The sequence below is a fragment of the Paenibacillus sp. FSL A5-0031 genome (genome assembly GCF_001956295.1).
Classification (GTDB): Bacteria; Bacillota; Bacilli; order Paenibacillales; family Paenibacillaceae; genus Pristimantibacillus.
On the sequence record NZ_MRTD01000007.1, the window covers coordinates 171,890 to 229,560 of the forward strand.

At 44.5% G+C, this 57,671-nt stretch carries 52 protein-coding genes and 1 other annotated feature (1 of these 53 cut by a window edge); of the genes, 40 read left to right on the forward strand and 12 right to left on the reverse strand.

Features of this window, described 5'->3' with window-relative positions; genetic code table 11:
- The first annotated feature begins 138 nt into the window (after positions 1-138).
- The 6 genes from BK120_RS14465 (at position 139) to gndA (ending at position 8,013) form a co-directional block, all read left to right on the forward strand.
- Entirely contained in the window at positions 139-1,083 is a 945-nt protein-coding gene (locus tag BK120_RS14465) for an ABC transporter ATP-binding protein (RefSeq protein ID WP_076268218.1), read from the forward strand.
- Positions 1,084-1,095: 12 nt separating this feature from the next.
- A complete protein-coding gene (locus BK120_RS14470; RefSeq protein ID WP_076268219.1) occupies positions 1,096-2,259 on the forward strand; it encodes an ABC transporter permease in 1,164 nt (387 codons plus the stop codon).
- Positions 2,252-3,406, forward strand: coding sequence for an ABC transporter permease (locus BK120_RS14475; RefSeq protein WP_076268220.1), 1,155 nt, complete (start codon positions 2,252-2,254; stop codon positions 3,404-3,406). Before BK120_RS14470 ends, BK120_RS14475 begins: the two co-directional genes overlap by 8 nt.
- 366 nt (positions 3,407-3,772) lie before the next feature.
- Positions 3,773-5,476, forward strand: coding sequence for a proline--tRNA ligase (locus tag BK120_RS14480; RefSeq protein WP_076268221.1), 1,704 nt, complete (start codon positions 3,773-3,775; stop codon positions 5,474-5,476).
- Positions 5,477-5,720: 244 nt separating this feature from the next.
- Positions 5,721-6,317, forward strand: coding sequence for a hypothetical protein (locus tag BK120_RS14485; protein ID WP_076268222.1), 597 nt, complete (start codon positions 5,721-5,723; stop codon positions 6,315-6,317).
- A gap of 283 nt (positions 6,318-6,600) precedes the next feature.
- Entirely contained in the window at positions 6,601-8,013 is a 1,413-nt protein-coding gene (gene gndA / locus BK120_RS14490; RefSeq protein WP_076268223.1) for an NADP-dependent phosphogluconate dehydrogenase, read from the forward strand.
- Between the two features lie 12 nt (positions 8,014-8,025).
- Here gndA and BK120_RS14495 read toward each other — a convergent pair whose 3' ends face one another.
- Positions 8,026-8,349 carry a hypothetical protein gene (locus BK120_RS14495; protein ID WP_076268224.1) on the reverse strand — a complete coding sequence of 108 codons (324 nt, stop codon included), beginning with the start codon at positions 8,347-8,349 and terminating at the stop codon, positions 8,026-8,028.
- Positions 8,350-8,509: 160 nt separating this feature from the next.
- Here BK120_RS14495 and BK120_RS14500 point away from each other — a divergent pair, with 160 nt between their 5' ends.
- The 6 genes from BK120_RS14500 to ptsP all read left to right on the forward strand — a co-directional run bounded on the left by BK120_RS14500 (position 8,510) and on the right by ptsP (position 15,531).
- Entirely contained in the window at positions 8,510-9,019 is a 510-nt protein-coding gene (locus tag BK120_RS14500; protein ID WP_256710894.1) for a shikimate kinase, read from the forward strand.
- Between the two features lie 77 nt (positions 9,020-9,096).
- Positions 9,097-10,392, forward strand: a complete 1,296-nt coding sequence (aroA, locus tag BK120_RS14505) for a 3-phosphoshikimate 1-carboxyvinyltransferase (RefSeq protein ID WP_076268226.1) — start codon at positions 9,097-9,099, stop codon at positions 10,390-10,392.
- A gap of 54 nt (positions 10,393-10,446) precedes the next feature.
- Positions 10,447-10,881, forward strand: coding sequence for a CoA-binding protein (locus BK120_RS14510; protein WP_076268227.1), 435 nt, complete (start codon positions 10,447-10,449; stop codon positions 10,879-10,881).
- A 137-nt stretch (positions 10,882-11,018) separates the two neighbouring features.
- Positions 11,019-11,660 (forward strand): hypothetical protein, encoded by a 642-nt coding sequence (locus tag BK120_RS14515; protein WP_076268228.1) that lies wholly within the window; start codon positions 11,019-11,021, stop codon positions 11,658-11,660.
- Between the two features lie 245 nt (positions 11,661-11,905).
- Positions 11,906-13,792 carry a glucose PTS transporter subunit IIA gene (locus tag BK120_RS14520; RefSeq protein WP_076268229.1) on the forward strand — a complete coding sequence of 629 codons (1,887 nt, stop codon included), beginning with the start codon at positions 11,906-11,908 and terminating at the stop codon, positions 13,790-13,792.
- Positions 13,789-15,531 (forward strand): phosphoenolpyruvate--protein phosphotransferase, encoded by a 1,743-nt coding sequence (gene ptsP, locus BK120_RS14525; RefSeq protein ID WP_076268230.1) that lies wholly within the window; start codon positions 13,789-13,791, stop codon positions 15,529-15,531. The genes BK120_RS14520 and ptsP overlap by 4 nt, the downstream gene beginning before the upstream one ends.
- On the opposite strand, the gene BK120_RS14530 is transcribed toward ptsP, so the two are convergent.
- Positions 15,528-16,058 carry a type 1 glutamine amidotransferase domain-containing protein gene (locus BK120_RS14530; RefSeq protein ID WP_076268231.1) on the reverse strand — a complete coding sequence of 177 codons (531 nt, stop codon included), beginning with the start codon at positions 16,056-16,058 and terminating at the stop codon, positions 15,528-15,530. The two genes, ptsP and BK120_RS14530, sit on opposite strands and share 4 nt — an antisense overlap.
- 52 nt (positions 16,059-16,110) lie before the next feature.
- On the opposite strand from BK120_RS14530, the gene BK120_RS14535 reads away from it, so the two are divergent.
- From BK120_RS14535 to BK120_RS14550, 4 genes are all read left to right on the forward strand, one after another.
- Positions 16,111-16,548: a VanZ family protein gene (locus tag BK120_RS14535; protein WP_076268232.1), complete on the forward strand. Its 438-nt coding sequence runs from the start codon at positions 16,111-16,113 to the stop codon at positions 16,546-16,548.
- Between the two features lie 188 nt (positions 16,549-16,736).
- Entirely contained in the window at positions 16,737-17,120 is a 384-nt protein-coding gene (locus tag BK120_RS14540) for a hypothetical protein (protein ID WP_305953885.1), read from the forward strand.
- A 140-nt stretch (positions 17,121-17,260) separates the two neighbouring features.
- Positions 17,261-18,265: a catabolite control protein A gene (gene ccpA, locus BK120_RS14545; RefSeq protein ID WP_076268234.1), complete on the forward strand. Its 1,005-nt coding sequence runs from the start codon at positions 17,261-17,263 to the stop codon at positions 18,263-18,265.
- A gap of 5 nt (positions 18,266-18,270) precedes the next feature.
- Complete coding sequence (locus BK120_RS14550) at positions 18,271-18,969, forward strand: 5'-methylthioadenosine/adenosylhomocysteine nucleosidase (protein WP_076268235.1); 699 nt, start codon at positions 18,271-18,273, stop codon at positions 18,967-18,969.
- A gap of 78 nt (positions 18,970-19,047) precedes the next feature.
- On the opposite strand, the gene BK120_RS14555 is transcribed toward BK120_RS14550, so the two are convergent.
- A complete protein-coding gene (locus BK120_RS14555; protein ID WP_076268236.1) occupies positions 19,048-20,223 on the reverse strand; it encodes an acetoin utilization protein AcuC in 1,176 nt (391 codons plus the stop codon).
- Between the two features lie 162 nt (positions 20,224-20,385).
- On the reverse strand, positions 20,386-21,021 hold the full coding sequence (locus BK120_RS14560; protein ID WP_076268237.1) for a GNAT family N-acetyltransferase: 636 nt from the start codon (positions 21,019-21,021) through the stop codon (positions 20,386-20,388).
- Positions 21,022-21,263: 242 nt separating this feature from the next.
- Here BK120_RS14560 and acsA point away from each other — a divergent pair, with 242 nt between their 5' ends.
- Positions 21,264-22,988: an acetate--CoA ligase gene (gene acsA, locus BK120_RS14565; RefSeq protein ID WP_076268238.1), complete on the forward strand. Its 1,725-nt coding sequence runs from the start codon at positions 21,264-21,266 to the stop codon at positions 22,986-22,988.
- Positions 22,989-23,064: 76 nt separating this feature from the next.
- On the opposite strand, the gene BK120_RS14570 is transcribed toward acsA, so the two are convergent.
- On the reverse strand, positions 23,065-23,448 hold the full coding sequence (locus BK120_RS14570; protein ID WP_076268239.1) for a VOC family protein: 384 nt from the start codon (positions 23,446-23,448) through the stop codon (positions 23,065-23,067).
- A gap of 224 nt (positions 23,449-23,672) precedes the next feature.
- Here BK120_RS14570 and BK120_RS14575 point away from each other — a divergent pair, with 224 nt between their 5' ends.
- The gene (locus BK120_RS14575; RefSeq protein ID WP_076268240.1) at positions 23,673-24,632 is read left to right on the forward strand and encodes an aldo/keto reductase; all 960 of its coding nucleotides are present in this window, start codon (positions 23,673-23,675) and stop codon (positions 24,630-24,632) included.
- A gap of 107 nt (positions 24,633-24,739) precedes the next feature.
- Here BK120_RS14575 and BK120_RS14580 read toward each other — a convergent pair whose 3' ends face one another.
- Positions 24,740-27,814, reverse strand: coding sequence for a transglycosylase domain-containing protein (locus BK120_RS14580; protein ID WP_076268241.1), 3,075 nt, complete (start codon positions 27,812-27,814; stop codon positions 24,740-24,742).
- A gap of 121 nt (positions 27,815-27,935) precedes the next feature.
- Positions 27,936-28,240 (forward strand) — a binding site (T-box leader).
- A gap of 57 nt (positions 28,241-28,297) precedes the next feature.
- Between BK120_RS14580 and tyrS the strand changes: the two genes are divergently transcribed.
- From tyrS to BK120_RS14595, 3 genes are all read left to right on the forward strand, one after another.
- The gene (gene tyrS / locus BK120_RS14585; protein ID WP_179089808.1) at positions 28,298-29,551 is read left to right on the forward strand and encodes a tyrosine--tRNA ligase; all 1,254 of its coding nucleotides are present in this window, start codon (positions 28,298-28,300) and stop codon (positions 29,549-29,551) included.
- 131 nt (positions 29,552-29,682) lie between these two features.
- Entirely contained in the window at positions 29,683-30,213 is a 531-nt protein-coding gene (locus BK120_RS14590) for an NfeD family membrane protein (RefSeq protein ID WP_179089804.1), read from the forward strand.
- A gap of 26 nt (positions 30,214-30,239) precedes the next feature.
- The gene (locus BK120_RS14595) at positions 30,240-31,763 is read left to right on the forward strand and encodes a flotillin lipid rafts scaffold protein FloT (protein WP_076268243.1); all 1,524 of its coding nucleotides are present in this window, start codon (positions 30,240-30,242) and stop codon (positions 31,761-31,763) included.
- 60 nt (positions 31,764-31,823) lie between these two features.
- On the opposite strand, the gene rpsD is transcribed toward BK120_RS14595, so the two are convergent.
- Entirely contained in the window at positions 31,824-32,426 is a 603-nt protein-coding gene (gene rpsD / locus BK120_RS14600; protein ID WP_054028044.1) for a 30S ribosomal protein S4, read from the reverse strand.
- Between the two features lie 332 nt (positions 32,427-32,758).
- Here rpsD and BK120_RS14605 point away from each other — a divergent pair, with 332 nt between their 5' ends.
- The 5 genes from BK120_RS14605 to BK120_RS14625 all read left to right on the forward strand — a co-directional run bounded on the left by BK120_RS14605 (position 32,759) and on the right by BK120_RS14625 (position 37,549).
- On the forward strand, positions 32,759-34,732 hold the full coding sequence (locus BK120_RS14605; protein WP_256710895.1) for a sensor domain-containing diguanylate cyclase: 1,974 nt from the start codon (positions 32,759-32,761) through the stop codon (positions 34,730-34,732).
- 123 nt (positions 34,733-34,855) lie between these two features.
- The gene (locus tag BK120_RS14610; protein WP_076268244.1) at positions 34,856-35,593 is read left to right on the forward strand and encodes a hypothetical protein; all 738 of its coding nucleotides are present in this window, start codon (positions 34,856-34,858) and stop codon (positions 35,591-35,593) included.
- A 35-nt stretch (positions 35,594-35,628) separates the two neighbouring features.
- Positions 35,629-36,744 (forward strand): aminopeptidase, encoded by a 1,116-nt coding sequence (locus tag BK120_RS14615; protein ID WP_076268245.1) that lies wholly within the window; start codon positions 35,629-35,631, stop codon positions 36,742-36,744.
- A gap of 138 nt (positions 36,745-36,882) precedes the next feature.
- Positions 36,883-37,125: an HPr family phosphocarrier protein gene (locus BK120_RS14620; protein WP_076268246.1), complete on the forward strand. Its 243-nt coding sequence runs from the start codon at positions 36,883-36,885 to the stop codon at positions 37,123-37,125.
- Between the two features lie 136 nt (positions 37,126-37,261).
- Positions 37,262-37,549 carry an Fpa/YlaN family protein gene (locus BK120_RS14625; protein ID WP_054028048.1) on the forward strand — a complete coding sequence of 96 codons (288 nt, stop codon included), beginning with the start codon at positions 37,262-37,264 and terminating at the stop codon, positions 37,547-37,549.
- 30 nt (positions 37,550-37,579) lie between these two features.
- Here BK120_RS14625 and cax read toward each other — a convergent pair whose 3' ends face one another.
- Positions 37,580-38,638, reverse strand: coding sequence for a calcium/proton exchanger (gene cax / locus BK120_RS14630; protein WP_076268247.1), 1,059 nt, complete (start codon positions 38,636-38,638; stop codon positions 37,580-37,582).
- A 235-nt stretch (positions 38,639-38,873) separates the two neighbouring features.
- Between cax and BK120_RS14635 the strand changes: the two genes are divergently transcribed.
- Complete coding sequence (locus tag BK120_RS14635) at positions 38,874-39,068, forward strand: hypothetical protein (protein ID WP_076268248.1); 195 nt, start codon at positions 38,874-38,876, stop codon at positions 39,066-39,068.
- Positions 39,069-39,179: 111 nt separating this feature from the next.
- Entirely contained in the window at positions 39,180-39,563 is a 384-nt protein-coding gene (locus tag BK120_RS14640; RefSeq protein WP_076268249.1) for an Asp23/Gls24 family envelope stress response protein, read from the forward strand.
- A gap of 51 nt (positions 39,564-39,614) precedes the next feature.
- Here the strand turns inward: BK120_RS14640 and ftsW are convergent, their stop codons facing one another.
- Both ftsW and BK120_RS14650 read right to left on the reverse strand, forming a co-directional pair.
- Positions 39,615-40,763, reverse strand: coding sequence for a putative lipid II flippase FtsW (gene ftsW, locus BK120_RS14645; RefSeq protein ID WP_076268250.1), 1,149 nt, complete (start codon positions 40,761-40,763; stop codon positions 39,615-39,617).
- Between the two features lie 10 nt (positions 40,764-40,773).
- Positions 40,774-41,118, reverse strand: a complete 345-nt coding sequence (locus BK120_RS14650) for a YugN family protein (protein ID WP_076268251.1) — start codon at positions 41,116-41,118, stop codon at positions 40,774-40,776.
- A gap of 335 nt (positions 41,119-41,453) precedes the next feature.
- Here BK120_RS14650 and BK120_RS14655 point away from each other — a divergent pair, with 335 nt between their 5' ends.
- Positions 41,454-42,599 carry an amidohydrolase gene (locus tag BK120_RS14655; RefSeq protein ID WP_076268358.1) on the forward strand — a complete coding sequence of 382 codons (1,146 nt, stop codon included), beginning with the start codon at positions 41,454-41,456 and terminating at the stop codon, positions 42,597-42,599.
- 28 nt (positions 42,600-42,627) lie between these two features.
- Positions 42,628-43,110, forward strand: coding sequence for a CBS domain-containing protein (locus BK120_RS14660; protein WP_179089805.1), 483 nt, complete (start codon positions 42,628-42,630; stop codon positions 43,108-43,110).
- 58 nt (positions 43,111-43,168) lie between these two features.
- On the opposite strand, the gene BK120_RS14665 is transcribed toward BK120_RS14660, so the two are convergent.
- Positions 43,169-44,014, reverse strand: a complete 846-nt coding sequence (locus tag BK120_RS14665) for a thermonuclease family protein (protein ID WP_076268252.1) — start codon at positions 44,012-44,014, stop codon at positions 43,169-43,171.
- Positions 44,015-44,214: 200 nt separating this feature from the next.
- On the opposite strand from BK120_RS14665, the gene BK120_RS14670 reads away from it, so the two are divergent.
- The 10 genes from BK120_RS14670 to BK120_RS14715 all read left to right on the forward strand — a co-directional run bounded on the left by BK120_RS14670 (position 44,215) and on the right by BK120_RS14715 (position 55,845).
- Positions 44,215-45,915, forward strand: a complete 1,701-nt coding sequence (locus tag BK120_RS14670) for a DNA repair helicase XPB (RefSeq protein WP_076268253.1) — start codon at positions 44,215-44,217, stop codon at positions 45,913-45,915.
- Entirely contained in the window at positions 45,912-47,957 is a 2,046-nt protein-coding gene (locus BK120_RS14675) for a helicase-associated domain-containing protein (RefSeq protein ID WP_076268254.1), read from the forward strand. Before BK120_RS14670 ends, BK120_RS14675 begins: the two co-directional genes overlap by 4 nt.
- Positions 47,958-48,027: 70 nt before the next feature.
- Positions 48,028-48,522, forward strand: a complete 495-nt coding sequence (locus BK120_RS14680; protein WP_076268255.1) for a YlbF/YmcA family competence regulator — start codon at positions 48,028-48,030, stop codon at positions 48,520-48,522.
- Positions 48,523-48,643: 121 nt separating this feature from the next.
- Positions 48,644-48,907 (forward strand): YlbG family protein, encoded by a 264-nt coding sequence (locus BK120_RS14685; protein ID WP_053375618.1) that lies wholly within the window; start codon positions 48,644-48,646, stop codon positions 48,905-48,907.
- A 287-nt stretch (positions 48,908-49,194) separates the two neighbouring features.
- A complete protein-coding gene (locus BK120_RS14690; protein ID WP_372238996.1) occupies positions 49,195-49,620 on the forward strand; it encodes a hypothetical protein in 426 nt (141 codons plus the stop codon).
- A gap of 132 nt (positions 49,621-49,752) precedes the next feature.
- Entirely contained in the window at positions 49,753-50,664 is a 912-nt protein-coding gene (locus BK120_RS14695) for a selenium metabolism-associated LysR family transcriptional regulator (protein ID WP_076268257.1), read from the forward strand.
- The gene (locus tag BK120_RS14700; protein WP_372238994.1) at positions 50,655-51,521 is read left to right on the forward strand and encodes a PHP domain-containing protein; all 867 of its coding nucleotides are present in this window, start codon (positions 50,655-50,657) and stop codon (positions 51,519-51,521) included. Before BK120_RS14695 ends, BK120_RS14700 begins: the two co-directional genes overlap by 10 nt.
- Before the next feature lie 630 nt (positions 51,522-52,151).
- Entirely contained in the window at positions 52,152-53,501 is a 1,350-nt protein-coding gene (locus BK120_RS14705; protein WP_076268361.1) for a glycosyltransferase family 2 protein, read from the forward strand.
- Between the two features lie 15 nt (positions 53,502-53,516).
- A complete protein-coding gene (locus tag BK120_RS14710) occupies positions 53,517-54,623 on the forward strand; it encodes an acyltransferase (RefSeq protein WP_076268258.1) in 1,107 nt (368 codons plus the stop codon).
- Between the two features lie 118 nt (positions 54,624-54,741).
- Complete coding sequence (locus BK120_RS14715; RefSeq protein ID WP_076268362.1) at positions 54,742-55,845, forward strand: glycoside hydrolase family 18 protein; 1,104 nt, start codon at positions 54,742-54,744, stop codon at positions 55,843-55,845.
- A 165-nt stretch (positions 55,846-56,010) separates the two neighbouring features.
- On the opposite strand, the gene BK120_RS14720 is transcribed toward BK120_RS14715, so the two are convergent.
- Positions 56,011-57,671, reverse strand: partial view of an Rqc2 family fibronectin-binding protein gene (locus tag BK120_RS14720; RefSeq protein WP_076268259.1) — the 3' portion only. The gene runs 103 nt beyond the window's last position; 1,661 of the gene's 1,764 nt are visible here — the last part of the coding sequence; the start codon falls outside the window, past its right edge — the gene reads right to left on this strand; the stop codon is at positions 56,011-56,013.

Below are 57,671 nucleotides of genomic sequence, written 5' to 3' on the forward strand. Positions count from 1 at the left end.
CAACCTTCATGCGGATATATGCCTTTATACAAAGAGATGACTTTAGTCACCCTCATAAGATGACTTTTTAGACCTGTTTCGTTGCTTTTCATGACGTACAATTGGTTTATCAGAAACGAACTGAAAGGATGAATAAATATGAATCTAGTTACATTTCGCGAGGTTGTCAAAAAATACGACACAACGATAACGGTTAATCATCTTAGCTTCAATATTGATCAGGGTGAAATTTTTGGTTTACTTGGTCCAAATGGAGCGGGAAAAAGTACAACGATTCATATGTTGGCTGGTTTGCTGAAGCCAAGCGGCGGAGATATTTTGGTCGAAGGTTTTTCAATTCGCAAGCATCCGCTTGAAGTAAAGAAACGGATTGGTTTAGTGCCGCAGGAGCTGGCTATCTATGAGACGTTGACCGCTCGCGAAAATGTTACTTTTTTTGCAAAGCTTTACGGGCTCAGAGGTTCGCTGCTTCGCGATCGTGTTGATGAGGCGCTGCAATTCGTTGGGTTGCTGGACAAAGCGAAGGATAAACCTAGCACATTCTCAGGCGGAATGAAGCGCAGGCTCAACATCGCATGCGCCATTATGCACCGACCTAAGCTGATCATTATGGATGAACCAACGGTTGGAATCGACCCTCAGTCACGCAACCATATCTTGGAGTCCGTAAGGGAATTAAATAAGTTAGGCTCTACGGTCATTTACACCAGCCATTACATGGAAGAGGTAGAAGCGATTTGCACAAGAATCGGCATTTTGGATAAAGGCAAGCTTATTGCATGCGGGACGAAGGATGAATTAAAACGACAAGTTGGCCAAGAAGAGAAGCTGATTTTTGAAATTGATAAAAAATCGGCGCCGGCAATGACAGAGATGGTTGAGCATCCAGGCGTGCTTCAGCTTGCAGAACGAGATAATAGCTTGACGCTTGAAGTGACGGTGAAGGAATCGCTGTCTATATTACAGGATTTATTGTTTATCCTTCAGAAGCATGGCATTAATATTCGCAAGCTGACGCGGGAAGAGCCGAATCTTGAATCGCTATTCCTGCAAATGACCGGACGCACATTACGTGACGAATAGGAGATGATGATGATGCCAGCATGGTGGACAGCTGCTTATTATGAGCTTATAAAATATGCACGGATGCGTTCCGTTCTCATTATTTTGATCGGTTTGCCTTTATTATTGATTTTGCTGCTTGGCAGCGCATTTGATACAGAAATTAAGCCGGCTAAAATTGCCCTATACAATGCGGATCAGGGGGAAATGCGAGCTAGCATCGATGCTTTCTGGAGCAATGAAGCAGTAAAACCATATGTGAAGGTTCTAGATGCAAACTCAGAGAAGGAGGTAAAGGATTGGATTCGGGAGGGCGTTGCTGATTATGGCGTATCGATCCCGAAAAACTTCTCCAGTGAGCTGAGCGCAGGGGAAACGGCGAAATGGTCGACGTTTGAAGGGCGCTATGAAGAAAAAAATATTGCTGCGGCTGCTTTTATCAATAAATATATGGCTGCGGTAAATTTGCAAGCCGCAGCACTGCAAATCCTTGGACCTGAACTAAATGCAGGTGCTGCACAAAGTCAAGCGCCAGCGGGACAATCACATATTGAGACAAAAAATTTGAGCTCAGGTGATAATCAAGCCTTTGGCAAAGAATCAGCGATGCAATACTATTCTGTGGCCTACTTAATTATGTTTTTGCTCTATGGCGGCATGACGGCGACGATCGCGTTGCTCAATCAGAGGGAAGCGGGAACTTTGCAGCGAATGTATGCAATTCCAGGTTCATTTAGAGCCATGGTGTTTGGCATTATTTTAGGAGGAGTCATGCTTGCAGCACTGCAGGCGGCAGTGATTATCGCATTTACATCATTTGTATATGGCGTTGATTGGGGAAATAACTTTGGAGCTATTACGCTGACTTGTCTGCTTACGACTGCTGCTGGGGCTGCACTTGCTATTACGATCTCATCCTTCGTACGATCCAAAAAATCGACACAAACGCTGTTCAGCATCATTGTATTCAGCATGACCTTTATTAGCGGCGGAATGATTCCAGACATTGTGAAGATGGTAGGAGGTCTCAATCAGTGGACGCTTAATCACTGGGCAAATGATGCACTTCGCGCCATCATGAACGGTGAAGGTTCAGCAACGGTTTGGAATGGAATCGCTGTTCTTGGAGCAATCGCATTAGGTATAACAATAATCGCAGTCATTAGACTGCCAAAGGTGGTGAGACAGCATGCCTAGTTTGCAAATTGCTGCACATCTCGTACGACGCACCATGGGTTCCCGTCGCGGACTGATTATGAATGTTCTTGTTCCAGCGATCATTTTATCTATTATGGCAGGATTGTTCGCTAGCACGAATAGAGATAAAGCTATTATTATCGTGAACAATGCTGACTCAGGAATATTAGGCGAATATTTGGCATCCTCATTACAGAAAGAGCCTTTGTATGAGATCCATTCGGAGCCGGCGATGAATGAACAGCAGTTAAAGGATCGTGTAATAGAGGGCAAAGCGGATGCTGCCATCTATATTCCTGCGGATTTCTCAGCAAAAATGATGGAGGGAGATTCGTCAACAGCTCAGCTTTACCGAATGAATACGCAGCTTTGGAACGCTTCGCTTGCAGCTACACTTGAGACAGAAGCTCAAAAGCTGTCTTCCTCTGCCGCTCTGATAAGAGGGACTGACCCTGAATCTCCAATGGATTTATCTAAGCTGACCGCTTTGCTGGAAGCGCAAGCCTCTCCTAAAGCTGTCCTTGCCAATACGGAAATGGAGCTTGGCAAAATTGTATCCAATCCAACAATGATCGGTCTCATCCTTATGTTTGTTATGCTGCTTGTCAGCCAGTCTATCGGTTTCATTATGGAAGATCGAGAGCAGCGCACGATGGCAAGGATGTACACAGCGCCGCTTCGCTCGCTTGATATTGCTTTTGGAAATTTTTTGGGCAGCATGCTTGTGGGCACGATTCAGCTTGTCATTGTTCTAGGCTTAACTTATTTCGTATTTGACTATTCACCTGGTATTTCGTTCGGATGGATGCTGCTCGTATTGGAATTCTTTTTGCTTGCAATTGTTGGCCTTGCTTCGGCGGTAGCGGGTCTAGTGCGCAATAGCACGCAGCTGTCTCAAATCAACAACGTTATTATCGCTCCGTCCTGCATGATCAGCGGTTGTTTCTTTCCTCTTTCCATGCTACCTGATTTTATGCAAAAGCTTGCTAATTTCTTTCCGCAAAAATGGGCGCTTACAGCAATTGATCGTTTAGGCGGCGGGGGCGGCTTTAGTGACGTCTTGCTTCCGCTTCTTATCCTGCTTTTATTCGCTGCTGTGCTGATTGCCTTTGGTTCTGCCGTACTCAGACCAAATCGCACAAGCTAAAATACTAAGCAGCAAGCGCCCTGAAAATTGGCTTGACTTCATCATCGTTGTATTGTAAATTTGTCAAAATGTTAATGACATCGCAACAGCGTCGACCAAGACTATGTTAATCAGCAAACGTTTCTATCAGAGAGGAAGCCCGAAGGCTGGAAGGCTTCTATGAACGATTGATTAATCCCTATCTTGCGAGCTGCAGCGGGAAGTTTATACTTCTTCCGCTGCCGGAATATTCATTCCGTTATCTATTGAGAGTTGTCCAGATCATTTGGCGACTATTTGAGGGTGGTACCACGAACGCATTCGTCCCTTACGAATGCGTTTTTTTGTTTTTATGGCTTAAATCTAATAATCGGAGGGCTATCTATCATGAGACAAAGTAAGCTTTTAATGCCTACCTTGCGCGAGGCGCCGTCAGAAGCGGAAGCAGCCAGCCATCAATTAATGCTGCGTGCAGGTCTTATTAGACAGCTTGCCGCAGGTATTTATACGTATTTGCCGCTTGGCAGGCGCGTGCTCAGAAAACTCGAGCAAATCGTAAGAGAAGAAATGGATCAAGCCGGAGCACAAGAGGTATTAATGCCCGCTATGCAGCCGGCAGAGCTGTGGCAGCAATCGGGACGATATGATGTGTATGGACCTGAGCTTATGCGGCTGCGTGACCGCCATGATCGCGAGTTTACGCTTGGACCAACGCATGAAGAAGTGATTACAGCTCTTGTGCGCAGTGAGGTAAGCTCTTATCGGCAGCTGCCTATGACATTGTATCAGATTCAAACTAAATTCCGCGACGAGAAGCGTCCACGCTATGGCTTGCTCCGCGGCAGAGAATTTCTAATGAAAGATGCTTATTCCTTTGATGAGGACTTTGATGGGCTTCATCGCAGCTATACGAGCATGTACGAGGCTTATAATCGCATCTTCACACGTTGTGGTCTAAATTACCGTCCGGTTGAAGCTGATGCAGGTTCAATTGGTGGAGAAGGCGGAACACATGAATTTATGGCACTCGCTGATATTGGTGAAGACACGATTGCTGTGTGCAATTCATGCGACTATGCGGCGAATTTGGAAAAAGCTGAATACAAGCTGTCGGAACAAACAACGGATACAGAGCAGAATAATGATTCTGCGTTGGTGCGTCATCATACACCGGAGATTAAGAAGATTGACCAGCTTGTCGAGGCTTTTGGCCTTGGAGCAGATGCTTTTATGAAAACACTGATTTATGTTGCTGACGGTGCTCCGGTTGCTGTTGTTGTTCGGGGAGATCATGAGGTAAATGAAATAAAAGTGAAAAATGCGCTTGCTGTAGCTCATCTGGAGCTTGCGGATCAAGCTACGACAGAGCGGGTAACTGGCGCACCTACCGGCTTTGCCGGACCGCTCGGCTTGCAAATTCCCATTTATGCGGACCATGCGGTTCTTGCGATGAAATCAGGAATTGCAGGAGCGAATGAGCAGGATTATCATATCGGAAATGTTATCCCAAGCATTCATTTGAAGGATGTGCAGGCAGGTGATTATCGAAATGCAGCAATAGGAGACGGGTGCCCGCGATGCGAGACAGGCAGCTTGGTATTTTACCGCGGCATTGAGGTTGGCCATGTGTTCAAGCTGGGAACGAAATACAGTGAAGCGCTAAATGCTAAGTTTTTAAATGCGTCGGGCTCAGAACAGCCATTAATAATGGGCTGCTATGGTATCGGAGTTTCACGTTTGCTCTCTGCGGTACTTGAACAGCACTCCGATAGCAATGGCATCATTTGGCCTAAATCGATAGCACCCTACCAAGTTCATGTGGTACCTGTATCAGCGAAGGATCAGGTCCAAATGGATTTGGCCGCGCATATTACAGCAAGATTGCTTGAGGCTGGGGTAGAGACGCTGCTCGATGATCGTGACGAGCGCCCAGGCGTCAAATTCAAGGACTCCGATCTTATCGGCATACCGCTGCGCATTGTAGTAGGGAAACATGCTGCTGATGGAATCGTAGAGATTAAGCAAAGGAACGAATTAGAAGCGCAAAAGCTAGAATTAGAAGAAGCTATCGCTTTTGCTTTACGCAACTAAAGTTGAAAACATATGCATGAAATGGGTTTGAAAAATCCATGGTGGCCTATGGAATATAAGTTCAAAAGGGTGCGAGACGGCTTCATATGAAGACGCTCGCGCCCTTTTTTGAGATAAGTCGGCTGTAAGCGTAAAATTAGTCAATAATCCAAGTTGCCATAACATAAGATGGAGTATAAGATAAAAGTAAGAACAAATTATCAGAACATTTCGTCAACTATTCTGAGGTAAGGGAGGGATTGCCGTGAACAAAAGCCATGAAGTCGAATATTGCAATTTGGAGCTGCGATTTGACCGGCGGCAAATCCAAAATCTCATCCGCGATCTTATTCAGGAAGGGTACTCCTTGTACTGGAGTGAGACGGAGGGGCAGTTTCTTGTATCCATTCGAACTGGCCGCAAGCTCGTTAAGCTTCAGTTCCAGCGAATGAAGAACCGTTACAAAATTGTCGGGGACTACATTATTAAAGATGAGAAGCTGTCAGAATTAATTGAAAAGCTGATTAATGACACACGTGGACATGCGATTGTGAAGCGCATTAAAGATCGTCAAATCGTCATTGAGAGTATTATGTTCGGTGAGATTATACGACTCGTGGAGGTGTCCGGTATGGAACATCGGATTATTTATCAGAAGAAGCCTTTCGTTACAATAGAAGAAATGATTAGAGCATTTCAATCAAAGCGTGCTGAGGAAAGAGCGGTTGTACTGCGTTATGAGCTGGATTATGAGCTATCGATGCTGTTTGACGCGCTAGAGAGCAAGGATGAGGAAGCGGTTACTGAGTCTAAAGAGCGGCTGAATACTCTTCGCTCGGAAATGTTGCAATTGGAACTCTGATGATAGATGCTAGCCCCCATTTGAAAACATAAAAACGATCAAAAGCTGCTTTCTAACAGCATTTGATCGTTTTTATGTTGTTCATTTACCATTAAAAAAGACTCCTTTTATTATAAAATGACTAAGCTTTTCGGTATATATAAGATAAACTTTTTAGTTCTCTCAATATAATTGATGCGACTATTGCGACATTTTTCCTTGCAGACAGTTTTCTTCTTGCCGCAAAAAGAGTAAAATGAAACTATTGTGACCCAAAATAGATGATGAAGGATGGAAGAACCAGATGTCAAAACAGCAAATTGGTGTAATTGGATTAGCCGTAATGGGTAAAAACCTTGCCCTTAACATTGAAAGCAGAGGCTTCACGGTATCGGTGTTCAACCGTTCACGCGAGAAGACTGATGATCTTGTTCAAGAAGCAGTTGGAAAAAATCTTGTTCCTACTTATACAATCGAGGAATTTGTTCAATCATTGGAAGTTCCCCGCAAAATTTTGATTATGGTACAAGCAGGTGCAGGAACAGACGCGACGATCGATTCACTCGTTCCACATTTGGCTGAAGGCGATATCATTATCGATGGCGGAAACGCTTATTTCCCTGATACTGTTCGTCGCAGCAAAGATCTAGAAGCTAAAGGCTTCCGTTTTATCGGAACTGGCGTTTCTGGCGGCGAAGAGGGAGCACTAAAAGGACCTTCTATCATGCCGGGTGGACAAAAATCCGCTTACGAGCTGGTTGAACCTATTCTTACTGCTATTTCAGCTAAAGTTGGAGACGATGCTTGCTGCACATATATCGGTCCAGATGGCGCAGGTCATTATGTGAAAATGGTACATAACGGAATCGAATACGGCGATATGCAGCTGATTTGCGAAGCTTATGATCTGCTTAAAAACGTACTTGATGTTAGTGCTGAAGAGCTGCACGAAATTTTCTCCGAGTGGAATAAAGGCGAGCTTGACAGCTACCTAATCGAAATTACTAGAGATATCTTCTCCAAATACGATCCTGAGACAGGCAAGCCAATGGTAGATGTTATCTTGGATTCCGCTGGTCAAAAAGGTACTGGAAAATGGACAAGCCAAAGCTCGCTAGATCTTGGCGTACCGCTTTCTATCATTACAGAATCCGTATTTACTCGTTTCTTGTCAGCTATGAAGGAAGAGCGCGTTGCGGCAAGCAAAGTACTTAACGGACCTGCAAAAACACCTTTCCAAGGTGACAGAGCAGCATTTATCGAATCTGTTCGCAAAGCATTGTTCGCAAGTAAAATTTGCTCGTACGCTCAAGGATTTGCTCAAATGCGTGCAGCTTCTGAAGAATTTAACTGGGATCTTAACTACGGCGAAATCGCTATGATTTTCCGCGGCGGCTGCATTATCCGTGCTCGCTTCCTGCAAAACATCAAAGACGCTTACGACCGTGATCCTAACCTGCGCAACCTTTTGCTTGATTCTTATTTCCAAAACATCGTTGAGTCGTACCAAGGGGCTTGGCGTGAAGTGATCTCCGCTGCAGTTTCGAACGGAGTACCGGTTCCTGCATTCTCAAGTGCAATTGCTTACTTCGACAGCTACCGTACGGAGCGTTTGCCTGCAAACCTGCTTCAAGCGCAGCGTGACTACTTCGGTGCTCACACGTTCAAACGTATAGACAAAGAAGGAAGCTTCCACTTTAACTGGATGCAATCTTAATTAGATCAGCCATTAGTTCCTCGTCTCGCGAGGATTGTCCTTATTTAAGCCATAAGCTGCTTGACGCAAACAGTCGCGCAGTCGATCGGCCTCTTGATTGGAATAATGTCTGCGATGGATGAGCGACATGGCCGCTTCGGCAAAGAAATGAAAATTTTGCAATAAGCGTGGCTGCGTAAGATCCTTTAAGGCTGGATCTTCGTCAGCCACCTTTTTTTTAATAAATTCAAGCATCCAGACCACATCTTCCCTGCAAAGGGGATGGTCAGGATCGAGAATACGATTGAAGCGTTTTTGAGTTGGACTTTGATCAGGCAACTGAAGATCACTGTTCATCGCTAATGTCACTCCTATTCTCGAATAAACATCTTTATCATCCATACGGCATATATAACTTTTTTATACCCTAGTATTACAAAAAAATGATATGATATTGTAGAAAAATTGGTTTAACAAGAACGAAAAGGGTGAAACGGTTACGATGGGAAGGCAACAATTGAGTAAATTAGTGCTTATCGGGTTTATGGGAACCGGCAAATCAACCGTCAGCAAGCTGCTTTCCGAGAAGGTGGGCTGCACGCGCATCGACGGCGATGAAGAAATCGAAAGGCTGGAAAACAAGCGGGTTTCTGATATTTTCGCATCGGATGGCGAAGCAGGTTTTCGGATCATTGAAACCAAAGTGCTGGGAACGATTTTGGAGCGCGAGGATACCTGTGTGGTTGCAACAGGCGGCGGCGCAGTGCTAAGTCCCATTAATCGTGAGCTAATGCTTAAAAACGGTTTTGTCGTCGCTTTAAAGGCGAGCCCAGATCAAATCATCGCTCGGGTAAAGACGGACACAGAGCGGCCTTTGCTTCAAGGCGATGCAGAGGAGCGAGTTAATCTGCTGCTTAAACAGCGTGAGCATGCTTACGATTTTGCTCATTTTACGATCGATACGACAAATATGAGTGTGGAAGAGGTTGTTGCTGCAATACTCGAGCAATGGTCGCTTCATAAATAACCGAGATCATTATCACCTCAATCAGCCGATTAGCTGTAGATGTGTATATATTATTGTAAAGGGAGATCATACGAACTATGGACGTTTTAGTGACACCAACGCCAAGACTTGAAGGTGAACTTCAAGCGCTTTCTTCAAAAAATTATACCACTCGCTACCTTCTGGTAGCCGCTCTAGCTGAAGGAACAAGTACGATTTATTTCCCAGCCCACAGTGAAGACAGCGATGCAATGCGCCGCTGCATTCGGGATTTGGGAGCAACGGTAGAGGAAGACGAGGAGAAAATCGTTATTACCGGTTTTGGCCGCAATCCTAAGCCAGTTGAGCAGTTGGATGTAGGTAACGCAGGTGCGGTTTTGCGGTTTTTGATGGCCATCGCGGCACTTTGCCCAGACGTAACCTTTATTAATCGTTATCCAGATTCTCTAGGTAAACGACCTCATAGCGACCTCATTGAATCTTTGACAGCGATGGGCGTTTCTATTGAGCATAACGAAGGCAAGCTGCCTATTCGAATTCAAGGCGGCGCTCCAAAGGGCGGAAAAATTAAAGTTTCAGGCAACATAAGCTCGCAATTTTTGAGTGCGCTGCTGTTTTTGACGCCTCTTCTCGAAGAGGACAGTGAAATTGAAGTGCTGCATGATTTGAAGTCAAAAGTAGTAGTTGGCCAGACACTGGAAGTATTGGAGCAAGCGGGTATTGTTATCCATGCAGATGAGGACTATATGCGGTTCCGCATTCCAGGCGGTCAAAGCTATGAAGCAAAAACTTATTCTGTGCAAGGCGACTACCCGGGGTCTGCAGCCATTCTAGCAGCTGCGGCTGTAACGGAATCGGATGTCATCGTACACCGTTTGGAAGAGAAGAGCAAGCAAGGCGAACGCGCTGTCGTTGATGTGTTGAAAATGATGGAAGTTCCGCTTACGCATGAGAATGGCATTGTCCACGTGAAGGGCAATGGCAAGCTCAAAGCAGTCGAGTTCGATGGCGATCATGCAACGGATGCTGTACTTGCAATGGTTGCAGCGGCTGTTTTTGCTGAAGGCACCTCTAGATTTTATAATGTAGAAAATTTGCGCTACAAAGAGTGTGACCGCATTACCGATTATTTGAATGAATTAAGAAAAGCTGGAGCCAATGTCGAAGAACGCCAAGCGGAGATTATCGTGCATGGACGTCCTGAAGGTGTAGAGGGCGGTGTCGAAATCAATGCGCATTACGACCACCGTGTCATCATGGCATTATCGGTCGTTGGATTGCGTGCGAAACAACCTATTCGAATTCGTGATGCACATCATGTAGCGAAGTCCTATCCGATATTCTTCGATCATTTGCAAGCTTTAGGCGCTAAGGTTGAATGGATTGAAGGCTAATTATTAGTTGACGTTTAGAAGCTTGTTCACAAAATAATGAATCGAGGTATGATCATGGCATTTGAGAATCCGACTCGCGAGCATATTAAGGGTATTTTGGAGAATAGCACGACGGTAGCTGTTGTAGGCTTGTCAGACAATCCAGAGCGCGTATCCTATATGGTATCTGAAGCGATGCAAGCGAAGGGCTATACGATTATTCCTGTTAATCCTAACGCCGATTCAATCTTGGGACAAAAAAGTTATGCGTCTCTAAAAGATATTCCCGTGCCAGTAGATATCGTAAATGTTTTTCGCAGAAGCGAGCATACGCCGCCTGTAGCTGAAGAGGCGGTTGCCATCGGCGCAAAAACCTTCTGGCTGCAGCTTGGCATTGCAAACGAGGAAGCGGCTGCGATTGCTGCAGCAGGCGGTTTAGAGGTTATAATGGATCGTTGTATCAAGGTGGAGGATTCCATCTTGCTTCCGAACGGGAAACCCAAAAGATAACAGTTATAAAAAACAGGTCACTCCTACACAATAAGAAAGCTTCAAGAGCGATTGCGTACTTGTTTTTCGCATGTAGAAAGCGAAACAAGCGGCATTCACTTGAAGACAATACGATTGTAATTCAAGGAGGACACGACGTGAATCAGTTTTCGCAACAACCGGGTAATTACCAAGGCCAACAGAGCTACCTTAACCAAAATGCACATTTTGAGCCATCTGGCCATGTGCAATCGCACTACCAAGGGCAGCTAAGCCAACCGACTTTTGGCAGAGAAACGCACTCGATTGTTGCTAACTCGCCAGGCGGTTACCAATCGTCTAATGCTTATAGCCAAGGAGCGCAAACACAACATTATGCTCCTAATAACTATTCGAATATGACGCATCCGGTGGGAACGAACAATTCATTCATGTCGCATCAACCGGTTCACAGCTACGCGCAATCGCCAGCAACGGCGTTTGGCAACGTAGGTCCGGTTATCGCACATGTAGGTTATCAAGCTGGTTCTGAGCATAACCAACAACATTCTTACTACCAGCCAACCTCGAATAATGGGGCGCAGTATGCTCAGCATGCAGCATCCAATTATGGAGGTTACGGCCAATCTCAATTCCAAAATGGATATGGCGGTATGACACAAACTCACTCCAACACGTCGCTTCACCCTGTATATGAAGCAACGAATGCTTATCAAAATGCAGGGCCTGTCATTTCTCATGTAGGCTGGCAGTCGACGAGTGCAGTCAATTCTTCTCCTTATTCAGGCGGTAATCGATAACACTTTTTTTATCCAATTAGAAAAGAATCATCAACATCGGCGGGCCCTTACAGGCTCGCCGTTTTACTTTGACAAAAACGCAGCAAACGCTTAACATCGATATAGATGTGTTTGAATAATGCTTACGGAGTTAGTTTTGTTTTGCAAAACTTAGGCTTATGCTTACGAAGTAGTTTTGCTTCGCAAAACTTGAAACTTATGCTTACGAAGTAGTTTTGCTCTGCAAAACTTGAAGGAGGTGCAAGATGGTTTTCATTGGGAGCCTGCAGCAGCTTGGTAGAGCATTCATGCTGCCGATGATTGTCCTGCCAGGTGCGGCTATATTTTTGAGTTTAAGCAAGCTGCCATGGGATTACTTTGGCCTGCCAGGGATGGAAGGCTATTTATTAGCTGCAAGCGAAACGATTTTTACATATTTACCATATATTTTTGCGCTTGGCATCTCACTAGGCTTAACGGGTAATGCTCTCGCAGCAGGGATGGCTGCTCTTGTAGGTATGGCTATTTATAGCGGCATTACAGGGTCGGCAGAGGTGCCGATTGAGCCAACCGTGCTCATTGGTACACTTATAGGAATTATTTCAGGCGTGAGCCATGAGAGGTTTAAAAGCTTAAAATTACCGGAATACATACAATTTTTTGGCGGACCGCGATTTGTACCGTTATTTGTAAGTGTTATTAGTTTGTTGTTCTCAATAGCTATGATCAATATTGCGCCTTATTTACAGAGCATGATGATAAATCTGGGTGAAATTGTTGAATCGGGTGGCGGCTTCGGCGTATTTTTATACGGATTTGTACACCGGATTTTGGTTGTATTCGGTTTGCATCATTTGGTCAGCCATGTATTCTGGTTTCAAATTGGCAGCTTTGAAACAGCTTCAGGACAGATGGTGTACGGCGATCTTCCGCGTTTCTTCGCTGGCGATCCAACTGCCGGCTCGTTTATGGCTGGTCTTTATCCGACGATGATGTTCGCTTTGCCAGCCATCGCATTCGCCATTATTCACGAAGCGCGTGAGGATTTAAAGCCGAAAATTCGGAAAACGTTTATGTATGCAGCGCTTGCGTCATTTCTAACTGGCGTTACTGAGCCGGTAGAGTTCGCATTTTTGTTTGTTGCTCCTTATTTATACGTCGTCCATGCGATATTGTCAGGCATTATCATGTGGGTTACTTACGAGCTTGGCATTAAGCACGGATTCTCCTTCTCAGCAGGAGCCATAGATTATGTTATCAACGAGCATTTGGCAACACGAGGTTGGCTAATCATACCGATCGGCATCGTTGTTGGCTTCGTTTATTACTTTTTGTTTCGCTGGGCGATACGAAGATTTCGGATTCCGACACCAGGTCGTGAGGAAGGCTCACAGCTTGATGAATGGGCAGGTGATATCCCATATCGTGCACCGCTTATTTTGCAAGCCATTGGCGGTAAACAAAATATAGAAAAGATGGAGTCCTGTATTACAAGACTGCGGCTTAAAGTTTCCAACGATAAGCTGCTCGACATAAATGCGCTTCGGAATCTGGGCGCTGCAGGCGTTATCAAATTAGGCGGCGGACATGTTCAGGTCGTATTTGGCACGTATTCCGAACTTATTCGTGAAGAAATGATCAAGACTATTCATCGTGATCAAGCACAAGTTTTGTTCCATTCGCCGATGCAAGGCCGCATGATTCCTCTTGATGAGGTGCCTGATCCGATATTTGCAGGCAAACTCGTCGGACAAGGCGTCGCATTTATACCGGAGAAAGGAGAGCTTGTATCGCCGGTTAAGGGCAAGGTGATGCATATTTATCCGACGATGCATGCGATCGGCATTCTTACTCCTGAGGGGCTTGAGGTTCTGCTTCATATAGGCATAGATACTTCGCGTCTGGCTGGAAAAGCGTATTTTAATGCGCTCGTTAAAGAAGGGGACGAAGTTACGCCAGGCATGATGCTCATAAAATTTGATTTGCAGCGAGTTCGAAAGGAGAGCAAATCTCTTGCTACTCCTATGGTCATAACAAATTCTGATCTTGTTCACTCATGGCGATTTGCACCTTTCAAAGCGGTGAAAAAGGGGCAGTCCTCGGTATTGTCTGTTGTACTTAAAGAGAGAAACGGTGGAGGGGAAACACAATGATTCAAGGAATAGGGGCGTCAGCAGGCATAGCGATTGGGAGATCGTTTGTGCTTCCGAATTGGGAATGGGAGTTACCGGAGCAAAAAATCGATGTAGCTGATTTTGCCCGCGAGTTCGAACGTGTATACGAAGGCATTCGTACCTCTAAGTCTGAAATTGAACAGATTAAAGATGATCTGCGAGATGTTGTCGGTTCAGAGGAAACACATATATTCGATGCTCATATAGCCATTTTGGACGATCCTGTCTTTATGAATGAAATCCAAGGTATTATCCAACGCCAGTACAAAGCGGCTGAGGTTGCTGTTAAGGAAGCTATTGATCATTTTGTTACGATGTTTGATCTGCTTGACGATGAGTACATGAAAGAACGGGCGCTAGATATTAAGGATGTGGGCAATCGATTGCTGAAGCATCTGCTGGGAGCGCCAGAAATTACACTGCCTTCAGATACGCAGCCATTTATATTGATTGCTAAAGAGTTGTCTCCTTCTCAGCTAGCACATATTAATCCGCAGCATGTGCTCGGCATTGTGACCCTTGCTGGCAGCAAAACTTCACATTCAGCTATTATGGCTAGAGCGCTCGGCGTACCTCTTGTTGTTGGTGTAGAGACGAGATTAGTTGAGCCTATTCAAACAGGGCAAACGCTAGTTATTGACGGCAATGACGGCACTGTGTTTATCGATCCTGTTCAACAAGTTATTGACTATTACACAGAGCTGCACTCTCATCAATCGGAAGCGAAAAAAAGGCTGCATGGCATTGCTGGACATCGCCCGGTAACGCCTGATGGCAAAAGGCTGGAGCTTGCAGCCAATATTAGCTCCTACAAAGAGCTGGAAATTGCGATGTCGAGCGGAGCGCATGGGGTTGGGCTTTTCCGTACGGAATTTTTGTACATGGATCGAAATCGGTTTCCAAAGGAAGAAGAACAGTTTGAGGTATATCGCAGCGTAGCCGAACGCCTTGAGGGTGAGCCGCTCGTCATCCGAACGCTGGACGTCGGCGGTGACAAGCAGCTCGATTATTTTGACCTGCCAGAGGAAGACAATCCTTTTCTAGGTTACAGAGCCATTCGGATTTCGCTGGATCGTAAAGATTTGTTCAAAACGCAGCTTCGCGCTATTTTGCGGGCAAGTCATTACGGTCAAGTAAAGCTTATGTATCCGCTTATTTCATCTGTCGATGAAGTTCGTGCTGCAAATGCAGTATTAAACGAAGCGAAGCTTGAGCTTGAAGCAGCGGGGTATCCCTATGATAAAGGGATGAAGATCGGAATTATGATTGAGGTTCCTGCCGCTGTTATGATCGCTGATCTACTCGCGGAAGAGGTTGATTTCTTTAGTATCGGAACGAATGACTTGGTACAGTTTACGTTAGCTGTGGATCGTATGAATGAGGAAATCGCACACTTGTATGAGCCATACCATCCAGCACTTATTCGAATGCTGCGCATGACGGTGGAAGCGGCAAAGCGAAGCGGGATAACAGTTGGCGTGTGCGGCGAGCTTGCAGGGGATCTAAGAGCGCTGCCGATTTGGCTAAGCCTTGATGTAGATGAGCTGAGCATGTCCTCGCATTCGATTTTGCCCATCAAGGAAAGGCTGCTCTTCACTTCACAAGAAGAAAGCCATGAGGTATTTCAGCAGCTGCATCATTGCCGTACAAGTACAGAAATATTGGAGCAGCTAACTGGTTTTATGGAGCGCTTGGACAAAAAAACAGCGAATGGTTAACCCATTCGCTGTACTAGTGCATCTACAAACGCTTTTGCATAAGGAGGAAGATCGGGCGGACGGCGTGCGGAAATGAGGTTTCCATCAACAACGACGGCTTCATCGAACCATGTCGCTCCTGCATTTTCCATGTCATCTCGAATGCCAGGTGTTGAAGTGACTTTGCGCCCCTCTAATATTTTCGCCGAGATGAGTACCCAGCCTGCATGACAAATTTGGCCGATCGGTTTGTCAGCGGCGTTCAGTTCTTGTACGAGCTGGAGAACTTTAGGATAACGGCGAAGCTTATCAGGTGCCCAGCCGCCTGGAACTAATAAACCGATAATGTCTTCGCTATTTACTTCATCAAATGACAAATCAGCTACAGCAGGTACGCCGTATTTTCCGATATGTGTTTTACCTTTCTCAGGTCCAGCATATAAAACGGTCGCACCAGCTTCGCGCGCACGATATACGGGATACCATAGCTCCAAATCCTCAAATTCGTCGTCTAGCAAGCAGATGACGGTTTTATTTTGTAACGGCATATTTTCCCCTCCATCTAGTAAAGATCTCTATTATTGTAACGAAGGAGAAACAATGAAGCAAACTGATTATAATTCTAAATCTTTTTCATACGTAAGGCTGCTGCGCTATTTGCCGGCTATTGCATGGATGGCTGTTATATATGCGCTATCTTCGAGAACAGGTGATGAGATAAATACCTTTCTCCCTTTCTTTCAAAAGTTTTTTCCCTTTATGGAAGGTTTTAATTGGGGCCATTTTGTTTCCTACTTCATACTTGCACTTACGATAGACTACGGCATTGGCAAGAGGGGCGACCGATTTTGGATGAAGGTCGTTATTGTACTTATTTGTGGTTTATATGGAATTACAGATGAATATCATCAGTCTTTTGTTGGCGGCAGAATGCCGGACGTTATGGATGTGCGGAATGATCTTATCGGAGCTGCGATTTGGACGATTGTTGCAGCTGTGCCGCCAGTGAGGAAAATGTGGAGAAAAGTTGCGCCATAACTAGCATTTTGTGGTCAATATTGAGTGTGATTTTAGTAGTAAAAATTACAAGGTTGTGCATGCAGGAATTTGTGCGAAAATAGTCGAATCATTTATACATTATTACTCTGAAAGCTATGGTTGTTACGATAGCTGCTACTATGAAGGAGTGGACCACTTTGCATAAGAGTTGTCATTGTGGCGACATCATGAAGATGAAACTGCGCACAGTTATTTACTCAGGGAAGGTTGAGATTGATAACGTTCCTATATATTCTTGCACAACCTGCAATCGCAGTGAAGTATTTCCGGAAGTAAAACCTGATTTATCAGGTTTAATAGCACAATTGGGGGCTCAACCAGACAAGCAGACATTCCTTTTTAATGAATGCAACGAGTGGGCTAGTATTCTGGTAGAGGCAAAAGCAGACAAACAGCAGACGGATCGCATCGGATTCGAGAGACTGGTTGAGCAGAGAATCAATAAGCTACTTGATTTGTATTTGCTTGCTCAAACGCTTAACGATGAAGCATGGATCTTGGATTTGAAAAAGAGACTTGAGCAAATAAGCCGTCGAACGTTGCTTACATAGAAGCTCAGATTATTGATTTTACAAGACGTGCAGATGAGTGAAACATGCGTCAACATTGCGAAAAGAAATATTTTGTCGTATGATAACGTTAATATGCGTCGTGCGTAATTATAAAATCTGAGCTAATGGAGAGAAACACTGTGACGGTAACCATTTATGATGTAGCAAGAGAAGCAGGAGTATCAATGGCTACGGTTTCTCGGGTTGTGAACAATAATCCCAATGTGAAACCAGCAACACGCAAAAAAGTATATGAAGCAATAGAGCGCCTAGGATATCGTCCAAATGCCGTAGCAAGGGGCTTGGCAAGTAAGAAAACAACGACGGTAGGCGTAGTTATTCCTGATATTTCAAACGCTATTTTTGCTGAAGTAGCACGCGGAATTGAAGATATCGCGAATATGTATCATTACAATATTATTTTGTGTAACGCGGATAAGAAAAAAGATAAAGAAATCCGTGTTATCAATACACTTCTTGAGAAGCAAGTAGACGGCTTGCTATTTATGGGCGGGGCAGTGACGGAAGAGCATTTGCAAGCATTTAAGACGGCTAATGTTCCGATTGTACTTTGTGCAACTTCCGATGAGAGCGGACAAATTCCGTCTGTTGACATCAACCACGAGGATGCTGCGTTCGATGCTGTACAAAACTTGTATGAGCAAGGACATAGAAGAATTGCAATGATCAGCGGAACACTGCAAGATCCATCCATTGGTTATGCAAGATTCCAAGGTTATAAGCGTGCTCTTGAAGCAGCAGGTATTGCTTACGATGATGCTTTGGTTCGTACAGGCAACTACCGCTATGAATCAGGCGCAGAAGCGATGAAATATTTTATTGAGCTGGACGAGCGTCCGACAGCTGTGTTCTCCGCAACGGATGAAATGGCGATCGGCGCAATTCACAGCATTCAGGATTCCGGCTTAAGAGTACCGGATGATATATCTGTCATTAGTGTTGATAACAGCCGTATGGCATCTATGGTTCGTCCACAGCTTACTGCTGTAGCACAGCCAATGTATGATATTGGCGCGGTATCGATGCGTTTGCTGACAAAGCTGATGAAGAAAGAAAATGTAGATCAATCCAAAGTTGTGCTGCCGCATGAGATTATCGTGCGCCAATCGGTTGGAGGAATATAAAAGAAATGTCGTTTAATAAAATTGGAATTATTGGCGCTATGGCTGAAGAAATTGAATTGCTGCATGAGCATGTAAACGTAGTGTCTGAGGTTACTAAAGCAGGTATTACATATTATGAAGGCACACTTCATGGCAAAACGATCATTTATTGCAAATCAGGTGTAGGGAAAGTAAATGCTGCGGTTTGCACACAAATTTTACTTGATCTTGGTGCTGATTGCGTTCTGTTTACCGGCGTTGCCGGTGCAGTTGATCCGCAGCTTAACATTGGAGATATCGTCGTTTCGACGAGCTGTGTCCAGCATGATATGGACTGTACACCATTAGGTTTTGCTCTTGGAACGATTCCATTTCATCCAAGATCAGAATTTCCTGCAGACGAGAGATTAATTGAGCTGGCTTCTGCAGCTAGCAATCGTTTATTCTCAGGACGCAGCATACAGGGCAAAGTGCTGTCGGGCGATCAATTCATTGCCAGCCGCGAGTCGGTCAAGCTGCTTCACGAGAAGCTGCAAGGCGCGTGCGCGGAGATGGAAGGCGCCTCAGTCGCTCAAGTATGCGATATGAATAATACACCATTTGTCATTATTCGTTCGATGTCTGACAAAGCGGATGGATCGGCTCATGTGAACTTTCCAGAGTTTACGGTAATCGCCTCCAACAACTCTTATCAAATTATTGATGATATCATGCAAAATATTTAAACGAAATAAAAAGAACCAGCTCTGATGCCAACATCGGAACTGGTTCTTTTTTTGTGCGAGCTTGACACTGTAATCGGATTACAGATCTTGAATAACGATCTGCTGCATCATCCTGTTTTTGTTCGTAATTTCGATTCGTCTAGGCATAGGCTCAATATCTTCGGGATCGTCCATCCAATGCGTAGGGAGCTTGTGAGGGCTAATGGATTCCCAATGGCTCAACCAGCGATCTGGAAGCCTAGCTTCTTCACCAGCTGCAATGGCATGTGCAATAGGGTGATCAATCATTGTAAGCCATACTAAAGACCAAGCTCGTGGAACGACGCGGAAAATATCATAACCGCCGCCGCCTAACGCAATCCAGCGGCCATCGGTATAGGTATGGGCTAATTCATGGATGATAGCAGGGATTTGAGCATATATACGCATGCTGCAATGAATGTGAGAGAGCGGGTCAAAGGCATGAGCATCGCAGCCGTGCTGACTAATAATGACATCCGGTTTGAAGGCCGAAATGATTTTGCGCAACGTAATATTAAAGCTCTCCAGCCAGGATTCATCCTCTGTGTACGGTTCTAACGGCACGTTAAAGCAAGCGCCAAAACCATGATCTGTGCCTTTTTCGTGCACGTAGCCTGTACCTGGAAACAGAAATTTTCCCGTTTCATGAATCGAATAGGTGCATACGTCGGGATCGTCATAAAAAACCCACTGAACACCATCCCCGTGATGGACATCCGTATCAATATAAAGCACTTTTGCCCCATACGTTTGACGGATATGCTTAATAGCGACTGCTGCATCATTATAAACACAGAAGCCTGAGGCGCGGTCAGGGAAGGCGTGATGCAATCCTCCGGCAAGATGGTAGGCATGCTTGGTTTGACCCGTCATAACAAGCTCAGCGGCCGTCACAGAGCCTCTGACGATGGACATTGCTGCCTTGTGCATGCCAGGGAAATAAGGAGTGTCTTCCGTGTGTAGTCCAAACTGCTGTGCAAGTACGCTGTTATCATCGATTTCGGCTTCACTCAATTGTTTAACAGCGTCCAAATAGTCGGTTCTATGGACGAGTGACAGCAGCTCATCCTCGGAATACACTGTAGGAGGCTGGATATCCTCATCATACAAAGCATCAACTTCTTTGAGCAGATCGATCGTTAGAGCAAGCCGCAGCGGATCGAAAGGATGCTCCTCACCGAATTTATATCCGCTAGTATCCGAATGATAGATGAAAATAGAGTCAGAAGCCATTCCTATCCTCCTAAAGGTTTGCGCAGCAAACCAGCATCGTAAGCGTTACTTAGGTTTGCGCAGCAAACCGGCATCGTAAGCATAAACTTAGGTTTGCGAAGCAAACCAGCATCGTAAGCGTAACTTAGGTTTGCGATGCAAACCTGCATCGTAAGCAAAACCTTAATACATAAATCTCTGCCGAAATCTTACCGTGTCAAAATGTTCTACCGAGCTTAGCGGGACCTCTGTGCCGATACGGACCATAAGACAATTCGCGGGATGGGAGCAAATTTCGGGGTCATCTGTGGCGTACCAAATCATTCCGACGGATTGCATCAATTTTTCCATCATTTTGCGATAATCCCATACATTCAGCTTCGTACCCTCTAGATCCCAATGCCAATAATACTCAGTCGTAAATACAATCATATTTTCTAATTGCTCCTCGGCGAAGGCGAGCTGAATCATTCGTTTTCCTAAGCCAAGGCCGCGATAATCATCTGCAACTTCGATGGCGCCGAGCTCGATTAAATCCGTCATTCCGCCTTCTGACCAGCGCTCAAGCTCGTCCGCATAGTGGAAGGTTACGTATCCTATGATAACCGAGCCTTCACGCGCTAAAATAATTCTTCCTTCTTCTAGGCCGGCAATTTCAACGAGCGCAACATGCTGCTCGTTTGGTCTGCGGAATGCATCCAGCGATTTGTGCATCGTCATGTTGGCTAACCGATCGGGCGGTACTGGTCCTTCCAAAATAAGTTCACGACTTGCGTCCAAAACGAGCTGCTCTCGCTGCAAACGCTTTCGATGTTCCAAGGCTGCCCCCCCTTTGCTGTTAAATTGCTGCTTAAACACAATCCTCTAATACTCTTTATAACAAACATTTTACTAAATGAAAAGCGTAGTCGAATAGAAAAAGGTTATGTTATAATAAGTTTGGCGGTTTAAGATCATGGGATGCGCGAGTTGTTGTCGGCTTGTTTGCCTCAAGTTACGACTTCGTTTTGAAAGCGTATTCTTACAAAGTAGAAACACAGATTTGATGGGAGAGTGATAGTATGATCAACTTACATCAAGAACGAATTCCAGCGACTGCGCAAAATTCGAACTTACCGAATTATGAAGAAGCGATTAATTCCTTTGAATGGAGTCAAATCGAAAGTCAATTTAGCTGGTACACAACTGGAAAAGTAAATATGGCGTATGAGGCCATTGACCGTCATGTCGAGCAAGGAAAAGGCGATAAAATCGCCCTTTACTATAGCGATAGCGAGCGGGATGAATCCTACACCTTCGAACAACTGAGCAAACAATCCAATCGTTTTGCAAACGTCTTGCGCAAGCTTGGCATATCCAAAGGCGAGCGTGTCTTCATCTTTATGCCGAGAACACCGGAGCTTTATTTTAGCGCGCTTGGTGCTTTGAAGGTCGGCGCGGTTGTTGGACCGTTATTCGAAGCATTCATGGAGACAGCGGTAAAGGACAGACTTTTGGATAGCGAAGCTACAGCTATTATTACAACGCCTGCTCTTCTCAAAAGAATTAAGAGAGATGAGCTGCCGAATTTAAAGCATGTAATCGTATTCGGCAAGGATTTAGCAAAGGAAGAGAACATTGTTGATTTTGCAGAAGAGATGGCTGCAGCGTCCGACGAGGCTGAAATTGAATGGCTGGAGCGCGAGGATGGTCTCATTTTGCATTATACTTCCGGCTCAACCGGCAAGCCAAAAGGTGTCTACCATGTACAAAATGCGATGATTCAGCATATGTATACGGGTCAAATAGTACTTGATTTGAAAGAAAATGATATATATTGGTGCACTGCAGATCCAGGCTGGGTTACTGGCACTTCTTATGGCATCTTTGCACCGTGGCTTAACGGCGCTACAAACGTCATACGAGGCGGACGCTTTAGTCCAAGCGATTGGTATAGCGTTATTCAGAAATACGGCGTTACGGTATGGTATAGCGCGCCTACGGCATTCCGTATGTTAATGGGTGCAGGTGACGAAATATCACAGCAGTTTGATCTTACAAGCTTGCGGCATGTTCTAAGCGTAGGCGAGCCGCTTAACCCAGAGGTCGTAAGATGGGGAATGAAGGTTTACGGCCAACGCATTCATGATACATGGTGGATGACGGAGACAGGCGGCCAATTGATTTGCAACTATCCAAGTATGGATATTAAGCCAGGATCGATGGGCAAGCCGTTGCCAGGCGTGAAAGCTGCTATTATCGATGATAGCGGCAATGAGGTGCCACCATATCGTATGGGTAATTTAGCAATACATGTGCCTTGGCCATCCATGATGCGCAAGGTATGGAATAATCCTTCTAAATATGAAGAATATTTTTATCTTAAAGGCTGGTATATTTCTGGAGATTCCGCCTATATGGACGAAGATGGCTACTTCTGGTTCCAAGGCCGTATCGATGATGTAATCAATACAGCAGGCGAGAGAGTAGGCCCGTTTGAGGTTGAGAGCAAGCTGGTTGAGCATCCGGCTGTAGCAGAAGCGGGGGTCATTGGTAAACCAGATCCGATGCGCGGAGAAATCATTAAAGCTTTTATTGCGCTCCGTGAAGGCTATGTGGCCTCGGACGAATTAAAGCTTGAGATTTCACAATTCGTAAAAGTAGGCTTATCCGCCCATGCGGCACCAAGAGAAATTGAGTTTAAGGATAAGCTTCCCAAAACACGAAGCGGTAAAATTATGCGTCGAGTGCTGAAAGCATGGGAACTGAACCTGCCAACAGGCGATTTGTCCACAATTGAAGACTAATCAAAACATGAAAAAGAGGATGGCTCCTGATCAGATCAGGGGCTATCCTCTTTTTAGTTTTTTATTCGAGCATTCATTAACGCTGAAATAACTCGATTCGCTCACCGTCAGGTCCACTTACAAAAAAGTACTGGTATCCGTTCGGCAGTACAGTGATGCCTTCATCGATAAAGGTCACTTCAAGCTGCTTTAAACGTTCAAATTCCGCATGGACATCCGTTACTGTCACTGCAAAATGATGCACCTTGCCTTCACTTGGAAGGTTGTCATTATAACCTTGAATTAATTCTAATTCGGTTTCGTCGGAACCGCCAAATCCAAGAAAGGCAAGCTCAATAATTCCATTCGTATGAGGCGTTCTTCCTTTAAGCTCAAAGCCAATAATTTCAGTATAAAAAGAAATAGAAGCATCAATATCTTTTACCATAACGCCAACATGATCAATACGTCTTTTAGTCATTGTTTTTATTTCCTTCCTAATTGGGAATATGGAATTTTATCGCAATAATGAATGCTTTTTATCATAAGGAGATGGAAAACAGTTGTCAAGTCATAATTGTCGAGTGGTAGTTAAGCAGCTGGTTCATTTTGAAAAAAATGGGTTGACTTTCATGCAGACACCATTATAATTATGTTAGTTCCAAGTAATCGGGTAGGAATAATTAAGTAAAGGAGGTTCGCTTGTTGGATAAGAGAAAATTAGGCAATAGCGAGCTTTATCCATCCATTATCGGGTTCGGAGCTTGGGCTGCTGGGAAAGCAGGCTGGGGAGAAGTCGATGATAACGAGATTGAGGCTGTCATTCGTCGTGCATATGAGCAGGGGATCACCTTCTATGACACCGCTCCATCCTATGGGCTGGGACATTCCGAGAAAGTGCTTGGTAAAGTGCTGCAGCCAGTAAGGGAGCATGTCATTATCGCAACAAAAGCTGGCCTCATCTGGAACGATCAAGGGCAGTTTAGTATAAATGTATCCAAAGCAAATATAATTCGTGAGGTAGAGGAGAGCCTGCGGCGATTAAATACGGACTATATTGATTTGTATCAAGTTCATTTTCCCGATCCCAGCGGCAAAACACCGATTGAAGAGACGTTTGAAACGTTAAATCAACTCGTCGTTGAAGGGAAAATTAGGAATATCGGCGTTTCAAACTTTAACGTTCAGCAATTAGTTGCAGCACAGTCCGTTAGCAATATTGTATCTTTGCAGCTGCCATATAACTTGTTCCAGCGCGATGTTGAACATGCAGCGTTACCCTATGCGAAGCAGCAAAAAATCGGTTTTATTCCTTATAGTCCGCTAGCTCAGGGGTTGTTGACGGGGAAATTTAATTATTTGACGAGGCTGCCCAAAACGGATGTTCGCGCGCAGCTTAATCCATTATTTTCGGATAAACAATTTATAAAAAACATTGTCATCATCGAAACCTTTACTGGAATTGCTAGAGCCATCGAGAAACCGTTAAGCCAGGTAGCTATCAACTGGTTAGTGTATAAGCAGGAAATAACGAGTGTGATCGCTGGTGCGAAGACGGTTAAGCAACTGGAGGAAAATACGGCTGCAACCAAGTGGCGTCTATCCAGAGAAGATTATGAGCAAATAAGCCGTTTGTTTGAAACGGATTCATCTTATGTCATTTAATAATAAATAGAATGCTTCTCTTATATTTATTTTCTAAATAGTAAATTCCCAAAAGAAAAGGCAGCAGCCTCGTGAGAGGCTGCTGCCTATTTCGTTTTCTGTGACCTCTAGCTGATCGTTTGCTTGGAGGAGGGTGATGACTCGCCTTTCGCGTTTTCAGAGGTTATATAGAAGGAACCTGTGATAAGCGGCGCAACATACTCAAAGCTTGTTTCCAAGGTTGATCCGATCTTGGAATATTGACCATCGTTGTTTGCACTATAGTAAATATTATATTGCGTCACTTGGTCTGACACACTGTTAGCCGCCCAAGTTAATCGTACGCTTAGATCTGTTTTCGCAGCCTGCAAGCCAGTAGGAGTGGAAGGTGCTGTTGTTGTGCCAGAACCATTTCCACTTCCATTCCCGCTTGAGTTGTCTCCGCCTGTTGTCGGTGGAGGGGTACTCGGTGTGCTTCCATATTGTACTATTTGACTAGGTGCTGACTCTTTGCCGACGACATCAACCGCTGTTACGTAATAAGTGTAGTTTTGAGCATTGGATGCATACACCTTCATACGTTTGTCTGCACCGACAACAATGGATTCACCTTGCTTCTCATAAGGCCCTTGATTAACCGAACGGTACACACGGTAACCAACGACATCAGCAGCAGTACTATCATTAAATGTCAATATGAGCACGCCATCCGACGATTGCAGCTTAACACTTGCCGGAGGCGGTGGAGCTGCTCCATCATCAACGCGAGGGTCTTTTTTAGACGGCGCGTTGTTTTCTGCATCCGCAGGAAGGTAAATATCAAGTGGACGACGACTGCTTGCCGGAAGTTTCTCCTGCGCTGCCTTAATTTCATCCATAAGAACATCCAGCGGTTTTTTACGCTTAATAACGATTTGTTCCTTAATCATATCGCTAGGAGTAGCTGGGTTCGGAACATAGTTAACGCCATTGAAGGAAATATAAGCCATCTTCACGAGCGCGTCATCTGTTTTCTTAGGAATATCCTTCTTGTTAAACCAGTCAGTAACAAGCATGCCTGCTTGCTTCGTTAATTGACTTGGAAGCAATCCGCTAGCGCTCGACACCGTAGCTTTGACAATGCCGGATGGACGTTCAAATTCTTTGGTGACAAATACTTCCGGCTTCTTCTCAGCCATCTTATTCATAATGAGTGCCCAGATGGAACGAGCACGCGTTTTGCCGACCTCGGATAGGGAGTTGACCTGTTCCTCATAACCGGCCCACACGCCTAGCGTAATATCTGGCGAGAAGCCCATAAACCACACGTCACCGTAGCTTTGTGTGGAGCCTGTTTTACCGGCAATAGGAATTTCACCGTACTTATCGAATTGTGATTTCAATTTGTTGGCAGAACCGCTTTTGCTTGAAATAACAGTCGACAGCATATCCGTCATCAAGAAGGCACTCTGCTCGGAGAACACTCGTTTTGGTTCCTGCTTGTGTTCATATACAATTTTTCCGTTTGCATCTGTAATTTTTTGAATCATATAAGCATCATTGAAAACGCCTTTGTTCGGAATCGAGCCGTATGCATTCGTAAGCTCTTCAACCGATACGCCGATGCTTAGACCGCCAATTACACCGGTTTGTGCATAAGCATCTTGCGGCTGCAGCGTTGTAATGCCTAGTTTTTTAACGAACTCCCAAGCATTTTCAATTTTGACTTCCTCATTGAAAATTTTCAAAGCAGGCAAGTTCAAGGAACGGTTTAATGCCTCACGCGCCGTTACTAGACCCGCGAACTTACGGTTTACGTTCATTGGGATATGGAAACCCTTTTGGCCATCTTTCAGGACAATTGGAGCATCGTCAATTATGCTCGCGGGCTGAATGATACCCATTTCAATAGCTGGAAGGTATGCCGCCAATGTTTTCATCGTTGATCCTGGCTGCCTTGTCATCTGAGTGGCATAGTTTAATTGCTCCTCATAGAAGTCTCGGCCTTCAAGCATCCCCACGATAGCGCCAGTTTTGTGATCGAGCATGATCGCAGCAATCTGCTCCAGCCCTTTTTTCTCGCTGTATGGCGTGAAATTCTCATCATTAGTGCCAATCTCACGCATGAGCTGGTAGACATCCTTGTCGATGGTTGTATAGACATGGTAGCCGCCGCGCAGCAAATGATCGCGTGCTTCCTCAATAAGCGGAGCATTTTCTTTTTTGCGAAGGTCTGCTTTTGTTAGAGTAGAATCCTGCGCCATGAGCATAATTTCCGCTGCTTGACGTTCTGCTTCAAGCATGAGATAAGGATAGGTTGTATAAGCTTTTTCTTTTGGCTTAGCCAGCGTTTTCCTAATATCGAATTTGGACGCTTCGTCGTACTCTTGCTGAGTAATCCGCCCAGTCTCGAACATCCGCTTCAACACTGTTTTTTGACGTCCAAGCGCGAGTTCAAAGCCCGCCTCATTGAATTGACCTTTACCTGTGAACGCTGTATAGGCAGAAGGCCTTTGCGGTAGACCTGCCAAATAGGCAGACTGCGCGATATTCAGCTGGTTTAGATCCGAAATATCAAATATCCCTTTGGCAGCTGCTTTAATGCCGAACAAATTGTACCCGCTGGAACCATTTCCGAACGGAACCTTATTCAAATAAGCTGCTAAAATTTCTTCTTTCGTTAAATAACGTTCCATGCGCAGCGATAAAAATATTTCTTTAATTTTACGGCTATCTGTTTTGTCCAAACTTAGAAATACACGTCGCGCAAGCTGCTGAGTAAGCGTACTTCCGCCCGTTTGCGTATCTTCATTTAGAAGCTTTTGCTTTACTGCACGTCCAAGGCCGTTAATGTCTACGCCATGATGCTCCAAAAAGTTATTGTCCTCAATGCCAAGTACGGCAGTAATAACCTGCGGCGGTAAATCATCATATGTAATAATCATTCGGTCCTCTGACGTTCTTAGCTGTCCGACAAGTGAATCATCATTGAAGTAAACAAATCCAGTGATGGCATTTTCGCCGATCTTCTCTACAATAACGGATCGAGGCCTTACGGTTTCGTCTTTCACAAGCGCGGCCACATAACCAGTTACTGCTCCACCGGCAAGCAATCCGATGAAGATTCCGAAATATACCATCCATTTAGCTGTTATAAAAGTTACGATTCCAAATGTACGCCATTTGCTTCTTTTGTTTGGCGCAGGTTGACGATCTTCTTGCATTTCTATGACTCCTCCTCCAAATAGCACACCTATTATAACATAAATCGCTAAAGTAACGCATTCTTTCCTTGCATTGACTTCACAGCATGGCTATGGTATAAATTCAATAATGTTTTATCTAATCAATGCTTTGAAGGGCATGAGTAGACAGCGAATCGTACTTTCAGAGAGCCGGTGGGTGGTGGAAACCGGTATGCGCCGCTTGTTGAATTACCGCCTGGAGCTAAGTGAAGGAACCGTATACTGACAATCCTCTGCACATTTTGGCAAAAAAGCCTGTGGGGCAGTCGAATCAGCCGTAGTAGTTCACTTCGGAGCCCGTCTCCGTTATCAACAACGAAGTGAGAGTACCTCTTTTTTATGTAAAAAAAGGCAGGAGTACTCTAACGAGGGTGGTACCGCGAGCTAATCCTTCTCGTCCCTTGGGGCTGGAAGGATTTTTTATGTCTATATAGACGCATACAAAGGAGGAAAAGTTCTATGGTGAAGTGGGAAAGTTTAAGTGGCGAGCAGAAAAGTGAGGTCGAGCGTCAGCTGGCTGTCATTCGCCGCGGTGTTGTGGAGATTGTACCAGAGGATGATTTGAAAAATAAAATAGCGAATGCTGTAGCAACAGGAAGGCCATTAAATGTAAAGCTAGGACTTGATCCTTCAGCGCCAGACATTCATATCGGCCATACGGTTGTTCTTCACAAGCTTCGTCAATTTCAGGAACTCGGTCATCAGATTCAGCTGATTATCGGTGATTTTACAGGCAGAATCGGCGATCCAACGGGCAAATCGGAAACGAGGAAGCAATTGACGGAAGAAGATGTGAAGCGGAATGCGGAAACATACCAAAAACAAATTTACAAAATATTAGATCCACAGCAAACAAAGCTCTACTACAACTCGGAATGGCTTGCACTGCTTAACTTTGCGGATGTTGTAAATCTAGCCGGGAAAGTAACGGTTGCACGCATGATGGAGCGTGATGATTTTACAAAGCGGTACACGAGCGGCTTGCCGATCAGCATTCATGAATTTTTCTACCCGCTGATGCAAGGATACGATTCCATAGCTCTTGATTCCGATGTGGAGCTAGGAGGCACGGATCAGACATTTAACCTGTTAATGGGCAGAACCTTGCAGAAGGAATATAATAAACCGGGCCAAATCGTTATTACGACTCCTTTGATCGAAGGGTTGGACGGCGTAAATAAAATGAGCAAAAGCTTGGGCAATTACATCGGTATAGATGAAGAGCCAAACCAAATCTACGGCAAATCGATGTCGATTCCAGATAGGCTTATGCTCAAATATTACGAGCTTTCTACCGATTTAAGCAACGAGGAGCTTGCGGCATTGAAAGGTGGACTGGCAGATGGTTCTGTGCATCCTCGTGATGCGAAGATGCAGCTTGCAGCGACATTTGTACGAATGTACCATAGCGAAGAGGCAGCGAAAGCGGCAGAAAATCATTTTATTACCGTATTTCAACAGCGTGCGCTGCCTGATGATATCGAAGAGGTATCGATTACTGCGGAACAATTGGAAGATGGCCAAATTCGTATCGTGAAGCTGCTCACTATGCTTGACTTGCTGCCAACGAGCAGTGAAGCGAGAAGAAGCGTTCAGCAAGGGGCTGTACGTCTAAATGAAGAGAAGATAACTGATATTAACGCGGATATTTCTCCTAAGGATGGCGACGTGCTTCAAGTTGGAAAACGTAAATTTATAAAAATTAAATTAACATAATTGGTATATTAGAGCTTGTTGAAATGATAAAATTCAACAAGTTCTATTTTTTTAGAAACAAAAGAGCGTTTTCAACGTATTAAATAACGGAAGCATTAACAGGTTATGGATACTAAGGGAGGAGGAGAGAGTTGGAGACGCTATTTATGTCTTGTCTAGTCGGAGGAATCCTTTATGCGCTCGTAAGTATTATTTTTGGGGATTTGATCGGGCAAGCACTCGATGGAGCACTCGATTTTTTATCCTTAGATGGTCATTCATGGCTGTCGCCGACTGCGCTAGTAGGCGGGATAACCACTTTTGGCGGAGCAGGGATCCTACTCGGACGCTATACTGCCTTTAGTTCAACAGCCATCGTGATGATTGCCTTATTCATCGCACTTACAGCTGCAGTAGCTGTTTTCTTTCTCTACATTAAGCCGATGGAGCAAAGCGAGAATTCGATCGCTTTTTCGCTTAATGATTTGTCGGGCAAGCTCGGGGAGGTGCTGGTCCCCATTTCTGCGAAGGGTTATGGTGAAGTGATGGTTAAGGTGGGAGCTGGATTTACGAATCAAATTGCAGCTAGCTTCGAAGGCGTTGAAATTACAAGCGGCTCCAAGGTTGTCGTGGTTGAGGTAAGGGACAGCACTTTGTATGTATCGGAAGTAAATCTATCTTAATTGAAGCAGCATAAGGGGGAAATTCAATGGAAGATATTTATGTTATACCTGCTATTGTAGTTGGCGTTTTTGTTATATTAGGTCTTGCCTTCTGGGCGCGCTACAAAACAGTTAGTCCAGACGAAGCGATGCTCGTAACGGGATCATTTCTAGGCTCCCGAAATGCAAGCACGGATGAATCTGGGCGCAAAGTGAAAATCATTAGAGGCGGAGGCGCGTTTATTCTGCCGATATTCCAGAAGGCTGAGTTTCTATCGCTATTGTCCCATAAGCTGGATGTATCGACGCCGGAGGTATACACAGAGCAAGGCGTACCAGTCATGGCAGACGGTGTAGCGATCATTAAAATTGGCGGTGCGGTTGAAGATGTGGCGACGGCGGCAGAGCAGTTTCTAGGCAAGCCTACCGAAGCGCTCAAGGGTGAAGCGCAGGAAGTATTGGAAGGACATTTGCGCGCAATTCTTGGCTCAATGACAGTGGAAGAGGTATATCGCAACCGCGATAAATTTGCGCAAGAGGTGCAAGGGGTTGCAGCTAAGGATTTGAAAAAGATGGGTCTTCAAATCGTTTCCTTCACGATCAAGGATTTGCGCGATAAACATGGATATTTGGACGCGTTAGGTAAACCGCGAATTGCTGCGGTCAAAAGAGATGCTGAGATTGCGGAAGCTGAAGCGATTCGGGATGCTAGAATTCAGAAAGCACTTGCTGCTGAGGCCGGTCAAAAGGCCGAGCTTGTGCGTGATACCAACATTGCGGAAGCAGAGAAAGAAAAGGAAATGAAGGTTGCGACATTTAAACGTGACCAAGATACAGCAAGAGCGGAAGCGGATCAGGCTTATTCGATTCATGAAGCACGTGCTAAGCAAAACGTAGTCGAAGAGCAAATGAAGGTTGAACTCGTACGTAAAGAACGTGAGATCGATCTGGAAGGAAAAGAAATATTGCGTCGTGAGAAGCAGTATGATGCAGAAGTAAAGAAAAAAGCCGATGCAGACCGATACGCAGTTGTACAAGCGGCGGAAGCGAACAAGGCGAAGCTCCTTAATGAAGCTGACGCTCTGCAATACCGTATTGAAGCGGAAGCCAAGGCACATGCTACTCAGAAACGTTTGGATGGTTTAGCTGTTGCAGAAGCAGAAAGAGCGAAAGGTACAGCGGAGGCAGACGTTATTCGTCTTCGCGGTTTAGCAGAAGCGGAAGCGAAAGAGAAGCTAGCTGAAGCTTTTGAGAAATTTGGAGAAGCTGCTATTCTTGATATTATCGTAAAAATGCTTCCTGAACTGGCTGGCAAAATTGCCGATCCTATCGGCAACATTGATAAGCTTACTGTCGTTGATACAGGGAATGGCGAAGGGGCAGCTCGTATAAGCAATTATGTAACTTCATTAATGTCTACTGCTCCAGAGATGCTGAAGAGCGTATCGGGAATCGACGTGAATGCAATCATTAAAGGACTGACGAATAGAGGCAGTAATTTACCTGCAGTACCTAGCAAGCCGGTTGATATTGCTGCTGCTCCTGCTGTAATCAAGCTTCCTGAACAATAAAGTAAGGCAGCGTAAACAGAAAAAAACCTTGAACCAATTGGTTCAAGGTTTTTTTGTTTATTAACGGCTGTAGAATTCGACGATTTGTTTCTCGTCGATATCTTGGGAAAGCTCACCGCGGTCAGGCAGACGAAGGAATTTACCTTCCATTGCTTGATCGTTGAACTCCAAGTAGTTCGGAAGGTGATGACGACCTTCCATTGCTTCTTTAATTGTTCTAAGGCTGCGGCTGCGCTCGCGCAAACCGATTACATCGCCAAGAGAAACGCTGTAAGAAGCGATATCCACTTTCTTGCCGTTTACAGTTACGTGACCATGTGATACCAACTGACGAGCTCCTGCACGGGAGTTGGAAAGGCCAAGACGGTAAACGAGGTTGTCAAGACGGCTTTCAAGGAGGCCCATGAAGTTTTCACCGGCTTTACCTTTCATTTTTGCCGCTTTGTCAAACAAGTTGCGGAATTGTTTTTCGTTCAAACCGTACATGTGACGAAGCTTTTGTTTCTCTTGCAATTGAACGCCGTAACCGCTCATTTTTCTGCGTTGGTTAGGGCCGTGTTGACCTGGTGGAAAAGCGCGTTTTGCAAGTTCTTTACCCGTTCCGCTCAAAGAGATTCCAAGGCGACGGCTTAGTTTAAATTTAGGTCCTGTATAACGTGACATACGTAATATTAACTCCTTCATCAAATAAATTTGTGAATGGGGTTGTGTTTCGCCGAATACGTTCAATGTTCGAGCAAGCTCGTCCCTGATAGGCTAGTCAGCCGCTGGCCTATAGTGAACGTATTTCATGAGGGTGACACAAAACCGTACGCCCATCTATTCATCAATAAATAATATATGAAATAGATAGCTGTTGTCAAGGTTCACTAAGGAAATTTAATGATGTTTGAAACACATCGAAAGACCTATATTTTAAATACATAGTAGTGCAAATTTCTCAAAAATGGAGTATGATGATTGTAATATTAAGTGAAAATAGGAAGCTCATCACCTTGGTTGACAGATGGAAGGGTTGGGGCTGCATGGTTGATCGAATGAATAGCAATTTTGCATATCGTAAAACATCAACAATTGTGGATACATCAGCAGAGTCACAACCGATTTGGTTCATCAGCGAAGATATTAGCGATGCGGACAAGCCCTTGCTATCACCATTGTTCCAAGACAGTTTCAATCAGTGGGTAAGTGAAACATCAGGATTAGCCTCATTTGAGTCTGGTGAATTTGTGTTATTCAATAATGAAGCGGAAGAGATCTCATCTGAAGGTCTTTATGACGCTGAGGCTTGCGAGAAACGCGATGCTGCGCTTGCAAAGGTTGTCCAAAGCGTTTTAAGCAGCGGTTTATCTTGCCATAATGAAGCAGATGATTTATTTACAGCAGCAGTGCCTATTCATAGGCGAGGCGATGGTGCTGTTTTTTGTATTCTTGCTTATGTGTCTCCAATTGGTTATCAGAAGGACATTGCGCAGCTTCAAATGTGCTCATTGCATTTTCGCAGCTGCTTTTACCATAAGTTTGAACAGCTTTATGTCAAGGATTTGCTTCTGCAGCAGCAGCGGGCTGAGCAGGAAGCAAATAGAAGAGATTCTTTGTTTCAAGCAGCCAAACGGCTTTATGATCAAATCGATGTTGCATCGGTGCTATCGGAACTGCTTAGCAGCCTTGAACAGCTTTATCCAAACTCGGAAGTTCATTTGTATTTGTCGCAGGACCACTTAAATGGTGATCCGCGTGTAAAGCCGCTTGTTTTCAAAAACTTGGAGCATGATCTCGTCACCAAGGCTTTTTTGAATGGCAAATCGGTTACGGAGCATGACAGAGACGGTACGCTTAGGCTGGCTGTTCCAATGAACGGCAAACAAGCCGCGTATGGTGTGCTTTGTTTGTATATAGGTCCAGGCAAATGGGATGAAGCAGACTTGCCTGCTTTCCTGCTGCTGGCGGATACTGCGGGATCAGCCTTCGAGAATGCGAAGCTGTATGAGCAGTCTAATCTGCTTATTAATGAGCTGCGACTAATTAATGAGCTTACGAAACGATTAAACCAGTCGCTTAGGCTCAAAGAAATTTTTCAATTTGCTACCACAGAGCTTTTAACGATATTTGATGCGGATTATTGCTGTGTTTTGCAGCTTAACAAAGAACAAAATCAATTCATCGTCATGTCCAGTAATTTTCCTTCCCTGACGAGCGAACAGTTTTTGCCCGATTATGGGTTTTGCGGGATGGTTTATCGAACCAAGGAGCCGATGATCATATCCGATTACTGGCATACTCGTGTGGTAACGTCCAAGCTTATGGATAATACTGGTTCAAGATCGCTTATCGCCTCACCCATAATGGTTGATGGAGAGGTCGTTGGCGTTATTCTAATTACACATAAAGCGCCAAATTTTTTCTCCTACGATAATTATAAATTGCTTCAAGTGATGAGCACGCACATTGGACTTGCTGTAACGAATGCTTCATTGCACGCTGAAGTGCGCCGGATGGTTATAACTGATAACTTAACTGGCTTGCATGCTCGCCACTATTTAAATGAACAAATTCAAAACCGTCAGCGCAAAGATCCATTCGGCTCACTTATTCTTGTGGATATCGATTTGTTTAAACGCATCAATGACACGTATGGACATCAAGTTGGCGATCGTATACTCATACAAGTGAGCAATATTATTAGAGGATCGATCAGGCAGGGAGATATTGCCGCGCGCTGGGGCGGTGAAGAGCTTGCGATTTACTTGCCAGGCATTCGGGCTGAGCAAGCGTACCGCATCGCCGAACGAATACGGGTGCATGTGGAGATGGAAACGGATCCTGTCGTAACCGTATCCTGCGGCGTATCCGAATGGAAGTTTGAGGATGAGAAAATAAGCGTTGAGTCTTTATTTTATCGTGCAGATATGGCGCTTTATGAAGCTAAGCATAATGGAAGAAATTGCATCATTGTTGGTCAAAACTAAAATCATGAACATTATAAAGAGAAGGATGCTAATTGCAGCATCCTTTTTTTTGTTCCTATTTGGAATAATGAGCTTGCAGGTTAGGGACGCTACTATAGAATATGTTGAACGGGAGGTAAGCATATGAAAAAAGAGAAAGCAATTAGCGTAATCGTGGTCACGCTTGTTTTCATGCTCTCGATTGCCGGTTGCGGAAATGTGGGTAAACATCGATCACCTGAGGAATGGCTGTCTTTGTCTTATTCGGGGCTTGCCGCAACGGATCAATATGATTTTACAGGGTCGATGAGCATAAAGACAGACGGTGGTCTAGCTTTTAAACCGGAAGTGTTCGAAGGCAAGGTCGTGGATCATCAGCAGTTGACATTGCAGACGAATAGTCAGGAAACGATGCATTGGAATCCAGTAAAGGTGCTTGAGACGTTGAATCAGTCCAATGATGAGGTTCGGATCGTAAACGGCAGCAATGATGAGGAAACCGTAACGCTGTTGATTACTGAGAATGCAAAGGTTTCAAAGGAGAAATGGGAACAGCGTTTGCGGCAGCAGCTAGATCAGCTTGGAGCAAACATGCCTTCCAAAGATAAGCCTTTTCACCAAGAATGGATGGAGGAATTGGCACGATCGCGCAGCCAGCTTGATGCCATGCTTTCGACCATGCAGGCGGCCACGGAGTATGAGCTCGTTATCGACCGCACGAAGCTGCTTCCGCTGAAGATGGAAGAGAAAACATCCTTTCAGTACACTTATAACAAACGTCCATTTTCTGAATCAAGATACACGACAGTAAGGTTTCAATCCTTTAACGGTGCGTTGAGCAACACTGTTCAGCAGATGCATAAACGTGTTACGATGGATTAGTTTATGATCGAAAGTTAGAAGGAGAGGAATTTTACATGCGTGATCCAAGATTGCAAAAGCTAGCGCGAAATTTAGTCGAATATTCTATCGATGTTCAAGCAGGGGAGAATGTGCTAATTGACATGGTTGGTTCAGAACGAGAGCTGACCAAGTGTTTAATAGAAGAGGTTGCAAGGCGGGGCGGCAGGCCGTTTGTAGAATCGAGCGATCGTTCTGTTCTTCGTACTTTGCTGAAGCATGCTACGAAGGAGCAAATGGAGCTTTGGTCGTCGCTTGATTTGGAGCGGATGAAAAATATGCAAGGATATATCGCTGTACGCTCAGGAGATAATGTGAATGAATTTGCTGGAATTCCTGATGCCAATATGCGCCTATATGATCAAATTTATAGAAATTCGGTACACTCCGAACAGCGCGTTAAAAAAACAAAATGGGTCGTTTTGCGTTACCCGAGCCCATCCATGGCTCAGCTGGCCAATATGAGTACGGAAGATTTCGAAGACTTTTATTTTGATGTGTGCAACTTGGATTATGCCAAAATGGATGCAGCGATGAACCCGCTTCAGAAGCTGATGAGTGAAACAGATCGAGTGCGGATTGTATCGCCAGGCACGGATTTAAGCTTCTCGATTAAGAATATCGGAGCGAAAAAATGTTCTGGCCACCGAAATATTCCCGATGGAGAAGTGTTCTCAGCTCCGGTTCGCGATTCGGTGCAAGGTACGATTACTTACAATGCGCCTAGCGTCTATTCTGGCGTTACGTTCCAGAATATTTCACTGACATTTGAAAACGGCAAAATCGTAAAAGCAGAAAGCAATGACAATGTTCGTTTGAACGAAATTTTAGACATGGATGAAGGCGCTCGCTATATTGGTGAGTTTGCAATCGGATTTAATCCGCATATTTTGCATCCCATGAATGATATTTTGTTTGATGAGAAAATTGCCGGCAGTTTGCACTTTACGCCAGGTCAAGCCTATGAAGAGACGGATAATGGAAACCGTTCCGCTGTTCATTGGGATCTCGTACTTATTCAACGCCCAGAATACGGCGGCGGCGAAATTTATTTTGATGATGTACTTATTCGCAAAGATGGCGTTTTCGTCATTCCAGAGCTTGAAGGGTTAAATGCTGAAAACCTCAAATAAGCAAATACGCTCCAATCGTATTCCTATGTAATAAATGGAAAATAAAGCGTTTTTCATTTTACCTCTTGCTGGATGCTTCTTTTCGGGTTATCATGGTGACAAAGGTAAGCTTTACTAATTTAACTGGAGGGATCTCCCATGTCCAACAACGCAGCAATCGTAGAAATTTCCCAAACGGCTAGCCAATTCACTTCATCCATCGTTCTGCAAGCCGAGAGCAAATATATTGATGTAAAAAGCATCCTCGGACTTTTCACTACACTAGTAGGCGGACATGCGTACGAACTTCATGTACACGGACCGGATGCTGAGGAAGCAAAAGCAGCAATGGCTGCTGTATTTGCTAAGCACAACTTAAATGTTAATGTTATTACGGATTAGTAGATCATATTTTTAACGAATAAGCACCTCTTCACTTTTGAAGAGGTGCTTTTCTGTTTTGACCTTGTATAATCGCTCTATTTCGTCTAATATAGTGGTATAGAAGACGGCGGATACGCGCACAGGGGGGAAAACGATGTCTTCACCGGAAATTACGGTACAATTGCATGAGAAAGCGCTTCGTCTCCTTCAGGAAGATGCGAGTAAAATAGAAAAGCTAATCGAAGTTCAGATGGAAAACTTGACTACTCGTCAATGTCCACTTTACGAAGAAGTGCTAGATACACAAATGTATGGATTCTCGCGAGAGGTTGACTTTGCTGTTCGCGCCGGACTCATTGCAGAGCTGGCTGGCAAGGAAATAGTGAGTAGATTAGAGCGGAATTTAGCTATGCTATACGAAGCACTGGAAAGAAAAGAGTAGCCTCCAAATGGAGACTACTCTTTTTTTTGTTTACACGAGGTAGAACGCAATACCGAGGATGACATAGACCATAATAAGCAGCACGCCTTCATACCAATTCGTACGTCCATCACGCGATACTGATTTGGCAATAAAGACAGAAACGCCGATGGCCGTTAATTCGATAGGCGTGAATACGATATCCATCGTGTTTCCAAATAAGCTACTAACGAGAATGAGCACAGGCGCTACGAATAAAGCGATTTGCAAGCTGCTGCCGATCGCGATTTCTACAGCTGCGCCGATCTTATTTTTCATAGCCAGCATAACAGCAGCGCTATGCTCAGCCGCGTTACCGACAATAGCGATTACGAATGCCCCTATAAACAGCTCAGACAGGCCAAATTTCGCACTGAATGCGTCAAGGGTATGTACAAGCCATTCACTCACAAAGGCCACCATAACGGTAGCTAGGAGGAGGAAGAAGATTGACTTTCCTTTTGACCAGGCCGGCTCTTCACCGTGATCTGCATTCATGACGACATCAGAGAGCATATCCTTGTGAGTAACCATGGAGAACACCAGCCACAGAATATAAGCTAAGATCAGAATTCCGGCAACAGCAAGACTTAAAAACTGATCCTTCTCAAACGAAAACTTCTCTGAGACAACGAATACAGCTGGTACGAAAAGACCAATGACAGCCATGATCATAAGCGTGGAATTGTGATCAGCTAATCGGCCGTTAAATTGCTGCTCCTTATATTTCAACCCGCCAAGCAATATGCTAAGACCCAAAACGAGCAATAGATTTCCGATAATAGCCCCTGTCAAGCTCGCTTTTACCATATCGAATTGCTGCGCTTTAATCAAAAATATCGCGATGATGAGCTCTGCGGCATTTCCGAAGGTTGCATTTAGGAAGCCGCCCAGCCTTTGACCTGCATAATGTGCGACACTCTCCGTGGCTTTACCAAGAAAACCGGCCACAAAGATGATCGCGATGGCTGAAATGATAAATTGAACTGTGTTATCCCAGTGGGCGTAATGACCGATGGCACTAAGTGCAAACATGAGGATTAACCCTGAGAAAAACCATTTTTGATTCAAAGCGTTCACCTCTTCAAATAGTTGCTGAAAACCTGATAATACTATAGCGGAAATAAGCAAGCATGTAAACTTTACCAGTTAAAAGGTGTATTCGATATGTTTATCTGATTCATGGAGAAATAAACGGGGAGATAAAGTTATTGTCACATATTGGAGAAAGTTGGTAGAATGAAAATAGGATAAAAACCTTACGGAATTTGACAGAAGCCTGGCTGGTCGAACGATTATTAATGATATGCCTGGTTCAAAAGCTTCATGGACGAAAAAAAATCAACATTTGTATCTCGTTATCAATTACAAAGACGAGAACGCAGAGCTAAAGGAAATTGTTATGCTTGCCAACATTAATATGTTTAAGGTTTACTCCTTCGTAACGACGGTGAATCAAAAGCTAGCAAGCGCTAATGGTGGAAGAATTATCAATTTATAAGCATTTAGTTCAAATAACATCTTGTTCACAAAAGCTTTTAACACTCAGCTTTGCTGTGGTTATGTCCGTCTGCTATAATAAGCCTATATGGCAAAATGAGGAGTGAGTCACATGACAGAAGAACTTCAAACGGGTCTTATCCGAATCTCTGATGATGTAGTAGCAACGATAGCTGGACTCGCAGCGCTTGAAACGCCAGGCATTGCGGCAATGTCGGGCGGAATTTCCGAAGGACTCGCCAAACGGCTGAGCGGAAAGAACGTGCAAAAAGGTGTATCTGTTGAAGTAGGAACGACGGAAGCGGCCATTGATCTTCGTATTATTGTTCATTACGGCATTCCGATTCAAGAGGTATGTCGTCAGCTTCAACTGAATGTACGTGAATCTGTTGAGAATATGACAGGATTGCACGTTGTTGAAGTGAATGTGAAGGTAGAAGGCGTTGCCTTTAAAGAAGAAGAGCTGGAAGAAGTTCAGCAGCAGCGATTGAAGTAAATAAAGAAGGGTGCCTCTTTTATAAAAAGAGGCACCCTTTTTTTGATTCCATTAGCGCTTTGTAGGTTCTACACGGTTTGCTTCCCTCGATATGCTTAACAATACGCCGATAGACATTAGACAAAATAGCAATGATGAGCCGCCATAACTTATGAACGGAAGTGTAACACCTGTCAGCGGTATTGCAGCAGTAACGCCGCCTATGTTGACAAAAGCCTGAATGGCGATCAAGCCGACAATGCCAACACCAACAACTGTGCCGTAATGATCAGGACAGCGGAGTGCAACGATAAGACCACGCCATAAGAAAAATAAATAAAAGAGCAAGAAGAGGGCGCTGCCAATAAAGCCTAACTCTTCTCCAATGATTGCAAAAATAAAATCATTATAGGGATATTTCAGGTAATGCAGCTTCTGGACGCTTTCACCGAATCCGGCACCGGTCAAACCGCCGTGACCAAAGGCTTGCAGTGACGACACGAGATGCCAGCCTGTATCCTGAGAATCGCTGAGCGGATCTCTAAACACGGTAAGCCGATCAATTCGGTATTTCCAAGGTTTTGGATCAATCGCCATCGAGATACTGAATATGACGGTGAGAAAGAGGCCGATAATCGTTCCAGACATAAATACCTGCTTTAAATTCGCACCGCCAGCCATAATCATGACCGTAGCACATGCAGCAAGCACTAAGGTGGAACCAAGATCGGGCTGCATCATAATCAAGCCGCAAACGAAGCCGACGATAATGATAACCGGCAGCAGCCCTTTTTTGAAGCTGCGAAAATTATCGCCCTTCTTCGTTATAAGAGCACCAAGATACAATATGATGGCCAGCTTGGCTGGTTCTGTTGGCTGTATGCCAAGTTGTCCAATTCCAAACCAGCTATGTGCGCCATTGATCTCCTTGCCAACAAACGGAACGAGAAAGAGCATGATGACTACTGGAATGAAAAATAGCATGAAGAGGCGTTTAAATACTTGATAACGCAAATTCATCATAAACAACATAACCACTATGCCAAGGCCAGCCCACACGAACTGGCGCTTGGTGAAATACAAAGCATCTTCCTTTGTTACGACCGCGACACTTGAGCTTGCGCTGAAAACCATAACAAGCCCAAAGCCAACGAGCAGAAGAGTTAAAATGAGAAGCAGAAAGTCCGGTCTTCCACGGCTACCGTTCTGCGTGGCTTTCATGTCAGCACCGTTACGCTAACAATTGTTTCAATTGCTGAAGTCTTTGCGTCGCCGTACTCATAATTGGCTGTGGAATAGGGGACTCATACTCAAGACCATGCGGGAAAGTGGAGCGTCCGATATAAACCGATTCGATAATTAGAACGGCATGGGGTGATTCAAGCTTACCTTCAATGGCTCTTGTTGTAATTCTCAAATAATAATCGGATCCGCTCGCGTGATCCTCAAGTTTCAAGTCGTATGTAGCGCGATAGTATTCCCACTGCCAACGGACAAAACCAACTTTTTCAGCAGATTCGTCTAAGTGGTCAAGTTCGCTTTTAACACCGTTTAAGCCGGTATTTTCAATAATCATGGTAGTTCCTCCCAAAGGTTTTGTGAAGCAAAACTGACTTTACTAGCATATGCTTCCATTTCAAAAGACAGAGTTGTACATTCTTTTCTCATGATAGTATGTTTCCCCAGCAAGCGCAACCCTTACTCCCACCCCTTGTTGTGAACAAAAGTGACATTTTGAAGAAAACTAATATTCCTAACGATTTAGTGATGCATTTGCTTCCTAATTAAGCCGTTCATCTGGTAAACTAAATGGCATGATAGGATTCGTAGTTTTTTTGAAAATGTAAGGGGGTTTGCGATTTGCAAACAGAGGATATCGTAGATCTACAGCTAGAGCAGCTATTTCCAAAAATGATTAATTGGCGCAGACATCTTCATCAATATCCTGAGCTTTCGTTTCATGAACGAGTAACGTCAAGCTGGATTGCTACCCAATTAAGCGAGCTGGGTATTGAGGTTCAGACAGGCGTTGGCGGACATGGACTAATTGCAACCATTAAGGGAGATCAGCCAGGCCCAGTCATAGCGCTGCGGGCTGACATTGATGCACTTCCTATTCAAGATGAGAAAAAATGCGAGTATGCGTCTAAGGTGCCAAACGTTATGCACGCATGCGGTCATGATGCACATACATCTACGCTTCTAGCGATTGCGTCTTATTATTCGGCTAATCGATCCGCTATTTGTGGTGAGCGCAGACTGTTGTTCCAACCAGCCGAAGAGGTTACACCTGGCGGAGCAATGCCGATGATAAAGGATGGAGCACTGGATGGAGTTGACGTCATTTATGGCGTTCATCTGTGGACGCCGCTTGCTTATGGCTTGGTGTCGTCCAAACCAGGAGCCTTTATGTCTGCTGCGGATGAATTCGTTATTGATATTGTGGGACGAGGCGGTCATGGGGGATTGCCGCATCAAGCAATTGATGCGATTATGATTGGTTCAACGCTTGTGCAATCCGTCCAATCCATTGTAAGCCGCAATGTGAACCCGCTGCATCCGGCTGTGGTGACTATCGGTTCTTTCCAAGCAGGTACGACCAATAACGTTATTGCGGAACGTTGTAGATTAAAAGGAACTGTCCGTTCGTTTGACGAGCAGACGAGAATGATGATACATGACCGGCTCAAGTCGCTTGTCACGCATATATGCCAAATGCATGGCGCGGAATTCGATTATCAGATGAGGATTGGTTATCCGCCCGTCGTAAACGATGAAGAAGAGGCTGAGCGTTTCTTCAAGGTCGGCGAAAGGCTGTTCGGTGAAAGCGCGGTTGTGCGTTCGGAAGCCATTACGGTTGCTGAGGATTTTTCTTATTACTTGGAAAAAGTGCCAGGCTGCTTTATGTTTGTTGGTGCTGGCAATGAGAGCTGCGGCGCAACGTATGCGCATCATCACCCTAAATTCGACATTGACGAGAGAGCGATGCAGCGGGCAGCAAGGCTTCTGATTGGTATGGCTGAGGAATATGCGAGCGGAGTTGTTTCAACCGCATAAGAGGGGATGCTCAGGTTCTAAAAAGGTTATGCTAAACCTCGTACTTATAATCGAGGAGGTATTTCCGCTGAAAACGTTAAAACAAATTATGTCGACAGATTGTGTCACAGCGACTTTGCTTGATAATGTATACGAGCTTGCTTTAAAAATGAAGGAGCATGATATCGGATTTATTCCAATTGTAGATGGCAAGAAGCTGATAGGGGTAGTCACTGATCGAGATTTAGTCGTAAAAGGATATGCAGAGAAGCATCCTGGCTCAGCTGCAGTAGCTGAGGTAATGAGTACGGATGTGGCTACGATAACTTCTGACGCATCTCCCGATGAGGCCGCGGAGCTGATGGCATCTAAGCAGATACGCAGACTTCCGGTTGTGGATGATGGAGAACTAGTAGGGATTCTGGCAATCGGGGATCTTGCTGTTCGAGATATATTTGCTGATGAAGCCGGGGAGGCGCTTAGCTCTATTTCGGAGCGAGAGTATTCAGCAGCTCCTCCAATGGTTCATTAATATAAATAAAGGCTGTCTAAGTGCGTCGATAAACGCGCTCGGACAGCCTTATTTGTTATTAGTCTTCCCATACAGCTACTAATTCATTGTATTCGTTATAAAGCTCAGCAGGATCCGATTCCTTGTTGTTCCAAATATTTGTTGCTCCCCAAAGGAGCAGGTCATCATCTGATGAACGCACCTCATCTGCTGAGGAAATGACTACTCTTTTCTGTGCTTTCAGGACATATTGGCCAAACGGATAGGTTTGATTGCCTCGAACGCTAACCAGCTTCCAGCCTTTCATTTGAATGGCATCATCCGTTGTATTCGTTATAGTGACAAGCTCGGCTTGTTTGTCCACCTCAATCGTAATGCCGCTTCGCGCCGCTTTTTTTACAGGGAAGCTTGTGTGATTAATTTCGGCATCATTACTCCATAAACCTTGCTTAGCTTGTTCAGCTTGCTGCTCCAGCTGCTTGTATGCGTTTTCCATCTTGACGTTAGGCTCTATGATGAGCACCTTCGCAAGACCTTCCTCAATAAGTGCCTCGTTTAATATTCGTCCATCCTTCAGCTCCACGATTGCGAGCGTACGATCGTAGCGATCTTTAAGCTCCTTATCGAAGGTAAGCCTAACCTCTTGCGACTCTGTCAGAAGCGTCTCAGTGAAGGCAGCAGCCTCGGGTCCGAATGGATCGGCTGGACTATCTTGTTTCTTGGTCTCCGGCGTATCTACGTAAAGTAGTCGAATCGTCGTTTCACTAGAACCTGTTTTGATTTTGAAAGTATCACCATCTATAAAGCCAGCTACCTGATACCATTGGTTGGTTTGTATAACGTTCGAAGAAAGCTCGGAAATGGCCGTACAACCGGCAAGCGGCATGCAAATGAGCATGAGGAGAATGATTATAATTCTTTTCATAGATGCGGTACCTCCACCCCAATTTGCAGTTTAAATACAATCTTCTTATTACTATAACACATCTTGAACATAAAAATCGCGCAGTTGTCCAGATACTTAAAGCATAAAATTGTGTTAATTTCTTCATACTGTGAGGAAGAGAAAAATCTAGGTTATTTTTTTGAGAGGCCGTTTTGATGAATTTATGAAGGAGGAGAATGATGCAGCATCCAAACGATCGGCCATTAATTGTGCAATCAGACTTAATGGTTCTGCTTGATGAACGCAAGCCGCATGCACAGCAAGCTAGAGATAAGCTCGTTCTCTTCATGGATGCAATTAGAAGAGCTGGAGCGATCCATACTTATCGAATGACACCTTTGACTCTCTGGAATGCAGCAGCGGCTGGAATTACTGGAGAAGAAATCATAGGTTGGCTAACAGAATACAGCAGATACGAGCTGCCATTTCAAGCGGAGGTAATGATTCGCAAACTGATTAGCAGATATGGCAAGCTGTGGTTGTCTACGGAATCGAACAAACTGATGCTGCACGGAGAACAAGCTATTTTGGATGAGCTTTCGGAACAATCGTCAATAACAAGCTGGGTAAAAGCACGGCTTAATGCCGCTTGGGAGCTTGATGAAGGCTGTAGAGGCGCCTTGAAGCAGGAGCTGACACGACTTGGATATCCTGTCATTGATCTAGCAGGCTATCATGTGGGCGAGGAACTCCCGGTAGAGCTGAGGAAGCATACGCTGCGAAATCGTTTGTTTGATTTAAGGGACTATCAGCAGGCTGCTGTCGAGCTTTTTTATAAGGAAGGCAAAGTGGAAGGAGGAAGCGGCGTAATCGTATTGCCTTGCGGAGCGGGTAAAACCATTGTGGGAATTGCCGCATTGGCTCGTTTGGGCAGAGCAACGCTTATTCTTACCTCTAATTCTACCTCCGTAAAACAATGGAAAGACGAGCTGCTGGATAAAACGTCGCTGTTGGATGAGGATGTTGGTCAATATTGCGGCACATTGAAGCAGGTACGCCCTGTTACGATAGCAACTTACAATATTTTGACGCATCGCAAATCCAAGGAGTCTCCTTTTACCCATATGAAGCTGTTCTCCGAACGGGATTGGGGGCTAATTATTTACGATGAGGTGCATTTGCTGCCAGCTCCAGTCTTCCGGATGACTGCAGATATACAAGCGACAAGACGGCTTGGATTAACTGCGACACTCGTACGTGAGGATGGCTGTGCTGAGGATGTATATTCATTAATAGGTCCAAAGCAGTTCGACATGCAATGGAAGACAGCCGAGGCTGGCGAGTATATAGCAGCCGTAGCTTGCACGGAGATTAGGGTTCCACTACATAGAAGTAAATCGGCTTTGTATGCACAGGCCTCTGCGCGTTCCAAGCTCAGATTGGCTGCGGAAAATCCCGCAAAAATCAAAGTTGTAGAGCAGCTATTGCGGGAGCATGCAGGCAAACCGACTTTAATTATTGGCCAGTATTTGCACCAGCTGCACGAGCTGTCCGCAGTTATTGGCGCTCCCTTGCTGACGGGAGAGGTGCCGCAGCTCGAGAGACAAACGCTTTATGACAGCTTTAAAGCAGGCGACATATCAGTGTTAATCGTATCCAAGGTAGCTAATTTTGCAGTGGATTTGCCTGATGCCTCCGTAGCCATTCAATTATCCGGCAGCTTTGGCTCACGACAAGAGGAAGCGCAGCGGATTGGGAGATTGCTGCGGCCAAAAGCGATTAACAATTGCGCATGGTTTTATACCATTGTAACGGATCAGACGAAGGAAACGGAATTTGCGATGAAAAGACAGCTTTTTATGCTGGAGCAAGGGTATCACTACGAGAGACTTAGCTTGCCTCATGATGAAGACAAGCTTGAGGAGGCTGCTGCTCTATGAAAATGAAACAGCTGCTAGGCAAGTTATCTGCAGAGCGCTTGGATCATATGATGCAGGGACCGCTATGGCAGACAGCTGGTCAAAGAGGACTGTCATGGGGAGAAGCAGCGGTAGATGATGAGACAATCCGAGAAGCTGTATCTATGTTCTCGCCGTATGCAGCGGAAGTATTGACGGAAATGCTGCGTTATTTTGCAGCTGCTCCCGCAGACGGAGAACGGCTCCTTAAAGTTCTTCGGAACAGCACAGGCCTCTCAGGGGCGGAATGTCAGCTCGCATTGGCAGAACTTGAGGAATGGGGCGTATTATTTACGGTACATAAAGTATGGGGAGAGAGTCTGTATTTTATGCCTGTAGAATGTTTTGCAGTGTGGCAGAGGATGTTATTCCCATACAAAGCTGAGGTGCTGACTGAGCAACAGAGGGAAAGACTAATGAATGGTGTCATGCGACCTTATTGCAGGCCGCTTGGCAGACAGCTGCTCAGTGCCTTTTCGTTATTGGGGAAGAGCGGCTTATCGCTTACGACAAACGGCACGCTTCCCAAAAAAACGATCGCTAAGCTGCTGCAAGCTTTAGATCTGGAGGAATGCTGGCTTAAAACATTTGATCTAAAATGGTCCTACTCGGATATTTATCCCGTACAGGTTGCCTTCATTTTGGAAGCGGGTTTTGCATTTGGACTGTTAACAGCAGTGAATGGGGCATTGAAATGGAATGATGACCAGCTTAGAAAATGGCTTATGCTTGATGAGACTGTGCGAGAATATCAATTAATGAATTGGTGCTTGGCGCTGCTGCTTCCAACCGCAGGTGGAAATGCCCATTTGGCTGCCTCGTTGACGAGCCTTCAAGCAGGTGAATGGTATTCAAATCAGCGTGCGGATATGTGGCTTCATGAGAATCGTATCGTTGCCGATATAGGCCAGGAGCAAAACATAAATCGAAATCAACCAAGGCCAAGCTGGTTCGGTTTATGGCATAATCTAGGCTGGATGGAGCTGGTAGATTGTCAGCAAGCAGCGAGCAATGAGTTTTTTTTTAGATGGAAAGCAGCTGCTCCATTACGTAAAGATTCTCCGGTGCAGGTACAAGATTTGGATGCAATTGTAACCGTTCAACCGAATGGGGAATTGATTGTACAACCAGAATGTCCCTTCTGGATAAGGTGGGAGCTGGAGCTGATAGCTGAACGCAAATCAGATGAGCAGGTTTCTGTTTACCGTCTTGAAGCGGCATCAATTACAAGGGCGCTGGAGCAAGGAAGATCAAGAGCCTCCATTCAAAGCTTTCTTGAGCAGGCATCAGGCGGAAATCATTTGCCTTCTACGGTAATCGCTCTGTTGGAAGTATGGACGAGCCGTGCTAGCCGTACTTTCTTCGCCGAAGTTGCGCTGCTGCGCTGCGATAGTGAAGAGATGGCGGCAATAGTGGAAAATGATTCTGGTGTAGCCCCTTTATTGATGGAGAAGCTTGGTCACTTGGATTTCATTGTTGAAAAGTCTCGTATAAGTGAGATTCGAGCATGTTTGCAAAAAGCAGGATATCCCGCACGCAAAATGGTTCAGACAGATTTTGCGAATGATGAATATAATTACCCATACGTTAGTTTCGATATAGAGGGATCGCGCTTACTTGAGCTTCTGCCGAAGGAGGAATCAAAAATACCCGCTCTTTCTTATATTTATGAAGCTTTTCCGCTTCATCATTATGAACTCAGTGATTTAGAGGCTAGGAAAAAACCGCTTTTTTTCTCTGAAATGGAGCTTGTGCCTTCCATGTGGACAAAGCAGCTGCGTGCATACCATCATTCGACAAGAAAAGAATTAATCGAGAAGGCATTGCAATGGCAAACGCCTGTACAGCTTCGCATGGAAAGAGAGCTTCGTTCGTTTGTGCCTGAGAAGCTTGAGCAGCAAGGCGACGGCTGGGCCGTCGTTGGGCTGCTGCGTGATGACCCGCAGCGAGAGCAGATCAGGCTGACTCCAGATATGTGGGAAGAGATGTGCTTAGTGATACCAGGTCAAGGCAGCCCAATATAATCTCTATCTATTGGCTAATTAAATATGATATGATAGTGTAGAATTTAGCGAATGGGAAAGAGGTGGATAAATGCCAACTGCTGAAGGTTTAACGGCTATTCAGTTGGAGCAACCGCAAGGCGGCGTTTCTTCTCTCGATATGGCGTCGCTGCTGCTTTGCGCCTATGATTTAGGTGATTCGATTAATCAATCGGCGGAAGTTGCCGAATATTTATATTGGAAGTCTGCTGTGAATGAAGATGAAGAAGTGAAGCAAATTACCAAACGGTTCGATAAAGCGAAGATACTGTTTGAGGAATGCCAACGATTCGGGCGCTTTCATCCTGACTACAACGAAGCGAAAGACAAAGTGAAGCAAATCGAACGAGAGCTAAGCGAAATTGAAAGCGTTCGCCGCTTCAAGCTAGCCGAGCAGATCGTCGATGAAATGCTTTATGATGTATCCCGCACGATAGCGGAGTCCGTTTCGGACAATATTAAAGTGCCTGGCAATGAAAAAGCTGCCGGCGGCGGTAGCTGTGGAAGCGGCGGCTCATGCAGCTGTGGAAGCGGCGGTTGCGGTTAAGTTGAAGCCATAAGAGCGAACAAGGAAGAAGCATAGGCTTACGAAGTGAGGTTTGCTCCGCAAACCTAAGTAGATGCTTACGAAGTGAGGTTTGCTACGCAAACCTTTGAGGAGGGAAAAGATGCTACCGGATCGAACAGGTTATATCGTTTGGGTAAGTGATTTGAAAGCGGCAAGATCACTGGAGAGGTTCGGGACGGTTCATTATATGTCGCGGAAGATGCATTACGTTGTGATGTATATGAATGCGGAACGCTCTGAAGAGGCTGTGCGGCAGATGGGGAAGCTCTCGTACGTACGGAAGATTGAACGATCTTATCGAAACGAGATTAAGACAGAGTACAGCAAAGACAGCGAAGATAAAACTAGATTTTATAGTTTGTAAAGGTTTAGTCGAAAACACTCGTCTGATGACGTTGTTCGTAAAGCTAATCAATCGCATAACGAAGGAAATATTGGTAAAAACTTCAAAACATGCACTAAAAGACGTTTCACGGTGTGCAATAACACTGAGAAACGTCTTTTTTTTATTATAATAGCCAAAAACTTACAAAAATGGTCGGACTTTAATTTTTTGTTGTAATCTCGGACAATCGTGATAGAATGGAATTAAATTCATAGTATAAAAGCCCTGGTTCTTTGGAAGGAGTAGGTTGCGAAGTGAAAGATAGAATGACGAGAAGATGGAACACATATGAGTCGTTTTATATTGATCTAGGTGACAAAAAAGTAGCGGATATCGTTATTACAAACCATGCCAAAAGTCGTTGGCTTGACCGGATAGAAAGCGAGAAAACCGGTTATGAAGATATAGCTGAATATTTATGGGAATGCTTGAAACAAGGCCGCATCGAGCCTTATTACCGCAATGAGCAGGACGTTTATTTAATTGACGACGATCTCGTATTTGTTGCTGAATTTGCGGACTCGATGACAGAAACGGATATAACCGGAACTCCGCTACATAAAATGATCATAGTAACTTTCCTTGGGCGCATGTCAGAAACAATCGAGCTAAGGGATCTAAAGTCCTACTATTCGTGGCTTCGCCATTCACGGCGCATGACTCTCGTCAAAAGCAGCAGAAAAAGAAAATGAGACTTTGTACCTATATATCAAAGAGTGGAGCGTCCAATCCTAAAACAGATTGCACGCTTTTTTTGTGCGTGTTGTAAGATTCTGTACAAGGTTTATAGTATAATAAGCACCAGAAGAAAGGATGATTGAACGATGGCGCTTAATTTTCATCAACTGCACATATTTTGCACGGTTGCGGAACGCGGCAGTTTTTCAGCTGCAGCGCAATCATTACATATGACTCAGCCAGCCGTTACGATGCAAGTGCAGTCACTGGAAGATTATTTTGGCACGAAGCTGCTTCAGCGATCAACGAAGCGAATCGAGCTTACAGAAGCTGGACGGGCTCTTATGCCTTATGCGCAGAGGAGCATCGATCTTATACGAGATACAGATCAGGCGATGTCAGCATTCACGAAGCAGCTTAAGGGAAGATTGCAGCTCGGTTCGAGCTTAACGATAGGTGAATATATTCTGCCGCGCTTGCTTGGTCCTTTTGGACAGGAATATCCGCATATTTCGATTAGTATGAAAGTTATGAATACATCGCAAATTATGGAGGATATTTTGAATCATCAGCTTAATTTTGGATTAATTGAAGCTCCTGTTAATCATCCCGATATGCATATGGAGGCGGTAATGAGCGATGAGCTTAGATTGATCGTATCGCAATCGCATCCATTAGCCGATCGAGAATCGGTTACATTGGAAGAAGCGATGGAATATCCGTTTGTTCTGCGTGAGCAAGGCTCGGGGACAAGACTTGTCATGGAGGAGCAGCTGAGGAAAAAAAATATAGATCCTGCATCGATGAAAATCGTAATGGAGCTGGGCAGCACTGGCGCTGTCAAATCAGCTGTTGAAGCAGGCCTTGGCATATCATTTATTTCATCTTCCTCTGTCAAACATGAAGTTGCGCTTGATTTAATTCGAATGATTAAAGTGTCGGATTCCAAGTTCCAACGACAGTTTTATTCGATATACTTAAAATCGGCTATATTGCCGATATCAGCTGTTACTTTTCTAAGTTTTTTGAGAGAGAGGGATTTGCAGCAATGGCTCTAATGAACGGACTTGCTGATTTGCATACGCACACGACGGCTTCTGATGGCATGCAAAGCCCCGCGGATAATGTTCGTCTAGCCAAAGAAGCAGGGCTTGCTGCGATTGCTATTACAGATCACGATACGGTGGCTGGTGTAGTTGAAGCATTGCTTGAAGGCGAACGATTAAACATTACGGTGGTTCCCGGTGTTGAGGTGAGCACGGTGGCAGAAGGAACGGATATTCATATTCTCGGTTATTACACGAATAATGACGACGAGAAGTGGTTATCGCGTCTTTCGAGTTTGCGCGGGCTAAGAGATCAACGGAATGAAATGATTATTACTAAATTAAATGAGCTTGGCGTTGCGCTGTCCATGGATGAAGTTATCGCTGCGGCTCATGGTGAAAGCTCGAAGGAAGAGCTGCAGGCAGCCGAAGTAAGTATTGGTCGCCCGCATATTGCTGCTGCACTTATTCAAAAGGGTTTCGTTCAAAATATGAAGGAAGCTTTCGATCGTTATTTGGCTGCCGGCGCCGCGGCGTATGTCAATCCACCGAGATTGACTCCATTTGAGGCGATTGACTGGATTAGAGAAGCGGGAGGCACAAGTGTTATTGCACATCCTGGTTTATACAACAATGATTCTTTAGTCGAAGAGCTGGTTCGCTATGGTGTGCAGGGCATCGAGGTGTTCCATTCCGATCATGGACCGGAAGAAGAGCAAAGATACGGGCAGCTTGCAGCGGACTTCAATCTGATCGTTACAGGTGGATCGGATTTCCATGGATCGCGTCAAGGCGTTGTATTTCATGGCGAGGTGGGCAGCCGTACCGTAAATGCAAGCGTGCTAAAGCAGCTTCAGCCTTCAGGATGATGATCTTAGCAATCTGAGGACTTGAAGTTAACGCTTTACTATGCAATGAAACGAATTGTTAATGAAAGAGGCAATCTTAAGGGCTTATAACCTTTGGATTGCCTCTTTTTTGCGGTTTCGGGCGAATTTTTAGCATCTGGAAAATGGCGGTATAGATATTTGTAGTTATTATGCAGTTTTTGAATTAATAAATCATAAATATGGTTTTAAACACCATAATTCAATATAAATATGACAAAATGGTGACTAAAACGAGCAAACATAAATTTCATAAATCATTTACAAAGTGAAAATTATAGATTTTGTCGATTTTTATTTAATAGAGGCTGTCAAGAGAAAACCCACTAGGAAGGTTGGTTATACGCTTTCAAAAAAATGGACTATCAGCTCATTCCTCTATTAACACCCTTGATTCGACAAAATCTGCAAATGATTGGAAGTTAAATATTTGGCTTTTAGCACGTAAACTGAAGGAAATGATAGAAAACGATAGATAATAGAAGATGTATTCGTTTTATTGAAAACTGGTGAGATTTTACAATTCTGATCATGATGAGATAGGTTGAAAGTAGAAAAAGAAACGTAGCCATGGTTCGTAATCGCCATTGCTAAATGAAGGAGTGGATAGTTATTCAGTACATGCTGTATGCGACAACCGTTGTTTTTCTCATCTTTCAACTGCTGTATACGGTTATTCCGTTGTTCTTCAGCAAGGTGCGAAAGCTCAATAACGAGCTTGATGAGAAGTCGTTATCGGTCCTGGTTCCTGCGTATAACGAGGAGCTTACGATCAAAAATTGCATCGATGCGATGCAGGGTCTGCATTATCAGAATCATGAGATCATTATCGTAAATGACGGATCTAAAGATCGTACCTTTAACAAGCTGCAAGAGCTATTGGACCTTCGGAATGATTACAGAAAGGCTAGTCAAAAACTGAAATATAAAAGAATTAGAGGTTTTTACCGTTCAAGCAAATTTCCCAACATCTACGTCATGGACAAAATGAATGGCGGCAAAGCCGATTCACTTAATGCTGGCATCGATTATGCGAATGGCGAAATTGTTATTACGCTTGATGCTGACAGTATGCTGGAAGTAAACTCCTTAAAATACGTAAACCAATATTTTCACGAAAGCGACATTATTGCCCTAGGGGGAACCGTCAAAATCGTACAAGGCGCAGAACGACAAGACGGCGTCATTATGGAGAAATTTATAGGAAAAGGCATTATAAAGAGCCAAGTAATTAGCTATATCCACAGCTTCTACGTCCGCAAATTAACACAATCGCTATTTAACTCCATCGTCGTTATCTCAGGGGCATTCGGAGCCTTCTACAAAGAACTCATGTTTGATGTGAACGGGTTCAGAAGCACGGTTGGCGAGGATATCGACATCACTTTGAAAATCCACGAGTACATGAAAGCAAATAAACTCAAAAAAAGACTGGTCTACGCGCCGGAGGCGGTATGCTACACCGAATGTCCGGAAAATATGAAAAACTTCTACAAGCAGCGTATTCGTTGGCAGAAAGCGTTTGTGGATTGTATCCTCATTTATTGGTCGAAATTATCTCGGAGCTTCAGCATCGGCGTCAGCTTGTTTTTTGCAATCGACGGCTTCGTACTCGGTACGTTAACCGCATTTACGACGATTTTCCACATGGCGCACGCTATTACATCGGGCAGCGGCATATGGGCAGCGATTGTACTATTCCTTGTCACGATGTTAGTGAATGCAATTCAAATCGTGATATCACTCTATTTGTGCAAAAAATATGGCAGTAATTATTCGTTGCTAGATTATATTAAAATGTTCGGATTTAGTCAGTTGGAATTGTTCACTTACCGATTTGTGCTCCTCTACATTAACATCATTGGAACATTCAAATATTTTGACAATGATGAAGGATGGGGTTTTGTCGAACGCAAGGGCGTCGCATCCATTAGCCAAAATACAGTGGCAAGTTCGAGATAATATTGGAGGGACATTATGAGCAACACAGCCCATGTTCAAAATAATCGAATTATGTATATTGATTTATTAAGGATTCTTTCCATAGTAGCCGTTATCGTGCTTCATATTACTGCATCCTTGCTGACCCGAACGAATGATTTTACGACAACCTCATGGTGGGTCAGCAATGTGTTCAACTCAATTTGCCGCTTTGCAGTTCCAGTATTTTTTATGATCAGCGGTGCCATGATTTTGAGAATCGAAGTGAAGTCCTACAAAGGATTTTATAAGAAAAGAATACTGCCTCTGATCATTCCTTTGCTTACATGGTCATTAATTTATGGCTATTACAAGGAGTATTACATACTCAAGAGCCAAATGAGCGCGTACGAGTTCATACTCGATTTTGGCAAGAAATTAGTAACAGACGGAAACTACGTTCATTTGTGGTTTTTGTACGCTATTATTGCCATTTATATGACCGTTCCGCTAATTGGCAAGCTCGTACGCTCATGCAGTGAGAAGGATCTGAGATATTTTCTGATCTTATGGTTTATCGTCAGTATCTTGTACCGGCTAGTATCCGACATCTTCGTACGCCTAACCGATCAGCACCTTTATGTGCCTAGTATGAATATTCCGTTTTTTATGGGCAATTTAGGTTATTTTGTGCTTGGCTACTATCTCTTTAATGTTGAGCTTCGTCCCGTTATTAAGCATACATTGTTTAATCTTGGCATCTTGTCCTTTTTCTTAACTCCAATATTGACTTATGTAGTGTCCTCATACGGCGGGGTGCTGGACGAGATGTTTTACGGCAACTATTCCATTACAAGCTTCTTAATGGCGATCGGAGTGTTTCTGTTTTTTAAGGAAAAAGATACGATGATTAGCCGGAAAACAAATTATAAGGTTAAAAAAGTAATTGGCTCCGTCTCTACGGCAAGCTTCAGCATTTATTTAATCCATCTCTTGGTGGATACGATGGTTTCAAGGGATGTGGCTATCGATGCAACATTCCTTGAGACGACATTAAGCCTTCTGTTTAATATCGTTGCGATTTTCTCGATTAGTTATATCGTTGTCAAAGTGTTTAATTTGAATCGGTGGGTAACGCATATTTTATTCGGCGGAAGGGGGTAGCGGGGTGAATGTGAAGAAGACGGTAAAAGGGAAAAAAACGATAACTGAGCGAAAAGGAAATAAAGCGCTAAAAGTAAATTTTTTGACCAAAGCGCTTGTGGCTGTGCTTCTTGTTGGTATGGGCATTTACTTCTACCAAAGCGTAAACGCAGAGGATCGGAAGTTGTCAACGGTATATATCGAAGCCTGGCGCGACCCGAAGGATGTAAGATTATCGGAGCAGGGCGTAGATATCGCCTTTGTTGCCTTCGCCAAAATCTCCGGTACTGGCTTGTTCTTTCATGAAAAAGAAGAAGGGAACAAGCAGATCAAACAAAACATTATGCAGCTCAAAGCCAATAATCCGAAGACAAAATTTGTTCTTGCCGTTGGGGGTTACGGCGTAGATGGCTTCTCAGACGCTTCGCTCGACGGCAATCGATATTTATTTACGAAAAATATTATTGATTTGGTCAAGGAGCTTGATCTCGATGGTGTCGACATTGACTGGGAATTTCCGGCCTTTGACGCATGGGGAACCGTAAAGGCGAGTCCAAAGGATACAAAAAACTTCACAAGCTTAATGCGAGAGCTAAGAGAACAGTTAAACCTGCTGCCGCATAAAGGAAACAAAAAGTATATTCTTACTTTTGCAGCAGGTACACAAGATTGGTATTTTAAAAATGTAGAAGTAAAGGCCGTGGAAAAGTATGTCGATTTCATCAATGTCATGAGCTACGATCTGACTGGCAGATGGTCCGAAACGACAGGATTTAATGCTAATCTTTACAAAGATAAAGGGAATAAAGCGACTCAAAGCGTGGATCAGATCGTGCGAGCTTTTCTGGATCACGGAGTTGATAGCAAGAAACTGCTGCTTGGCATCCCAGCTTATTCATATGGCTGGACAGATGTGAACAGTGATGAAGATGGTTTTTTTGCCAAGGGTAAGCCAATCGATATCGAGAAAGTAAATATTCATTATCGAAATATTGAGGATAAATATTTGAACAAAAATGGATTTAAGCGTTATTTTGACGATCAAGCAAAAGCAGCTTACCTATTTAACGGGAGTACCTTCATTAGTTATGAAGACAAGGAAGCTTTGCGAGAAAAGGTCAAATACATCAAGCAAAAAGATCTAGCAGGTGCGATGGTATGGGAATATGCACAGGATGCGGAGAATGGAATTATTCAATACTTGTCGGATAACTTGAACAAGGATCTAGGTACTGAGGAGTAGATAGAGGAATAAACGAGGCCAGGAAGCTTTATTGAAATACAACAAAAGGGAACTCCTTATCCAAGGAAGTTCCCTTTTGTCTTTTGTTTGATGAAAATTTTCGGACGCTGCAAATCAAGAGAATGCAGGCACCAACGAGTTTGTTGCAGTACCTCTTAGAACTGTTTATTTCAGTTGGCATGCCAGCGATTTGATACGTCGCTCGTCCGGTGTAATGAACAATGTTTTCTGATTGTCATAGATAACAAACCCCGGCTTAGCACCGCTAGGCTTACGTACATGACGTATCGTTGTGTAGTCTACGGGAATCGAGCTGGAGTCGCGAGCCTGACTATAATGCGCAGAGAGCATAGCGGCTTCTTCAAGTGTTGCATTGCCAAAGTCTCCGCCTTTTATAACGACATGAGAGCCAGGAATATCCTTTGTGTGCAGCCATGTGTCAGAAGGTGAAGCAAGGCGGTTCGTCAGGTATTCGTTTTGTGTATTGTTTTTGCCAACATACATCGTTACCCCCTCGGAAGAGGTATAACAAAGCAAGGTTGGTTTAAGCGTTTTTTTCTTCTTTGGACCGCGGCGTCCACGTTCCTTCATATAGCCTTGTTCCACGAGCTCGTCACGAATTTCGCTTATATCGCCAAGCGAGGCGTTATCGACCTGCTGAAGCAAGGTTTCAAAATATTGAATTTCTGTACGAGCGAGCTCCATTTGCTCAGCCACGATGGATAGACTGTTTTTGTGCTTCGTGTAACGCCGGAAATAACGCTGAGCGTTGTCAGAAGGAGTAAGATGCGGATCAAGATCAATCTTTATTACAGCTTGCTCCTCATCATAGAAGTTGACGAGCTCAATCGTTGTGTCGCCGCGCTTCATCTGATGCATATAGGCAGTAAGGAGCTCGCCAAGCACCCGATATTTTTCAGCATCCTTCGCTTCAACGAGCGTATCCTCAAGCTTTTTGATTTTTGTAACGTTTTTGGCTTTTTCATTTTGAACGAATCGGATGAGGTCAGCAGCGCGCTGCTTAACGGTATCGCGTTCAGCTTTATTGCCGTAGAAACCTTCAAGGCAGGCACTAATGTCTGGGAATACCGTTTCTTCTCCATCGATATGCGTAAGCTCAGTGACAGAGAAAAATGACTTACCGGTATCTGCGTTGGTTTTAATTGTAGGTTTATAAATGTCTTGCTTTACTTGTTCCATAAAGCTAGAGAAGCTCTTCCAAACCGCCACTACGCTTTCCTCAGAACCTTGTTCAGCCTCTGGAAGCACATCTGCACCTGCCCGATGAACCAGCTCTTTGGCGAGCAAAGGGCTAAAGCCGCTTAGCTTGTCGACTAGTCTTTTGTAAAGAGGAGCGGCTTCATCCGTATCGCTTAAAGCGTCCAAAAACTGCTGCTCATTCACAATCGAAAGCGGATCTAGTTTGCCTTGCTCAGGCGGAGAGGTATAGGTGCTGCCGGGCAATACGATGCGGTGACTGCTTATGGCTGGCGTTACATGATGGATGCCATCGTGAATGAGGCCGGTTGAAGGGTCCATCAAAATAATGTTGCTATGACGCCCCATAATTTCCACAACAATCGTTTTATTCGATAAATCGCCGAGCTCGTCCCGATGTTTAACCTCAATATGAATGATACGCTCCCGACCAACTTGACGAACGGATTCAATCAGTCCGCCTTCGCAATGCTTCCGAAGCAGCATGCAAAACATAGGCGCTTCCATAGGGTTGACATACGTACCGGTTGTCCAGTGCACCCTTGGATAGGTTGGGTTGGCGGACAAGAGCAATTTGCCCTGCATGCCGGCTCCGCGAATGCTAAAAA

Coding starts and splice junctions, on each gene's coding strand:
- BK120_RS14510 (WP_076268227.1), top strand. CDS start 10,447: ATGGCATTTGAGAATCCGACTCGCGAGCATATTAAGGGTATTTTGGAG.
- acsA (WP_076268238.1), top strand. CDS start 21,264: ATGATCAACTTACATCAAGAACGAATTCCAGCGACTGCGCAAAATTCG.
- BK120_RS14535 (WP_076268232.1), top strand. CDS start 16,111: ATGAAGCAAACTGATTATAATTCTAAATCTTTTTCATACGTAAGGCTG.
- ptsP (WP_076268230.1), top strand. CDS start 13,789: ATGATTCAAGGAATAGGGGCGTCAGCAGGCATAGCGATTGGGAGATCG.
- BK120_RS14465 (WP_076268218.1), top strand. CDS start 139: ATGAATCTAGTTACATTTCGCGAGGTTGTCAAAAAATACGACACAACG.
- BK120_RS14685 (WP_053375618.1), top strand. CDS start 48,644: ATGCTACCGGATCGAACAGGTTATATCGTTTGGGTAAGTGATTTGAAA.
- BK120_RS14595 (WP_076268243.1), top strand. CDS start 30,240: ATGGAAGATATTTATGTTATACCTGCTATTGTAGTTGGCGTTTTTGTT.
- BK120_RS14710 (WP_076268258.1), top strand. CDS start 53,517: ATGAGCAACACAGCCCATGTTCAAAATAATCGAATTATGTATATTGAT.
- BK120_RS14520 (WP_076268229.1), top strand. CDS start 11,906: ATGGTTTTCATTGGGAGCCTGCAGCAGCTTGGTAGAGCATTCATGCTG.
- BK120_RS14495 (WP_076268224.1), bottom strand. CDS start 8,349: ATGAACAGTGATCTTCAGTTGCCTGATCAAAGTCCAACTCAAAAACGC.
- aroA (WP_076268226.1), top strand. CDS start 9,097: ATGGACGTTTTAGTGACACCAACGCCAAGACTTGAAGGTGAACTTCAA.
- BK120_RS14650 (WP_076268251.1), bottom strand. CDS start 41,118: ATGATTATTGAAAATACCGGCTTAAACGGTGTTAAAAGCGAACTTGAC.
- BK120_RS14610 (WP_076268244.1), top strand. CDS start 34,856: ATGAAAAAAGAGAAAGCAATTAGCGTAATCGTGGTCACGCTTGTTTTC.
- BK120_RS14715 (WP_076268362.1), top strand. CDS start 54,742: ATGGGCATTTACTTCTACCAAAGCGTAAACGCAGAGGATCGGAAGTTG.
- BK120_RS14555 (WP_076268236.1), bottom strand. CDS start 20,223: ATGGCTTCTGACTCTATTTTCATCTATCATTCGGATACTAGCGGATAT.
- BK120_RS14580 (WP_076268241.1), bottom strand. CDS start 27,814: ATGCAAGAAGATCGTCAACCTGCGCCAAACAAAAGAAGCAAATGGCGT.
- BK120_RS14700 (WP_372238994.1), top strand. CDS start 50,655: ATGGCTCTAATGAACGGACTTGCTGATTTGCATACGCACACGACGGCT.
- ftsW (WP_076268250.1), bottom strand. CDS start 40,763: ATGAAAGCCACGCAGAACGGTAGCCGTGGAAGACCGGACTTTCTGCTT.
- BK120_RS14680 (WP_076268255.1), top strand. CDS start 48,028: ATGCCAACTGCTGAAGGTTTAACGGCTATTCAGTTGGAGCAACCGCAA.
- BK120_RS14665 (WP_076268252.1), bottom strand. CDS start 44,014: ATGAAAAGAATTATAATCATTCTCCTCATGCTCATTTGCATGCCGCTT.
- BK120_RS14695 (WP_076268257.1), top strand. CDS start 49,753: ATGGCGCTTAATTTTCATCAACTGCACATATTTTGCACGGTTGCGGAA.
- BK120_RS14625 (WP_054028048.1), top strand. CDS start 37,262: ATGTCTTCACCGGAAATTACGGTACAATTGCATGAGAAAGCGCTTCGT.
- BK120_RS14530 (WP_076268231.1), bottom strand. CDS start 16,058: ATGCCGTTACAAAATAAAACCGTCATCTGCTTGCTAGACGACGAATTT.
- BK120_RS14615 (WP_076268245.1), top strand. CDS start 35,629: ATGCGTGATCCAAGATTGCAAAAGCTAGCGCGAAATTTAGTCGAATAT.
- BK120_RS14620 (WP_076268246.1), top strand. CDS start 36,883: ATGTCCAACAACGCAGCAATCGTAGAAATTTCCCAAACGGCTAGCCAA.
- BK120_RS14635 (WP_076268248.1), top strand. CDS start 38,874: ATGCCTGGTTCAAAAGCTTCATGGACGAAAAAAAATCAACATTTGTAT.
- BK120_RS14570 (WP_076268239.1), bottom strand. CDS start 23,448: ATGACTAAAAGACGTATTGATCATGTTGGCGTTATGGTAAAAGATATT.
- BK120_RS14675 (WP_076268254.1), top strand. CDS start 45,912: ATGAAAATGAAACAGCTGCTAGGCAAGTTATCTGCAGAGCGCTTGGAT.
- BK120_RS14480 (WP_076268221.1), top strand. CDS start 3,773: ATGAGACAAAGTAAGCTTTTAATGCCTACCTTGCGCGAGGCGCCGTCA.
- BK120_RS14640 (WP_076268249.1), top strand. CDS start 39,180: ATGACAGAAGAACTTCAAACGGGTCTTATCCGAATCTCTGATGATGTA.
- BK120_RS14540 (WP_305953885.1), top strand. CDS start 16,737: ATGAAGATGAAACTGCGCACAGTTATTTACTCAGGGAAGGTTGAGATT.
- BK120_RS14670 (WP_076268253.1), top strand. CDS start 44,215: ATGCAGCATCCAAACGATCGGCCATTAATTGTGCAATCAGACTTAATG.
- BK120_RS14475 (WP_076268220.1), top strand. CDS start 2,252: ATGCCTAGTTTGCAAATTGCTGCACATCTCGTACGACGCACCATGGGT.
- BK120_RS14655 (WP_076268358.1), top strand. CDS start 41,454: ATGATTAATTGGCGCAGACATCTTCATCAATATCCTGAGCTTTCGTTT.
- BK120_RS14550 (WP_076268235.1), top strand. CDS start 18,271: ATGTCGTTTAATAAAATTGGAATTATTGGCGCTATGGCTGAAGAAATT.
- rpsD (WP_054028044.1), bottom strand. CDS start 32,426: ATGTCACGTTATACAGGACCTAAATTTAAACTAAGCCGTCGCCTTGGA.
- BK120_RS14660 (WP_179089805.1), top strand. CDS start 42,628: ATGCTAAACCTCGTACTTATAATCGAGGAGGTATTTCCGCTGAAAACG.
- gndA (WP_076268223.1), top strand. CDS start 6,601: ATGTCAAAACAGCAAATTGGTGTAATTGGATTAGCCGTAATGGGTAAA.
- BK120_RS14470 (WP_076268219.1), top strand. CDS start 1,096: ATGCCAGCATGGTGGACAGCTGCTTATTATGAGCTTATAAAATATGCA.
- BK120_RS14690 (WP_372238996.1), top strand. CDS start 49,195: ATGACGAGAAGATGGAACACATATGAGTCGTTTTATATTGATCTAGGT.